The sequence below is a fragment of the Streptomyces zaehneri genome, from assembly GCF_032248645.1.
Classification (GTDB): Bacteria; Actinomycetota; Actinomycetes; order Streptomycetales; family Streptomycetaceae; genus Streptomyces; species Streptomyces coriariae.
Window position 1 is genome coordinate 1 of the sequence record NZ_JASTTJ010000016.1, and the last position, 56,005, is coordinate 56,005.

Annotated in this window: 51 protein-coding genes and 2 tRNA genes; 19 read left to right on the forward strand and 34 right to left on the reverse strand. The window is 71.2% G+C overall.

The annotated features are described in order from the left end of the window. Positions 1-43: 43 nt before the first annotated feature. The 4 genes from ehuA to ehuB are packed head-to-tail and all read right to left on the reverse strand — an operon-like array spanning position 44 to position 3,165. The gene (gene ehuA / locus QQM72_RS24690; protein WP_314223043.1) at positions 44-868 is read right to left on the reverse strand and encodes an ectoine/hydroxyectoine ABC transporter ATP-binding protein EhuA; all 825 of its coding nucleotides are present in this window, start codon (positions 866-868) and stop codon (positions 44-46) included. After that, entirely contained in the window at positions 858-1,505 is a 648-nt protein-coding gene (gene ehuD, locus QQM72_RS24695; protein WP_314223044.1) for an ectoine/hydroxyectoine ABC transporter permease subunit EhuD, read from the reverse strand. The genes ehuA and ehuD overlap by 11 nt, the downstream gene beginning before the upstream one ends. Continuing rightward, entirely contained in the window at positions 1,502-2,242 is a 741-nt protein-coding gene (gene ehuC, locus QQM72_RS24700; RefSeq protein WP_314223045.1) for an ectoine/hydroxyectoine ABC transporter permease subunit EhuC, read from the reverse strand. Before ehuC ends, ehuD begins: the two co-directional genes overlap by 4 nt. After that, a complete protein-coding gene (gene ehuB, locus QQM72_RS24705) occupies positions 2,242-3,165 on the reverse strand; it encodes an ectoine/hydroxyectoine ABC transporter substrate-binding protein EhuB (protein WP_314223046.1) in 924 nt (307 codons plus the stop codon). Before ehuB ends, ehuC begins: the two co-directional genes overlap by 1 nt. A 97-nt stretch (positions 3,166-3,262) precedes the next feature. Here ehuB and QQM72_RS24710 point away from each other — a divergent pair, with 97 nt between their 5' ends. Next, complete coding sequence (locus QQM72_RS24710; protein WP_314223047.1) at positions 3,263-3,784, forward strand: DUF3830 family protein; 522 nt, start codon at positions 3,263-3,265, stop codon at positions 3,782-3,784. An 88-nt stretch (positions 3,785-3,872) separates the two neighbouring features. Here QQM72_RS24710 and QQM72_RS24715 read toward each other — a convergent pair whose 3' ends face one another. Together QQM72_RS24715 and QQM72_RS24720 are read right to left on the reverse strand one after the other, a co-directional pair. Beyond that, a complete protein-coding gene (locus QQM72_RS24715) occupies positions 3,873-5,246 on the reverse strand; it encodes an amidase (RefSeq protein ID WP_314223048.1) in 1,374 nt (457 codons plus the stop codon). 23 nt (positions 5,247-5,269) lie between these two features. Next, positions 5,270-6,232: a D-2-hydroxyacid dehydrogenase gene (locus tag QQM72_RS24720; protein WP_314223049.1), complete on the reverse strand. Its 963-nt coding sequence runs from the start codon at positions 6,230-6,232 to the stop codon at positions 5,270-5,272. A gap of 137 nt (positions 6,233-6,369) precedes the next feature. Between QQM72_RS24720 and QQM72_RS24725 the strand changes: the two genes are divergently transcribed. From QQM72_RS24725 to QQM72_RS24740, 4 genes are all read left to right on the forward strand, one after another. Further along, positions 6,370-7,218, forward strand: a complete 849-nt coding sequence (locus QQM72_RS24725; RefSeq protein ID WP_314223050.1) for a maleate cis-trans isomerase family protein — start codon at positions 6,370-6,372, stop codon at positions 7,216-7,218. After that, positions 7,215-7,946 carry a maleate cis-trans isomerase family protein gene (locus QQM72_RS24730; RefSeq protein WP_314223051.1) on the forward strand — a complete coding sequence of 244 codons (732 nt, stop codon included), beginning with the start codon at positions 7,215-7,217 and terminating at the stop codon, positions 7,944-7,946. Before QQM72_RS24725 ends, QQM72_RS24730 begins: the two co-directional genes overlap by 4 nt. Positions 7,947-7,962: 16 nt before the next feature. After that, positions 7,963-8,451, forward strand: a complete 489-nt coding sequence (locus tag QQM72_RS24735; RefSeq protein WP_314223052.1) for a hypothetical protein — start codon at positions 7,963-7,965, stop codon at positions 8,449-8,451. Between the two features lie 62 nt (positions 8,452-8,513). Next, positions 8,514-9,647: an LLM class flavin-dependent oxidoreductase gene (locus QQM72_RS24740; protein WP_314223053.1), complete on the forward strand. Its 1,134-nt coding sequence runs from the start codon at positions 8,514-8,516 to the stop codon at positions 9,645-9,647. On the opposite strand, the gene QQM72_RS24745 is transcribed toward QQM72_RS24740, so the two are convergent. After that, complete coding sequence (locus tag QQM72_RS24745) at positions 9,626-11,461, reverse strand: putative bifunctional diguanylate cyclase/phosphodiesterase (RefSeq protein WP_314223054.1); 1,836 nt, start codon at positions 11,459-11,461, stop codon at positions 9,626-9,628. The genes QQM72_RS24740 and QQM72_RS24745 overlap by 22 nt on opposite strands. A gap of 337 nt (positions 11,462-11,798) precedes the next feature. Here QQM72_RS24745 and QQM72_RS24750 point away from each other — a divergent pair, with 337 nt between their 5' ends. Further along, positions 11,799-13,067, forward strand: a complete 1,269-nt coding sequence (locus QQM72_RS24750) for a M6 family metalloprotease domain-containing protein (protein WP_399078492.1) — start codon at positions 11,799-11,801, stop codon at positions 13,065-13,067. Between the two features lie 186 nt (positions 13,068-13,253). Here the strand turns inward: QQM72_RS24750 and QQM72_RS24755 are convergent. The 7 genes from QQM72_RS24755 to QQM72_RS24785 form a co-directional block, all read right to left on the reverse strand. Next, positions 13,254-13,327: transfer RNA gene (locus QQM72_RS24755), tRNA-Lys, on the reverse strand. After that, positions 13,318-13,905, reverse strand: a complete 588-nt coding sequence (locus QQM72_RS24760; RefSeq protein ID WP_028807251.1) for a bifunctional DNA primase/polymerase — start codon at positions 13,903-13,905, stop codon at positions 13,318-13,320. Before QQM72_RS24760 ends, QQM72_RS24755 begins: the two co-directional genes overlap by 10 nt. A gap of 208 nt (positions 13,906-14,113) precedes the next feature. Continuing rightward, a complete protein-coding gene (locus QQM72_RS24765) occupies positions 14,114-14,482 on the reverse strand; it encodes a hypothetical protein (RefSeq protein WP_020132289.1) in 369 nt (122 codons plus the stop codon). A gap of 169 nt (positions 14,483-14,651) precedes the next feature. After that, positions 14,652-15,992: an AAA family ATPase gene (locus tag QQM72_RS24770; protein ID WP_314223056.1), complete on the reverse strand. Its 1,341-nt coding sequence runs from the start codon at positions 15,990-15,992 to the stop codon at positions 14,652-14,654. Beyond that, positions 15,989-17,584, reverse strand: coding sequence for a hypothetical protein (locus tag QQM72_RS24775; RefSeq protein WP_314223057.1), 1,596 nt, complete (start codon positions 17,582-17,584; stop codon positions 15,989-15,991). Before QQM72_RS24775 ends, QQM72_RS24770 begins: the two co-directional genes overlap by 4 nt. Then, positions 17,575-18,696: a hypothetical protein gene (locus QQM72_RS24780; RefSeq protein WP_314223058.1), complete on the reverse strand. Its 1,122-nt coding sequence runs from the start codon at positions 18,694-18,696 to the stop codon at positions 17,575-17,577. Before QQM72_RS24780 ends, QQM72_RS24775 begins: the two co-directional genes overlap by 10 nt. After that, positions 18,647-19,600 carry a phosphatase PAP2 family protein gene (locus QQM72_RS24785; protein ID WP_314223059.1) on the reverse strand — a complete coding sequence of 318 codons (954 nt, stop codon included), beginning with the start codon at positions 19,598-19,600 and terminating at the stop codon, positions 18,647-18,649. Before QQM72_RS24785 ends, QQM72_RS24780 begins: the two co-directional genes overlap by 50 nt. Positions 19,601-19,823: 223 nt before the next feature. On the opposite strand from QQM72_RS24785, the gene QQM72_RS24790 reads away from it, so the two are divergent. Then, the gene (locus QQM72_RS24790; protein WP_314223060.1) at positions 19,824-20,417 is read left to right on the forward strand and encodes a histidine phosphatase family protein; all 594 of its coding nucleotides are present in this window, start codon (positions 19,824-19,826) and stop codon (positions 20,415-20,417) included. A 64-nt stretch (positions 20,418-20,481) separates the two neighbouring features. Here the strand turns inward: QQM72_RS24790 and QQM72_RS24795 are convergent, their stop codons facing one another. Next, complete coding sequence (locus QQM72_RS24795) at positions 20,482-21,939, reverse strand: hypothetical protein (RefSeq protein WP_314223061.1); 1,458 nt, start codon at positions 21,937-21,939, stop codon at positions 20,482-20,484. A gap of 256 nt (positions 21,940-22,195) precedes the next feature. Between QQM72_RS24795 and QQM72_RS24800 the strand changes: the two genes are divergently transcribed. Next, the gene (locus tag QQM72_RS24800; protein WP_314223062.1) at positions 22,196-22,585 is read left to right on the forward strand and encodes a hypothetical protein; all 390 of its coding nucleotides are present in this window, start codon (positions 22,196-22,198) and stop codon (positions 22,583-22,585) included. 372 nt (positions 22,586-22,957) lie between these two features. After that, on the forward strand, positions 22,958-23,824 hold the full coding sequence (locus QQM72_RS24805) for a spermidine synthase (RefSeq protein WP_314223063.1): 867 nt from the start codon (positions 22,958-22,960) through the stop codon (positions 23,822-23,824). Positions 23,825-23,946: 122 nt separating this feature from the next. Here the strand turns inward: QQM72_RS24805 and QQM72_RS24810 are convergent, their stop codons facing one another. Beyond that, the gene (locus QQM72_RS24810) at positions 23,947-24,480 is read right to left on the reverse strand and encodes a hypothetical protein (RefSeq protein WP_314223064.1); all 534 of its coding nucleotides are present in this window, start codon (positions 24,478-24,480) and stop codon (positions 23,947-23,949) included. A gap of 154 nt (positions 24,481-24,634) precedes the next feature. Between QQM72_RS24810 and QQM72_RS24815 the strand changes: the two genes are divergently transcribed. The 6 genes from QQM72_RS24815 (at position 24,635) to QQM72_RS24840 (ending at position 31,819) form a co-directional block, all read left to right on the forward strand. Beyond that, positions 24,635-25,354, forward strand: coding sequence for a response regulator transcription factor (locus QQM72_RS24815; RefSeq protein ID WP_314223065.1), 720 nt, complete (start codon positions 24,635-24,637; stop codon positions 25,352-25,354). Continuing rightward, positions 25,351-26,727: a sensor histidine kinase gene (locus QQM72_RS24820; RefSeq protein ID WP_314223066.1), complete on the forward strand. Its 1,377-nt coding sequence runs from the start codon at positions 25,351-25,353 to the stop codon at positions 26,725-26,727. The genes QQM72_RS24815 and QQM72_RS24820 overlap by 4 nt, the downstream gene beginning before the upstream one ends. A 162-nt stretch (positions 26,728-26,889) precedes the next feature. Continuing rightward, positions 26,890-28,356, forward strand: coding sequence for a glycoside hydrolase family 18 protein (locus QQM72_RS24825; RefSeq protein WP_314223067.1), 1,467 nt, complete (start codon positions 26,890-26,892; stop codon positions 28,354-28,356). Between the two features lie 251 nt (positions 28,357-28,607). Continuing rightward, a complete protein-coding gene (locus QQM72_RS24830; RefSeq protein ID WP_314223068.1) occupies positions 28,608-29,924 on the forward strand; it encodes an ABC transporter substrate-binding protein in 1,317 nt (438 codons plus the stop codon). A 33-nt stretch (positions 29,925-29,957) separates the two neighbouring features. Continuing rightward, positions 29,958-30,938 carry a carbohydrate ABC transporter permease gene (locus QQM72_RS24835; RefSeq protein WP_314223069.1) on the forward strand — a complete coding sequence of 327 codons (981 nt, stop codon included), beginning with the start codon at positions 29,958-29,960 and terminating at the stop codon, positions 30,936-30,938. After that, on the forward strand, positions 30,935-31,819 hold the full coding sequence (locus QQM72_RS24840; RefSeq protein ID WP_314223070.1) for a carbohydrate ABC transporter permease: 885 nt from the start codon (positions 30,935-30,937) through the stop codon (positions 31,817-31,819). Before QQM72_RS24835 ends, QQM72_RS24840 begins: the two co-directional genes overlap by 4 nt. A 183-nt stretch (positions 31,820-32,002) precedes the next feature. Here QQM72_RS24840 and QQM72_RS24845 read toward each other — a convergent pair whose 3' ends face one another. From QQM72_RS24845 to QQM72_RS24860, 4 genes are all read right to left on the reverse strand, one after another. Continuing rightward, positions 32,003-33,433: a GH1 family beta-glucosidase gene (locus QQM72_RS24845; protein ID WP_314223071.1), complete on the reverse strand. Its 1,431-nt coding sequence runs from the start codon at positions 33,431-33,433 to the stop codon at positions 32,003-32,005. 164 nt (positions 33,434-33,597) lie between these two features. Beyond that, positions 33,598-34,485, reverse strand: a complete 888-nt coding sequence (locus QQM72_RS24850; protein ID WP_314223196.1) for a carbohydrate ABC transporter permease — start codon at positions 34,483-34,485, stop codon at positions 33,598-33,600. 41 nt (positions 34,486-34,526) lie between these two features. After that, positions 34,527-35,537, reverse strand: coding sequence for a carbohydrate ABC transporter permease (locus tag QQM72_RS24855; protein WP_314223197.1), 1,011 nt, complete (start codon positions 35,535-35,537; stop codon positions 34,527-34,529). Positions 35,538-35,542: 5 nt separating this feature from the next. Continuing rightward, positions 35,543-36,871, reverse strand: a complete 1,329-nt coding sequence (locus QQM72_RS24860) for an ABC transporter substrate-binding protein (RefSeq protein WP_314223072.1) — start codon at positions 36,869-36,871, stop codon at positions 35,543-35,545. A gap of 473 nt (positions 36,872-37,344) precedes the next feature. Here QQM72_RS24860 and QQM72_RS24865 point away from each other — a divergent pair, with 473 nt between their 5' ends. Then, complete coding sequence (locus QQM72_RS24865; RefSeq protein WP_314223073.1) at positions 37,345-38,400, forward strand: LacI family DNA-binding transcriptional regulator; 1,056 nt, start codon at positions 37,345-37,347, stop codon at positions 38,398-38,400. 12 nt (positions 38,401-38,412) lie between these two features. On the opposite strand, the gene QQM72_RS24870 is transcribed toward QQM72_RS24865, so the two are convergent. From QQM72_RS24870 to QQM72_RS24890, 5 genes are all read right to left on the reverse strand, one after another. Then, positions 38,413-38,925 (reverse strand): GNAT family N-acetyltransferase, encoded by a 513-nt coding sequence (locus QQM72_RS24870; RefSeq protein WP_314223074.1) that lies wholly within the window; start codon positions 38,923-38,925, stop codon positions 38,413-38,415. Positions 38,926-38,991: 66 nt separating this feature from the next. Continuing rightward, a tRNA-His gene (locus tag QQM72_RS24875) sits at positions 38,992-39,064 on the reverse strand. 106 nt (positions 39,065-39,170) lie between these two features. After that, entirely contained in the window at positions 39,171-39,773 is a 603-nt protein-coding gene (gene orn / locus QQM72_RS24880; protein ID WP_314223075.1) for an oligoribonuclease, read from the reverse strand. Positions 39,774-39,886: 113 nt separating this feature from the next. Further along, positions 39,887-41,119 (reverse strand): helix-turn-helix domain-containing protein, encoded by a 1,233-nt coding sequence (locus QQM72_RS24885; protein ID WP_314223076.1) that lies wholly within the window; start codon positions 41,117-41,119, stop codon positions 39,887-39,889. 377 nt (positions 41,120-41,496) lie between these two features. Further along, a complete protein-coding gene (locus QQM72_RS24890; protein WP_314223077.1) occupies positions 41,497-41,826 on the reverse strand; it encodes a hypothetical protein in 330 nt (109 codons plus the stop codon). A 396-nt stretch (positions 41,827-42,222) separates the two neighbouring features. Between QQM72_RS24890 and QQM72_RS24895 the strand changes: the two genes are divergently transcribed. Then, a complete protein-coding gene (locus tag QQM72_RS24895) occupies positions 42,223-42,750 on the forward strand; it encodes a universal stress protein (protein ID WP_057600310.1) in 528 nt (175 codons plus the stop codon). A gap of 153 nt (positions 42,751-42,903) precedes the next feature. Continuing rightward, entirely contained in the window at positions 42,904-43,470 is a 567-nt protein-coding gene (locus QQM72_RS24900) for a GPR1/FUN34/YaaH family transporter (protein ID WP_314223078.1), read from the forward strand. A gap of 100 nt (positions 43,471-43,570) precedes the next feature. On the opposite strand, the gene glmS is transcribed toward QQM72_RS24900, so the two are convergent. Together glmS and QQM72_RS24910 are read right to left on the reverse strand one after the other, a co-directional pair. Next, complete coding sequence (gene glmS / locus QQM72_RS24905; RefSeq protein WP_307163479.1) at positions 43,571-45,388, reverse strand: glutamine--fructose-6-phosphate transaminase (isomerizing); 1,818 nt, start codon at positions 45,386-45,388, stop codon at positions 43,571-43,573. Positions 45,389-45,412: 24 nt separating this feature from the next. Then, on the reverse strand, positions 45,413-45,670 hold the full coding sequence (locus QQM72_RS24910; RefSeq protein WP_189918144.1) for a hypothetical protein: 258 nt from the start codon (positions 45,668-45,670) through the stop codon (positions 45,413-45,415). 186 nt (positions 45,671-45,856) lie between these two features. On the opposite strand from QQM72_RS24910, the gene QQM72_RS24915 reads away from it, so the two are divergent. Further along, the gene (locus tag QQM72_RS24915) at positions 45,857-47,428 is read left to right on the forward strand and encodes a purple acid phosphatase family protein (RefSeq protein ID WP_314223079.1); all 1,572 of its coding nucleotides are present in this window, start codon (positions 45,857-45,859) and stop codon (positions 47,426-47,428) included. Between the two features lie 91 nt (positions 47,429-47,519). Here the strand turns inward: QQM72_RS24915 and QQM72_RS24920 are convergent, their stop codons facing one another. The 7 genes from QQM72_RS24920 to QQM72_RS24950 form a co-directional block, all read right to left on the reverse strand. Continuing rightward, positions 47,520-48,389 (reverse strand): DUF4429 domain-containing protein, encoded by an 870-nt coding sequence (locus tag QQM72_RS24920; protein ID WP_314223080.1) that lies wholly within the window; start codon positions 48,387-48,389, stop codon positions 47,520-47,522. Between the two features lie 70 nt (positions 48,390-48,459). Next, positions 48,460-50,229, reverse strand: a complete 1,770-nt coding sequence (locus tag QQM72_RS24925; protein ID WP_314223081.1) for an IucA/IucC family protein — start codon at positions 50,227-50,229, stop codon at positions 48,460-48,462. Next, complete coding sequence (locus QQM72_RS24930) at positions 50,226-50,780, reverse strand: GNAT family N-acetyltransferase (RefSeq protein ID WP_314223082.1); 555 nt, start codon at positions 50,778-50,780, stop codon at positions 50,226-50,228. Before QQM72_RS24930 ends, QQM72_RS24925 begins: the two co-directional genes overlap by 4 nt. Further along, positions 50,777-52,051: a lysine N(6)-hydroxylase/L-ornithine N(5)-oxygenase family protein gene (locus QQM72_RS24935; RefSeq protein ID WP_314223083.1), complete on the reverse strand. Its 1,275-nt coding sequence runs from the start codon at positions 52,049-52,051 to the stop codon at positions 50,777-50,779. Before QQM72_RS24935 ends, QQM72_RS24930 begins: the two co-directional genes overlap by 4 nt. Then, positions 52,035-53,477, reverse strand: coding sequence for a lysine decarboxylase DesA (desA, locus tag QQM72_RS24940; protein ID WP_314223084.1), 1,443 nt, complete (start codon positions 53,475-53,477; stop codon positions 52,035-52,037). The genes QQM72_RS24935 and desA overlap by 17 nt, the downstream gene beginning before the upstream one ends. Before the next feature lie 176 nt (positions 53,478-53,653). Beyond that, entirely contained in the window at positions 53,654-54,475 is an 822-nt protein-coding gene (locus QQM72_RS24945; protein WP_314223085.1) for a siderophore-interacting protein, read from the reverse strand. Positions 54,476-54,616: 141 nt separating this feature from the next. Next, the gene (locus QQM72_RS24950) at positions 54,617-55,666 is read right to left on the reverse strand and encodes an ABC transporter substrate-binding protein (RefSeq protein ID WP_314223086.1); all 1,050 of its coding nucleotides are present in this window, start codon (positions 55,664-55,666) and stop codon (positions 54,617-54,619) included. Positions 55,667-56,005: the final 339 nt, after the last annotated feature.

The following is a 56,005-nucleotide window of genomic DNA, read 5'->3' on the forward strand; positions in this document are numbered from 1 at the left end:
GGGTGGGGGGGGGCGCCACACGGGGTGGCCCCCGCCCCCGGTCTCACAGCACGGCGCTGAGGAACTCCCGCGTCCGCTCCTGCTCCGGCTCGCTGAAGATCTTCTCCGGCGGGCCCGACTCGATGACCCGACCCGAGTCGAACATCAGGACCTGGTCCGAGATGTCCCGGGCGAAGCTCATCTCGTGGGTCACGCAGAGCATCGTGATGTCGGTGGTGCGGGCGATGTCCCGCAGCACGTCCAGGACGCCGGCCACCAGCTCCGGGTCCAGCGCGGAGGTCACCTCGTCCAGCAGGAGGACCTGCGGTCGCATCGCCAGCGCCCGTGCGATCGCCACCCGCTGCTGCTGGCCGCCGGACAGCTGGGTCGGGTACTTGTCGATGTGCTCGGTCAGGCCCACCAGTTCGAGCAGGTCGCGGGCCCGCTCCTCGGCCTCGTCCTTGGACAGGCCGAGGACGGTGACCGGAGCCTCGGTGATGTTGCGCAGCACCTTCATGTTCGGGAAGAGATTGAACTGCTGGAAGACCATCCCGATGTTCTTGCGCACCTCACGGATGTGCTTCTCGCCGGCCCGGACCAGCTTCCCGTTCCGCTCCTCGTGGGTCAGGTAGTCGCCGCCCACCCTGATCGTGCCCTCGTCGGGCTCGGCCAGGGTCATCAGCAGCCGCAGGATCGTCGTCTTGCCGGAGCCCGACGGGCCGATCAGCGTGACGTGCTTGCCGGAGTCGACGGAGAAGTCGAGCCGGTCGAGGACGGTGTTGTCGCCGAAGCGCTTGGTGACCTTGTCGAAGCGGATCAGTTCACTGCCGTCCACCGGCGGATTGGCGAGGGGTTCGGTGTTCTGTGCGGGATCGGTGTCAGCGGACAAGGCGTCGCTCCAGGGCTCGGATCAGGAGGGAGGCGGGGTAGGCGATGACGATGAAGGCCACGCCCACGACGGTGAGCGCCTCGGTGGTGAAGGTCTCGTTGCTGAAGGCCTGGGCCTCGCCGAGCATGTCGAAGGCCCCGATGGTCGCGATCATCGGGGAGTCCTTGAGCATGGCGACGACGTAGTTGCCCAGCGGCGGGACGACGCGGCGGATCGCCTGCGGAAGGATCACCGCCCGCCAGGTGCGCCCCTTGGACAGGCTCAGCGCCGTGGCCGCCTCCCACTGGCCGGCGGGGACGCCGTCGATGCCCGCGCGGTAGACCTCCGCGGTGTAGGTGGAGTAGTGCAGTCCGAGGCCGACGATGCCGGTGGTGAGCGGCGACATCGACGGGCCGAATTCGGGGACCACGTAGAAGAGGAAGAAGAGTTGCACCAGCAGCGGTGTGTTGCGGATGAACTCCGTGACGGCGACGACCGGCCAGCGCACCCAGACCTGCGCGGACCGCTGTGCCAGCGCCCACACCAGACCCAGCGCGAACGCGATCAGGGTGCCGATGGCCAGGGCTTGCAGGGTGACGAGCACACCGTCCCAGAACCGCGGCATGAAGTCGTCCACGACGTTCCAGTCCCAGCTCATCCCGTACCCCCCGCGGACTGCGAACCGGCCTGAAGGCTTGCGCCGCGGGCGCCGGGCTTCCTGGTGGTCCCGCCGTTCTTCGCCGGCGGTTGCCCGATACCGGCCTTCGCCCTGCGCTCCAGCAGCCGCATACCGCGGGTGATCAGGAAGGCGAGAACGAAGTAGAGGACCAGCAGCAGGGTGTAGACCGGGGTGGTCTCGTTGCTGCCCAGCCGGAGCAGATTGCCGGCGAACGTCATGTCGGCCACGGTGATGACCGAGACCAGGGCGGTCCCCTTCAGCAACTCGATCAGCAGGTTGTTGAACGGCGGCACCATCTCGGGCCACGCCTGGGGCATTTCGATCAGGCGCAGCCGCTGCAGGCGGGTGAAGTTGAGCGCGATGCCCGCTTCCTTCTGCGCCGGTGTGACGGCGGCCAGGGAACCGCGCACGATCTCGGAGCCGTAGGCGCCGTAGGTCAGGCCGAGCGCGCTGACGCCGGCCCACATGGGTACCAACTGCCAGCCGAAGAGGGGCAGCGCGAAGAACATCCAGAACATCAGGACCAGCGCCGACATGCCACGGAAGACCTCGAAGTAGGCCCCGGCGAGAAAGCGGACGATCCAGTACCGCGACCCGCGGGCGAGACCGATGCCGAACGAGATGGCGGCGCCGAGGGCCGCGGAGAGCACCGTCACCTGGACCGTGACCCAGATCCCCGGCAGGAACCAGGTGGTGAAGAACTCGGAAGTCATCATCAGCCGCACAGCTCCTTCGCCGTGAGGTCCGTCATGTCGGCCTTGGCGAAGCCGAAGGGGCCGACGATCCGCAGGAGTTCCCGGTAGTCGTCCTCCTTGAGCTTCAGCAGCTCCTTGTTGAACGCGTCGCGGAAGTTCTTCTCGGACTGCCGGAAGGCGAAGCCGCCCGCGCCGTAGGCGGGCTTGCCGTCGACCACGGGCTGAAACGGCTCGGTGGCCGACACGCGTGCGGAACCCGCCACCGCCGACCTGACCGTGATGCGGGTGCCCGCGAAGGCGTCCACCCGGCCCTGGGCCACCGCGTCGAGCCCGGCCACCTGGTCCGGCAGGACCAGCACGTCGCCGATGCCCGCGGCCTTTGCGTAGTCGATCTGGGCGTAGGCCTTGCCGGAGGCGAGCTTGAGGCCCTTCTTCTTGACGTCCTCGTACGTCTTGATGCCGTGCGGATTGCCCTTCCTGACGATGAAGGCGTCCAGCATCAGGTAGTCCGGGTCGGCGAACAGCACCTGTTCGCACCGCAGGGGATTGATGTACATCCCTGCCGACACCACGTCGAACTGCCGGGCCTTCAGTCCGGGTATGAGGGCACCGAAGTCCACAGGCACCGGCTCGACCTCGTCGATACCGAGCTTCTTGAAGATCACCTTCGCGATCGCGGGTGCCTCTCCGGTGGCCTGTCCGTCGTCTCCTACATAGCCGAAGGGGGGTTCACTGGCGATGCCGATCTTCACGGACCCCTGATCCCGCAAGGTGTCCAGGAGGCTGCCTCCCAAGACCTTTCCGTCTCCCGGGACGCGGCTGCAGCCGACCACCCCCAGACCCCCCGCCGCGCTCAGCGCCGCTCCGGTGAGCAGCGAGCGGCGGCTGAGTCTTTTGTGGCGGCCGTGGTCGGTTCCTGATCGATGTGCGTGTGGTCGAGCCATGGGCGCGCGGCTACCCGAGTTCATGCGAGTTACACGGACCGCTTTCGGCCCCGCTCGTCACCGAGGCCGCCTTGACCGCGGGTGGACCATGGAACGCATGGCTGACCGATACATCGAAGTCTCGCTGGTCAAGCGCGGAATCACCGCCACGGCCCAGCTGCTCGACGATCGTGCGCCGATCACCTGCGCGGCCGTCTGGGATTCCCTTCCGCTCGCCGGCGACGTCTACCATGCCAAATACGCCCGCAACGAGATCTACGCCCTTTTCCCGCCTTTCGCGGCATCCGAACCACCGCTGGAAAACCCGACCGTCACTCCCATACCGGGAGATCTCTGCTATTTCTCCTTCGCGGGAGCGGAACTCGGCACCCGGGCCTACGGCTACGACCGCGAGGTCCGCCCCGGCACCACGCTCGTCGACCTGGCCCTCTTCTACGAACGCAACAACCTGCTCCTCAACGGCGACGTCGGCTGGGTTCCCGGCATCGTCTGGGGCCGGATCGTGGAAGGCCTGGAGGAGGTGGCGCAGGCGTGCAACGACCTGTGGCGGACGGGCGCGGCGGGAGAGACGCTGCGGTTCCGGCGTTCCGGCCCGCCGGGGGGCGCCCCCGCCGGGTGAGGGCGAGAGCCGCGGTGAGGGTGAGGGCGGGGGTGAAGGCGAGAGCAGGGGTGAAGGCGGGCGGGTGCGCGAGAGGCGCGGGCGAGGACTACGACCATCCGCGCAACGCGTGACCCGCCCGTAGCACCAGGTCGTCCCGGTGGCGGGCGGCCACGATCTGCAGCCCCACCGGCAGCCCGTCGCCGTCCGTGCCCACCGGGACGGTGGCCGCGGGCTGCTGGGTGAGGTTGAAGGGGTAGGTGAAGGGCGTCCACCCGGTCCAGCGCCGATGCCCCGACCCGGCCGGCACCTCGACTCCCGCCTCGAACGCGGTGATCGGCAGTGTCGGGGTGAGGAGCAGGTCGTAGGTGTCGTGGAAACGGCCCATGCGGCGGCCCAGTTCCATCCGGACGTCCACCGCGGACAGATAGTCGAGGGCGGAGTACCGCGCGCCCTCGGCGCAGATCTCCCGCAGCCCCGGATCGAGCGCCTCCCGCCGGTCCGCCCGCAGCCGCCGCGTCACCTGGGCCGCCCCGGCGAACCACAGGGTGTGGAAGGCGTCCACCGGGTCGGTGAAGTCCGGGTCGGCCTCCTCGACGTACGCGCCGAGCTCCGCCAGTCGCTCCACGGCCCGCCGCACCGCCGCCGCGACCCCCGGCCGTACCGCGACCTGTCCGCCCAGCGACGGCGAGTACGCCACCCGCAGTCCGCGCACGCCCCGGTCGAGCCCCGCCCGGAACGACCCCTCCGCCGGACCCAGCGCCGACCAGTCCCGTGCGTCCGGCACGCCGATCACGTCGAGCAGCAGCGCCGCGTCCGCCGCGTCCCGGGTCATCGGGCCCACGTGCGCCAGCGTGCCGAAGGCGCTCGCCGGGTACAACGGCACGCGGCCGTACGTCGGTTTCAGCGCGAAGATCCCGCAGAACGCGGCCGGGATACGGACGCTGCCCCCGCCGTCGGTCCCCAGCGACAGCGGCCCCGCGCCGAGCGCCACCGCTGCCGCGCTCCCGCCGCTGGAACCGCCCGCCGTGCGTGACGGGTCGTGCGGGTTGCGGGTCACACCGGTCAGCGGGGAGTCCGTCACCCCCTTCCAGCCGTACTCGGGGGTGGTCGTCTTGCCGACGAAGACCGCGCCGGCCTCGCGCAGCCGGGCGACGGCAGGGGCGTCCTCGTCCCAGGAGCCGGACGGGTCGACGGACTTCGAGCCGCGCAGGGTCGGATGTCCCTTCAGCAGCAGGATGTCCTTGACCGTCACCGGCACCCCGTCGACCGGCCCGGCCGGCTCCCCGCGCCGCCACCGCTCCCGCGAGGCCTCCGCCCGGGCCGGCGCCTCGTCGGTGAGGATCCGTACGAACGCGTTCACCTCCGGCTGGATCCGCTCCGCCCGGTCCAGGGCCGCGCGGGTCGCCTCCACGGGGCTGAACTCGCCCTTGCGATAGCCGTCGAGGAGCTCGGTCGCCGTGAGTGTGGTGAGGTCGGTCATGCGCCCTCCCGAGGCCGCTGACGTCAGTGTCCGGGCACGTATCCGCGCTGCTTGTCGACCACGTTCCTCAGCGGTCGGCCCGCCGCCCACCGCTCGAACAACTCCACGAACTGCGTGCCGAGTTCGTCCCGCCAGCCGACCGTGTCGCCGCTCATGTGGGGCGAGATCAGCAGCCCCGGGACATGCCACAACGGGCTGTCGGCCGGGAGGGGTTCGGTGGTGAGGACGTCCAGGGCGGCGCCCGCGATCCACCGCCGCTCCAGGGCCCGCACCAGCGCGTCCTCGACGACCAGCGGTCCGCGGCCGACGTTCACGAAGCGGGCGGAGGGCTGCATCACGCCGAACCGCCGGGTGTCGAACATGCCGTGCGTCTGCTCGGTGAGCGGGGCGGCCGCGATCACCCAGTCGGCGCGGGCGAGGAGCCGGTCCAGGTCCTGGGGTCCGTGGATGCCGGTGCGCGGGACGCGGCCGACGACGGCCGTGGTCATGCCGAGCGCCTTCAGGGTGCGGGCGATCGCCCGTCCGATCGGCCCCGACCCGACGACGACGGCCCGGGTCCCGGAGACCCGCCCGCCCTCCCGGTGCCGCCACTCGCCCCGCTGCTGAAGCTCCCAGCTCCGCGGCAGATCCTTCGCCATCGCCAGGACCAGCGCGGCGACGTACTCGGCGATCGGCTCGTCGAAGATCCCGCGGGCGTTGGTCACCACCGTGTCCGACGCGGCCAGTTCGGGGCAGAGCAGGTGGTCCACGCCGGCGCTCGCCGTGTGCACCCAGCCCGGCCGCGGCCCCTCACCGGGCCAGGCGGCGCGCACCGCGTGCGAGGTGAAGTCCCAGACCAGCAGGACGTCCGCCGCGGGCAGCCGCGCGGCGAGGGAGGCCTCGTCGGTGTGCAGCACCCGGGCCCGCCCGGTGAGGCGCCCGAGCCGGGGCAGGGGGTCGGCGTCCAGCACGAGAACCGTGGGCACAGCTGCGGGGACGACGGTCATCCGATGCCCCCTCCGTCCGTGACCACGTGCCTGACGTGCGCGGATTGACCACGTTCGCACCCGAACCTACCGTCGTCAACACGGCGGTGCGTGCGGCTCGTTGCGCATCCTGTCTCCCGGTGAGGGCGGTGCCCGCAATGGACGTCACCTTTCTCGGCGGCCCCCGCGCGCAGCGCGGCCTCGGGGTCGTCGCCCCCTTCGACTTCGCGCTGGACCGCGAGCTGTGGCGCTGGACGCCGGACGACGTCTCGCTCCACCTGACCCGCACGCCGTACGTCCCCGTCGAGGTCAGCCTGGACCTCGCCCGCCGGGTGAGCGAGCACGAGACCCTCCGGGACGCCGTCCGCACCCTGATCGCGGTCGCCCCCGAGACCGTCGCCTACGCCTGCACCTCGGGCAGCTTCGTCGGCGGGCTCGCCGGGGAGAGGGCCATGTGCGAGGCGATGACCCGGGCCGGGGCGACACCGTCCGTGACCACCTCGGGCGCGCTGATCGAGGCCCTGGCGGAGCTGGGCGCCCGCCGGGTGGCCCTGGTGACGCCGTACACGGAGTCGGTGACGCGCTCGCTCGAGGAGTATGTGGCCGAGGCGGGCGGGACGGTCACCGGACGCGCGTTCATGGGCCTGACCCGGCACATCTGGAAGGTTCCGTACCGGGAGGTGGTGGAGATGGCCCACCGGGCGGTGCCCGCGCCCGCGACCGCCGACGCGCTGTTCATCTCCTGCACCAACCTGCCGACCTACGACGTCATCCCCCAACTCGAGGCCGAACTGCGGATACCGGTGATCTCGGCCAACCAGGTGACCATGTGGGCGGCGTTGCGCCGACTGGGTACCCGAGCGGTGGGACCGTATCAAGCGCTGCTGGACCCTTCGGCACGCGTGTGGCTCCCCGGGCTGCCGGACACCCGGGTACCGCGGGAACTTCCCGTGCCGCAGGAACCCCCGGTCCTGCCGGACGAAGAGCAGCAGGAAGGCTGGACATGACCGCACTAGGTTTCCTCTATCCGGGCCACTCGGCCGAGGACGACTACCCCCGTATCGAGCAGCTCCTGGGCAGTGACATCCGATTGGACCTGGTCCACACGGACATCGGCGAGGACGCGCACCGGGTGGACGCGCTGCGCGAGATGGGCGCGCCCGAGCGACTGGCGAAGGGCGTCGAGCAGCTGCGGCTGGCCGGCGCCGAGGCGGTCGTGTGGGCCTGCACCAGCGGCGGCTTCGTGCACGGCTGGGAGGGCGCCCAGGAGCAGGTTCGCGCCCTGGCCACGACCGCCGGGATGCCGGCCTCCTCCACCTCCTTCGCCTTCGTGCACGCGGCCCGCGAGATCGGCGCCGGGCGGGTCGCCGTCGGGGCGACGTACCCGGACGACGTGGCGGCACTGTTCGCCGGGTTCCTGCGGGCGGGCGGCGTGGAGGTGACCGGCGTCCACAGCGCCGGGATCGTCACGGCGGCCGAGGCCGGCACCTGGGGCGAGGCCGAGGTGATCGCCCTCGCGCGGGCCGCCGACGCGCCCGAGGCGGGGGCGATCCTGCTGCCCGACACCGCACTGCACACGGCCGCGTTCCTCCCCGCCCTGGAGAAGGAGTTCGGCAAACCGGTCCTCACCGCCAACCAGGTCACGGTCTGGGAGGCCCTGCGCCTCACCGACCGCCGGGTGAACGCCCCGGGCCTGGGCATGCTGTTCACCCGGGAGCCGATCGTGCAGGTGTGAACCGGGGCGGGGGCGTATGCAGGCGGAAACGGTCATAGCCGTCGCGGCGACGGTTGTCGCGCTCGGGTCGCTGTGGGTCAGTTACAGCCAGAGCCGGGCCGCCCGTGTGCACAACCGGCAGTCCCTGCGGCCCATCCTCCAGATACGACGCATCCGCAACCGGCAGGAGGGTCTCACCGGGCTCAAGGTGATCAACGCCGGACTGGGTCCGGCCGTGATCACGGCCACCGTGGTGCGCTGGGACGGTGTGGTCGTCGGCCAGTGGGCCCGTGAGGCCTGGAACGTGATGCTCGACTCCGACGAGGGCGTCCAGAAGTACGCGCTCCGGCAGGGGTCCGTCGTCCTGGTCGGTGAATCCACCTTCCTGGTCCGCCTGGACACGGACGACGCCGACCGTCTTCTCCGCTTCCACGACGGCATCCGGGACCGCCTGTCGATCGACATCCACTACGAGTCCGTCTACGGCGGGGAGGGTTTCGTCGTCTCCTCGCTCGGCAGGGAATAAACGGGGACACCCTCCTGTTATCCGCCGGAGGACAGTGCACGGCCGACAACAGGAGGACCCCCGTGGCGGCGGACGAGACGGCGGCGGACGAGACGGTGAGCGATGTGACGGAGGCGGACGGGATCCGAGGGGCGGCCCGGGGCAGCGCGCCGGTGCCCCTCTCCGTGCTGGACCTGGTCACCGTCGGCTCCGGTCGCACCGCCACCGACGCCCTGCGCACCAGCGTCGACCTCGCCCGGTTCACCGAGTCGCGCGGCTTCCACCGCTACTGGGTCGCCGAGCACCACTCGATGCCGGGCGTCGCCTCCTCCTCGCCCGCGGTCATCCTCGCCCACCTCGCCGCCCACACCGACCGCATCCGGCTCGGCTCGGGCGGCGTGATGCTGCCCAACCACGCGCCCCTCGTCATCGCCGAGCAGTTCGGCACCCTGGAGGCGCTGGCCCCCCGCCGCATCGACCTCGGCCTCGGCCGCGCCCCGGGCACCGACGGCGCCACCGCCGCGGCCCTGCGCCGCACCGCCACCCTGCACGAGGGCGCCGACGACTTCCCCGAGCAGCTCGCCGAGCTCACCCGCTTCCTGGACGACGACTTTCCCGACGGCCACCGCTACCGCCGCATCCACGCGATCCCCGGCCCGGTCCAGGGGACGTCCCCCGGCGGGGTGCAGTCGCCGCACCGGCCGCCGATCTGGCTGCTCGGCTCCTCCGGCTTCAGCGCCCGGCTGGCCGGCGTGCTCGGTCTGCCCTTCGCCTTCGCGCACCACTTCTCGGCGCAGAACACCGTCCCGGCCCTCGACCTGTACCGGGAGTCCTTCCGGCCGTCCGAGGTGCTCGCCGAGCCGTACGCGCTGATCGGCGTCTCCGTGCTCGCCGTCGACGACGAGCGCGAGGCCCGCCGCCAGATCCTGGCCACCGGCCTCAACATGCTCCGGCTGCGCGGCGGCCGCCCCGGCCTGTTCCCCTCCCCCGAGGAGGCGGAGGCGCACGAATTCAGTCCGCTGGAAAGGGAGTTCGTCGACTCCTGGGGCGCGAACATCATCGGCGGCACGGCCGACGAGGTCCGCTCCGGCCTCGACGGCCTCCACAAGCGCACGGGCGCCGACGAGTTGATGCTCACCAGCCACGCCCACCGCGGTGAGCTGCGCCTGCGCTCCTACGAACTCGTCGCGGACGCCTACGGGTTGCCGACCGCGTAGGTCTCGGTTCCCCGCAGCTCGGAGATACGGTCCGGCGACACCGGACGGGAGTACAGCCAGCCCTGTCCGGTGTCGCAGCCGATGCTGCGCAGCCGGGTCGCCTGCGCGGAGGTCTCCACGCACTCGGCGGTGACGGTCAGCCCCAGCCGGTGGGCGAGGTCGATCATCGCCTCGACGACGACCTGGTCGGCCGGGTTCGGCGGGGAGCCCGCGCCCTCGTACTGGAAGCCGCGCACGAAGGACCCGTCGAGCTTGAGCACCGAAACCGGCAGCCGGCTCAGGTAGGCGAGGTTGGAGTAGCCGGTGCCGAAGTCGTCGATGGCGATGCCGACGCCCATGTCGCTGAGGGCCTGGAGCGCCTGGAGCGGCCGCCCCGCCGAGCCCATCACGGCCGACTCGGTCAGTTCCAGCTGGAGCAGGTGCGGCGCGAGCCCGGTCTCGGCGAGGATCTCCGCCACATCCGCCACCAGGTCGGAGTCCCACACCTGACGCACCGCCACGTTGACGCTGACGAACAGCGGCGGATCGTCCGGATTGTCCATTTGCCACTGCCGTGCCTGGCGGCAGGCGGTGGCCAGAACCCATCGGCCGAGCGGCACGATCGAACCGTCCTCCTCGGCCAGCGCGACGAACCGATTCGGCGACAGCAGCCCGAACCGGGGGTGATCCCAGCGCACCAGCGCCTCCACACCGCGCAGCCGGCCGTCCGACATGCCGACCAGCGGCTGGTAGTCGAGGCGGAACTCGCCGCGCTCGATGGCCGGACGGAGCGTGGAGGCCAGCGCCTGCCGGGTCATCAGATGGGCGTTGCGCTCGGGGTCGAACAACGTCCAGCGGTCCTTGCCGTCCACCTTCGCCCAGTACAGGGTCGTGTCGGCGGCCTGCATCAGACCGGTCGCCGTGGTGCCGGCCGCGTGCCGCTCCACGACCCCGATCGACGCGGAGACGTTGAGCCGGTGCCCGGCCAGGTCGAAGGGGGCCTGGAGCGCCTTGAGCACGGACTCGGCGAGGTCGGCCAGCTGCTCGGTGCCGGTGGAGTCCTCGACCAGCAGGGCGAACTCGTCGCCGCCCAGCCGGGCCACCAGTGGCACGCTCGGCCGGGTCTGCCCGGCCTGCTCGGCGCTCTCCGTCAGCCGTTCGGCGACGGCGGCCAGCAGCAGGTCGCCGACCCGGTGACCGAGGGTGTCGTTGACGGCCTTGAAGCCGTCCAGGTCCAGGTAGCACAGGCCGATCCGGCCGGTCCCGCTCTGCTCGTACGCCTCCGCCTCCAGCGCGGCGGACACCCGCTCGAAGAACAGGGTCCGGTTGGGCAGCCGGGTGACCGGGTCGTGCATCTGGAGATGCCGCAGTCTCGCCTGGAGGTCACGGTGCGCGCTCACGTCCGCGACCGACAGCAGTATGCCGGGCATGTCCGCGTCGAGGGGGGACACGGTGACCTGCGCCCACAGCGAGCGGCCGTCGGGCTGCTTCAGGCGCCGGGTGCAGCGCAGTCTCGCCTGCCGGCCGCGCAGCACCTCGCGGTAGGCGTGCCAGGTGCGCGCGTCGGAGGTCAGGTCCAGCAGGTCGGAGGCGACCCGCCCGACCAGGCCCTCGCTCCCGCCGCCGAGCAGCGCGCCGAGCGCGTCGTTGGCGTCGACGATGCGACCCTCGCCGTCGACGACGGCCATGGCGAGGGGCGCCGCCGCGAAGACGGAACGGTAGGCCGGTGGTCGGTTGACCAGGAGCCCGCTTTCCGTACTGTCGATGTCACTCTCTGTGACGGCTGACCGGTCGAGGTCTGCCGCGGGCGTCGGCCCTTCGGACGTTCCGCTCACCGCTCGCTCCCGCAGTGCACTCGATCGCTGTCCGTGCAGGAAAGTCTGCCGATCATAGTGGCTGCCCCCGGACCCGCGCAGCCACTGCCCAGTGTCCCCGAACAACCGGCCTTTCTGACAGATCGTTTCTGCCCGCACCTGGCCCGGTTCTGTGGGGGGACGACCGCTTGTGACGTTCCGTGAGAATTCCGGGGGTGTCGAGGTGATGCCCGCTTTCCGCCTCCTCACTCGTCTGGGGCAGGCAAACAGGGCGTAGTACGACAATTTCACACAGGCTGGGTGGCGGTGTCCTGTGAACCGCCTCCCGGAGGTCTCTGTGCCGCGACTGCCGCGACGTGTGCGACTGCTTCCGCGCCCCCGACTGCGCAGTACGGCGGCCGTGTTCACCACCCTCTCGGCGCTGGTCGCGAACTCGCTCGTCGGCGGTCCCTCGGTCGCCGAGCCGTTCTCCCCCGCCCCCTGCGCCCTGACCCGCACCCCGGCCCACCACTCGGAGGGCGTGGACACCTGGAACAGCGCCTACCCCCGGCCGGCCCGTTCCCTCGACGCGGTGATGGTCTTCCTGTCCTTCCCGGACCGGTTCCCGACGACCTCCCCCGACGAACTGGCCGCCGACCACTTCCCCGCCACCAGCCGCTTCTTCCAGCAGGCGTCCTACGGGAAGTTCGCCCTGCGCGCGCACCCGCTGAAGCGCTGGATCAGCATGCCCAAGCCGTCCACCGCGTACGCCATACAGCGCGACTGGGACGCCGACAGCCGGGCCGCGTACCTGCACGACGCGCTGGCCGCCGCCGACCCCCACGTGGACTTCTCCCGCTACGACGTCGTCTACTTCGTGGCCGACCCGGACGCGCCGGGCGTCGACTCGGACGCCACGAAGGTCGTCAACCTGGACACCCCGCTGAACGCCGACGGCACGGACATCCGCCGGGTCGTCACCGTCTTCGAGCAGCACCCCCCGGACCGCCTCGTCCTCGCCCACGAGACCGGCCACGTCTTCGACCTGCCCGACCTCTACCACCGCCCCGTCGACGGCAAGGGCGACTGGGACACCTATGTCGGCGACTGGGACCTGATGGGAAGCCAGTTCGGCCTCGCCCCGGACCTCTTCGCCTGGCACAAGTGGAAACTGGGCTGGCTGGACGAGCGCCAGGTGGTGTGCGTACGGGGGCCGGGTCCGACCCGGCTGACCCTGGAGCCGCTCGGCGCCGGACCCGGCGTGCAGGTCGCCGGCGCCTCCGGCGCGCCGTCCTTCGGGCTCGGCAACGGGCCCAAGCTGGCGGTGGTGCGCACCGGCCCCGACAGCGCGCTCGCCTTCGAGGCGCGCGGCCCGGCGGGCAACGACCGGGCGGCCTGTCGCACCGGCATCCTCGTCTACCGCGTCAGCAGCGGCGCCCGGTCCGGCCGGGGCCCGGTCGAGGTGATCGACGCCCACCCGCGCACCGAGGCCTGCTGGGAGAACTCCGTCTACCCGCCCCTCGCGGACGCCCCGGTCGCCCTCGGCGAGAGCTTCACGGTGCCGGGCAACGGCGTACGGGTGGACGTGGAGGGGCGCACGGTGTCGGGGGAGTGGACGGTGAAGATCACGCCGGGGACGAAGCTGTGACCCCTCCCGCGGCGTCCCGGACGTGACCCGTTCCGGACACGCGAAAGGCCCCTCGCGCTCGCGAGGGGCCTTTGCCGGAGGGGGTGCGGGTGGCGTAGCCCCCACAGTGCGCGGCGCAGCCGCGCAGGAATGACGACGGCGGGGCTGGTTCGCTTTTTCTGCGAACCAGCCCCGCCGTCGATGTCGTGCGCCGCCAGGGACTCGAACCCCGGACCCGCTGATTAAGAGTCAGCTGCTCTAACCAACTGAGCTAGCGGCGCCTGCTGACGTCGTAGACCTTAGCATCCTGATCCTGGGGAGGAGAAATCGAAATCCGCACGGCCGAACGGGCCGCCCGGACGGCCGCCCACAGCAGGATCTCCGGGCCCGGCAGCCAGGGATGACGGGTGTCCGGGGCGACCATCCAGCGGGTCGACGCGCCGTCCCCGGCGGGGGTGAGCGCGGGCACGGTCACCGCGTCGCCCGTGCCGTGACACAGCAGCGGCGGCACCGTCGCGGTACGGCCGTCCCGGCGGCCTTCGGCGCTCCACTCCTCCCACTCCAGCAGCGAGGGCAGTCGCTGGGCCGTGCCCGGCGCCGCGAACAGCAGCGTCCGTCCGCGGAACGCGGCCACCGGCCCGGAGCCCGGCCCCTCACCCCACAGCCGGTCGAGCATCAGCCGCCCGAACACCGCCGGCGCGCTGACGATGTCGAACGCCGAGCCGCAGGGCAGCACCACCGGGGCCTGCGGCCGCTCCTCCCAGAAGGCGAGCGTGCTGCGCGGGTATGTCCCGGCGGAGGCCAGCCAGGCGGCGCCGTCCGGGGTGACGCCGATGGGTTCGTCGCATGCGCTGCTCATGCCCCCAGGTCTACCGGGGGTGAGCGGACGAACTCACAGGGTTGCGGGAAACCGGGACGGGAGGGGGCCAGGAGGGGTATCTTGCCCGCTCGGCATATGCCAGGCGCGCAGGGCTGGGCAGGACGGGTGCGGCGCGGCCGGTGCGGTCGAGGAGGCCGACACAGCCGACGCGGTGCTCAGCCGACGCGGTGCTCAGCCGACGCGGTGCTCAGACGGGGTCGGCGTGCCCCCGACCCTCGGTGTCGCCCCGCAGCAGATCCCGGCCGAACTCGACCATCTTCTTCGCGTAGTCCTCGGTCCACTCGGCCCGTTCGCCGATGTCCGCCGGCGTCAGCCGGTCGAAGCGGCGCGGATCGGCGAGCTGTGCCGCCGCCATGGCCTGGAACTCCACCGCCCGGTCGGCGGCCGCCCGGAACGCGAGCGTCAGCTCCGTCGCCCGCGCGAGCAGCGCGGCCGGATCGTCTATCGACTCCAGGTCGAAGAAGTGCTCCGGATCACCGGCCGCCTCGGCGGGCTCGAAGAGCAGGGGCGCGGGGCGTAGCCGCGGTTCGTTCCGACGCGGCGTGGGCTCCGCCATGTCTTCTCCTCCTCGTACGGTTCGGATGGCTCCACGGGTGGACAGCACCGGTGGAGTGGACCACCCACCATTGTCCCCCGGTCGCGCAAGAGGCCCTCGGCCCCGCAGTCTCAAGGCTCCCGGCCGCCCCGATGTTCCCGCCGGGCAGGCGGGCGGTCGGGTGGCGGGGTCAAGGTCTCCACGCCACGCGGTGTTCCGCGAGGTGGGCCAGTACCGCGTGGTTCGCCTCCCAGCCGTCCGGGAACTTCACGAGGGTTCCCAGCTGGACCGGTTCCGTCGACGGGTAGGCGTCCAGGAGGTCGCCCACGCCCGCCCGGCACACCACCACGCACGCGTGCCGGTGGCGGGAGGCCAGGACGCACAGGCGGCCCGTCTCCAGGTGGAAGGCGGTGGCGTCGGGGCGGCCGGAGAGCGGGTGGAGGATCACCGTGACGTCGAACTCCATGCCCTGGAGCCGGTTCGCCGTGTCCACGGTCACGTCCGCGACGCCCAGCTCCGCCAGCGCCGCCCGCACCGCCGCCGCCTGGTCGCGGTGGGCGGTGCCGACCGCGACCCGGTCGGCGGTCAGCGGGGTCGGGTCGGGGGAGAGCTCCGAGGTGGCCGCGCCGCCCCGGTCCAGCAGCCGCCGGACGACCGTCGCTACGGCCCGCACCGCCTCCGGGTCGGTCCGGGGCGTGTGCCGGGCGGGCAGCTCCAGCAGGCCCCAGCCCGACTCCGCCGCCTCGTCGATCACCCGGTCGGTGCCGGAGCCGTCCGGCGGCACCGCGAAGGACAGCCGCCGGTCGCCGTGCCCGGTGCCGCTGCGGAACGGGGTGTACGGGTAGAACGCGTCGGAGACCAGGGGCGCCGCCGACGCCGGAAGCCGCCAGGACACCGGCAACCGGTGCTGCGGCAGTTCGGGGTTGTGGGCGAGCAGGGTGCTCACCGCCGAGGCCGACGGATCGTAGGACAGGCCCGCCCACTGCTCGCCGCCCACGATCGAGAACGGGTCCAGCTGCCCCGGGTCGCCCACGAACAGCGCCCGCTCGAACAGCCCGGCCACGGCCAGCAGCCCGTCCGACCGCATCTGGTAGGCCTCGTCCACGATGGCGTGCCGCCACGGCTCGTCGACCTTCACATGCGCCCACTTGGCGGCGGTGGAGATCACCACCGGCAGTCCCGCCAGCTCCGCCGCCTTCGCCGACTTCCGTACGTTCGGCAGCTCGTCGAGCACCTTGTCGTACGGGTCGGCGTCGCTGCTGTGCAGCCGGCCCACCGGCAGCTCGGGGTTCTTCACCGCGAGCCGCACGACCAGGTCGTCGACCTGCGCGTTGGTCTGCGCGACCACCATCAACGGCCGCCCCGCGTCAGCCAGTTCCAGCGCCGCACGGACGACGAGCGTGGACTTGCCGGCGCCGGGCGGTGAGTCGACGACCACCCCGCGCGCGGTGCCGTGCAGGGTGTCGCGCAGGATCGCGTCGGTGGCGCGGGTGGCGGCGGTACCGGGGTCGAAGGCGGCCTCGGTGGTCACAGCACATCCTCCTGGGTGACGGAATCGGGGACCTCGGGCGGCTCGCCCGGCGGACCGCCGTGCGTCCACGGCGTGTCCTCCGGATCGGGCAGCTTCGCGCCGCCGCGCTGCTCGTGTTCGAAGAGCGTGAAGCAGAGCCGGTCGCCCTTCTCGGGCACGGACCCCACCTCGGGCTCCTTGCCGCGGCCCATCTTGTCGACGATCCGGAGCACCAGCAGGCCGTCCTCCTCCTCGCCGTCCCGCCCCACGAACTCGGCCGCCTGCGGCTTCGCGCCCAGCGACCGGAACACCTTCGCCCGTTCCCCGAGATGCGGCCGGTCGTCCGTCCGCACGGTGACCAGCGGGCGCGGGCTCGGCCGCTTGCTCTCGCTGTACGCCATGACCACGTCGACGACCTCGCCCGCGAACGCCTCCCCGGCCAGCCGCCGCCCCGCCATCACCAGCGGGTCGTCGAGCGCCTCCTGCGCCTCCAGCCGGGCCTGTTCGCGCTCGCGGGTGGCGAGCTTGTTGGCGGCGGTGACCGCGTCGTCGCGGCGCGGCTGCGGGGGCTCACCGGCGACGACCCGGTCGCGGTGACCGGTGAACGACCAGCGGTCGCGCGTCCACCGCTCCTCGACGTGCGCGCCCTCCGGCAGTGCCCGCAGCAGGTCCAGGCCCTCCCACACCTTGTTCCAGGTGGGCAGCGTCCGGCTCATCACCAGCTCGCGGATCTCCTGCTCGGCCGCGGTGAGGGCGCCCAGCCGGTCGTCGGCCTGAAGACCGTCCTCGGCGGCGGCCAGGGCGGTACGCGCGCGGTCGTAGCGCTCGATGGCCGGGGCGAGCAGCTTGTTGTCGAACGCCGGGTCGGTCGCCGGACCGGCCGGCGGACACCGCAGCTGTCCGGCGGCGTCCCGCGCGAGTTCCGCGCGCAGCGCCGCCCGCGCGCCCGTCTCACCCGGCGGCGGGGCGATCCAGGCGAGCTGTGCCCCCAGGTGCTGGTCCTCCAGGCTGGACTGCCCGGTCGCCCAGTGCCGGCCCAGGACCTCCGTCATCGCCGTCAGCAGCGAGGAGCCGGGCACCCGGGACCGCTCCCCGAAGTGGGTCAGCCACCGGCCGAGCAGCGGCACGCGCGCAGGCGCGGGATACGGCGTCTCCGGGTCCTGTTCCGCCGTCCGGCGAAAGCGCATGGAGCGGCCCAGGAGGCGTACGAAGTCGACGCCCGCGCGGCTCGGGACGATCAGCTGGGGCGCGTCGGCGCACAGCTCGACCTCGACCTTGACGCGTCTGCCGGTCTCCGGGTCGGTCTCGCTGCGCTCGGCGGCCTCGACGACGTCGGCGTAGGAGTCGAGGTACGGCAGGACGACGTCGGCCAGTTCGGCGAGGAACGCGAACCTCAGCTCGCGGTCACGCGGCTGCGGCACGACGAGCAGCCGCGGCGCCTCCCGGTCGGTGCCGACCAGCGCGCCCAGCGGGGCGCCGGCCTCACCGGCGGTGGTCAGCGGCACGAAGACGAGCGGCCGCTCGGACAGGTGCCGGTGCCGGACGGTGGCGGTGGGCTGGGCGCGGCCGGTGGTGACGGCCTCGAGGCGGGCGAGGGTGGTGATCAGTGACACATCGTCCCCAGGGCCTCGGTGCGCAGTCGTGCGGCCCGGCGCAGGGCGGCCACCGCGGGATCCCGCGGATCGCCGCGCTCGCCGCGCGCCGCCGCCAGGACGTCCTCGACGGTGGTCAGCCCGCCCAGTTCGGCCCGCACGGAACGGCCCAGGGAGGTGACCGCGCCGGCCGCGCGGGACCGCTCACGGCAGTGGAACGCCAGCTCGCAGGCGGCCAGGCACTCGGGCGCGTACGCCGCCGGTACCGCCTCGACGGCCGCCGTGAGCCGCTCGGCGGGCAGCTCGGGGGAGAAGCAGGTGCCCTCGGGGAGGGCGTCGGCGATGTCCTCGATGCGGGTGAGGCGGGCCAGCTGGCGGCTGGTGACCGCGCGCTGCTTGCGCACGTCCACGGCGGAGGCGGTGGGCAGGTTGGAGAAGTCCTTGGGGCAGACCAGGAGCACCCGGTGGCGCACGCGCGGGGCCGCCTCGAGGCGGACGGCGACCGCCTCGAGGGCGAGCACGTACACGGCGGCCTGCCGGGCGGCCGCACCGACCTTCGCCGGGTCCGCCGAGCCGTCCAGCATCGGGAAGGACTTGATCTCCACGACCGTCCAGCTGCCGTCCGGGTGCACCACCACCGCGTCCGGCTCCAGGAAGGCGGGGGAGCCCGCGACGTCGAGCGCGATCATCGGATGGTCCAGGAGCGTCCAGGTGCCCCTCGCCCCGGTGGCCTCGCGCAGCGCCAGCGCGGTGCGCGCGGTGCGGCCTTCGGGGCCGATCGCGGACAGGTCGGGCAGGGCCGCGCCGACGGGCGGCGCGGCGCCGGGGTCCAGCCGCTCGTGCACCAGCCGCAGCAGTTCCGCGCCGCCGTCCGCCTTCACCTTCGCCTCGAACGCGTTGCCGCGGGTCAGGGCGAACTGGGACTGCCCGAAGGCCGAGGGCGAACCCAGCGCGTCCGCCAGCGTCGCCTTGTCCACCCCGGCGCCGTCGAGGATCGCGCGCCGCTCGCAGCCGGGGTTGGCGGCCAGCGCCGCGAGGGCACGGGCGTCCAGCGCCTTGGCCGGAACGTCGGGACCGCGCAGCTCAGCGAGCCGCTGCCGGAGCGCCGTCCCCCGCGTCCGAGGGGGTGGCACCCGGCTCGGCTCCGGGGCCGAACCGTGACTCGCGCTGCCGTGGAATTCGCTCACCCGTCGAAGTCTGGCATCCGCCACTGACAATCGAGGCCGATGCGGCCGGAGAGGCCGCCGCGACCAGCGGGACACGGTCCGCGAACCACACCCGGGCACGGTCCGCGCCGCGCGTCACCAACGGCGTCAGCAGCAGCCCGACGCCCATCACGGCCGCGCCCGCGACCGCGTCGAGGAAGTAGTGGTTGGCGGTGCCCATCACCACGAGCGTCGTCACCAGCGGGTAGACGACACCGGCCGTCTTCGCCGTACGCGTGCCGCCGTGCCGCCACAGCATGACGCCGCACCACAGGGCCCAGCCGACATGCAGACTCGGCATGGCCGCGTACTGGTTGGTCATGCCGCCCATGCCGCGCGGAGCGCTCGCCTCGCCGCCCCACCAGCCGTACGAGCTGTACTGGGCCATGGTGTCCACGAAGCCGTAGCCGGCCGACAGCAGCCGGGGCGGGCAGGTGGGCATCAGTGTGAAGCCGATGAGGCCGATGAACGTGGACGTCATCAGCCAGGTGCGGGCCGCCCGGTAGTGCCGGGCCCCCGACCGGAACAGCCAGACCAGGATCACCGGTGTCACCAGGTAGTGCAGCGACGCGTACCAGAAGTCGGCCGGCACGCCGATCCACGCCTGGGTCCTGAACAGCCGGTTCAGCGGGTGCTCGGCGTTGATGTGCAGGAACTTCTCGATGCGCAGGAGCGCCAGGCCGTGGTCGACGGCGGTGGTCACATCGCCCCGCGCGAGCAGCCGGCCCGCGGAGTAGCAGGCGTACACCAGCAGGATCAGGGGCAGCTCCGTCCACCAGCGCAGCCGTGTCCGCGGGGCCGCCTCGGTGCCTGGTGTCTCGGTCTGCGGCATCCGATTGCCTCCCCCTTCGTGTCGCTGTCTCGTCGCTGGTGTGCCAGTGGCTCGGGACGGGCCACTTTACGGCGCGGGTGCGCGCCCTTCGTGGGCCCCCCGGCTCTCAAAGACGCTGAGATCGCCCACCGGGTTGCCCCTGTTCAGGGTGAGCGATGATGGAAGGGCTCCGCCCCTGGTTTCTTCCCTGATCCCGCTCAGGGTCTCCCCGGAAAGGTCCCCCATGGCACCGCGCATCCTGCTGGCCCGGCACGGACAGACGGAGTGGTCGCTGTCCGGCAAGCACACCGGCAGGACCGATGTGCCTCTCCTGGAGGAGGGCCGCCGGGGTGCCAAGCTGCTCGGCGAGCGGCTGCACCGGGCCCCGTACGAAGGCCTGACGGACGTGGAGATACGCACCAGCCCGCTGGCACGCGCGCGGGAGACGTGCGAGCTCGCCGGCTTCGGTGAGCGGGCCACCACCTGGGACACCCTGATGGAGTGGCACTACGGCGCCTATGAGGGCATGACCCCCGCCGAGATCCAGGCCGTCCGGCCAGGCTGGCTCATCTGGCGCGACGGGGTCCCCGAGGGGGAGACGCTCGCCGAGGTGACCGCCCGCGCGGACGAGGCCGTCGCCTGGGCCCGCTCGGCGGACCGGGACGTGCTGGTCTTCGCCCACGGGCACATACTCCGTTCCATCGGGGCGCGCTGGCTGGGTCTGCCGCTGGACTTCGCGGCCCGGATCCGGCTGAACCCGACGTCCCTGTCGGTCCTGGGCTGGGCCTACGGCGAACCGGCGATCGAGAGCTGGAACGACCTCGGGCACCTGGGGTAGCCGCGTGCACGTCGGGTGACCGCGGGCGGTCGCGGCGACCGCGGGCGGCTTCGCAGACCAGGTCTCACACCATCCGCGGTGTCGAGGCGTGCCGCTCCAGGAACGTGGACACGCCCCCCGCCCGCCGGTGCGGCAGCAGCACTCTGGCCGTACCCGCCAGCATCGTCTGGATCCGGGAGGACTGGACCTGGTCCAGCAGGTCCAGGACCCGCATCCCGGCCACCGCCGCCTCGTCGGGGAGGCCCCCGCGCGCGAGGTCGTCCGCCAGTTCGGCCGTGTACAGCGCGATGTTCCTGGAGAAGTGCGGGTCCTGGAGGTCCGCCGCCCGCTTCGCGTGCCGGGCCGCGCGCGGCCAGTCGCCCAGCGTCGACCAGCACTGTGCCTCGAGCCCCTCGAGCTCGGCCTCGCCGTAGAAGCTCATCCATTCGGGGTCGCTGTCGCAGGGACCCCGGTCGTACAGGGCCTGCGCGCGGACGAGGGCCTGTTCGCAGCCGGTGCGGTCGGCGAGCCCCGCCCAGCCGCCCGCCTCGCGCAGCGCCAGCAGCGACATCAGGCGGGGCGAGCCCAGGGGACGGGCGACGCGCTGGGCCGCCTGGGCGGCACGGACGGCCTCGCGGGGTCGGCCCGCGTCCCGCGCCAGGAACGCCGTGTTGCAGAAGGCGTGCGCCTCCAGTCCCTCGTCCCCGGTCATCCGGGCGGTCGCCAGCGCCTCCGCGTAGTGCGAGCGCGCGTCGTCGAACCGGCCCGAGTCGTGTGCCAGCCAGCCCACCGAGATGGCGAGCTCCCCGGCGCCCGAGTGGAGCCGGTCGGCGGTCGTCTGCCGGGTCGTCCCGGCGTCCAGCAGCGCGTAGGCGGCGCGTAGCGGGGCGGCCGCGCGCCGGTAGAGGCCGTCGGCCCCGTGCCGGTCGTCCAGCAGCCGGATCCTGCGGACCGCTTCTTCGAGGGCGCCGGCCTCGCTCGCTCCCGCGCGGCGCACGGGACGAGCCGTCGACGCGTCGTGGGCGAGGCCGAGGGGGCCCAGCGTGGCGGCGGCCATCGTGGCACCTCCGCCGGTCATGAATGCGCGACGCAGCACGTCGCTCTCCTCGTGGTCGTGGTACTTGTCGTACGGGTCCTGCGTGTCATACGGCTGGTACGCCCCACCCGTCTCAGCCGTGTTCCGCTCATCACTGGTGGTGCGCTCCGGTCTTGTGGTGTGCGCGCAGGGCGCGTCCTCAGGGGCGCGCGCCACTCGTCCGCGCACGGTCGCGCGGGGCGCGAACCCCAGATCGGTGAGCGTGCGGCCGGGAAACATGTGCAGGAACACCCGCTCGTAGGCGTAGTTGGGGCAGCGGATCTCGCCCGCCTCGACGCGCCCGATGTAGCGCGCGTCACAGCTGACGCACTCGCCGATCTCACGCGCGGCCCGCCGCACGAGTGCGGCGAACTCGGCGGGCGAGCGATGTCCGCGCAGCTGGCGGAAGGCGAGGTTGGGCCGTGCCGGCCGGTCGGGCCGAGGTGGGGTCACCATTGACGACGCCATGGCCGGGTCCTCTCGTGCGAACCGTCGAACCATGCCGGAATAGGGATGACTTGTCCGTGTGGCACCCTTGTTCCCGGCGGGCAAGAACGTACCTGTTGCGGTCGGGCCGCCATGCGGTGTTTGGCTACAAACCGGATATCTCATCCCCGATCTGCCATGAACTGCCATCCTTTGCGGCGGACTTCCGCCGTAGCCCTTGACGCCGTGAGGCGTTGAACCTTGTGGACTACAGGCGGGCTGCGCGGTGGAGGCCGGGATGGAGACCAGCCAGAGCAACGTTCCTTCTATGACATCGGTGGCGGCGTGCGACCTGGTGACGGTGCCGACCCGTCAGGGGTTGGAGGCGGTCGACATCCTGCGGAGGGGATCGACGGGAGACGGGGTGGGGCCCGTCCTGCACGACGACGGCGACGACACGCTCGGCTTCGTGGTGCCGGCCGGGACGGCGGCTGCATGGGACGTGCCGGGCAGTACCTGTACGAAGACCGACGGCAGGGGGCTGCGACTCGCCCCCGAGTCGCACCCTCGGGGCTCGGACTGGCTGGTGCCCCCCGGCGAGGCCGACCTCGCGACGGATCCGGCGGTGCTGCGGCGGGCGTTGGGTGAGGCGGCCCGGCTGATCGAGGCGGCGGACAGCTGCCGGTGAGGACGCCTGCGATGTGACCGGCGGGGCACCCGGCTGCGCGTGGGCCCCGAACGCACGCGCGCGTGTCCGTGAGCTCCATGACCGCTCGTTCGGCACCTGCCCGCCTGCCCGCCTGCCCGCCTGCCCGACTCCTTGTCCGGCCGGTGCCCGCCTGCTTGTGCGGCCGGTGGGCCACAGGGGAGGAGTCGAGCGGGGCGAGGCGCACGGTCGTGGCTCACCTGTTCGTCCGGCCGGTGCCCACGTGCTCGTGCGGTCCATGCCCGGCCACCGTCCGGCCACCGTCAGGCCTCTGCCCGGCCGCCGTCCGGGCGCTGTTCGGGCGCTGTTCGGGCGGGCGCGCGGGGAGCGTCGGCGGGCTGCGAAAATGCTGTCATGGCAAAGTCCAGGAACACCCGGCGCGAGCGGGACGCCGACATCGTCGTCGAGCCCGTCGACGGCGGTCTCGCCCAGCTCGTACCCGACCGGGACCGGGCGCGGGCCTGGACGCTGCTCATCGACGGAGCCCCCCAGTCGCACGTCGACCTCGACGACCCCGCCCATCTCTCCTTCGAGTACCAGCGGCGCCTCGGTCATGTCATCGACCTCGTGGCACCGCCCGGCAAGCCCCTGCACGTCGTGCATCTCGGCGGCGGCGCGTTCACCCTCGCCCGGTACGTCGCCGCCACCCGCCCCCGCTCCACCCAGCAGGTCGTCGAACGGGACGCGGCCCTCGTCCGGCTGGTCCGCCGGGAGCTGCCGCTGGACCCGGGGGCGCGCATCAGGGTGAGGTCGGTCGACGCACGCGAAGGTCTCGCCAAGGTGCCCGACGGGTGGGCGGATCTCGTCCTGGCCGACGTGTTCAGCGGCGCCCGGACACCCGCCCACCTCACCTCGACCGAGTTCCTCGACGAGGTCCGCAGGGCGCTCAAGCCGGGCGGGGCCTACGCCGCCAACCTCGCCGACGGTCCGCCGCTCGCGCACCTGCGCGGCCAGATCGCCACCGCCGCCGCCCGGTTCGCGGAACTCGCGCTGGTCGCGGACCCGACCGTGCTGCGCGGCAAACGGTTCGGCAACGCCGTGCTGGTCGCCTCCGAGCTGCCGCTGCCCACCGCCGAACTGACCCGCAGGGCCGCCTCCGACCCCCACCCCGGCCGGGTCGAGCACGGCAGGGCGCTCACCGACTTCACCGGCGGCGCGATACCGGTCGTGGACGCGTCGGCGGTGGCCTCACCTGCCCCGCCGCCCTCGGTCTTCCGCTAGGCCGGACCGACGCCGACGCCGACGCCGACGCCGACGCCCGACGCCCGAGGCCCGACGCCCGAGGCCCGACGCCCGACGCCCGACGCCCGACGCCCGAGGCCCGACGCCCGCAGCTCCGGGCGTCAGTACGTGCCCACCTCCACCCGGGGCGGTCCGTCGTGCCAGGTGCAGAACACCGACACCCGGTCCGCGCCGGAGCTGAACTCCACCCGGATCCACGACTCCGTCTTCCACACCTGCATCGACCAGCCCGCGCCCGGCGTCGCCGAGACCAGCGACGCGGAGGCCTTCCCCAGGTCGAAGACGACCAGCCCGCCGTCGGTGTCGTAGCTCCTGACCGTGCCCTGGGACGTGCCCCGGGGCGTTCCGGAGGCGCTGGGGGAGGGGCCGGAGGCCGTCGCCGTCCGGGAGGGGGACGGGGACGCCGGGGTCCGGCTCGGGGGCGGGGACGCGCTCCGCGACGCGGACGGGCTGCTCGTCGGCGGGGCCGGTGGCGTCGACTCCCGCGAGACCGTGTCGCCCGTGGTGAGCGGCAGGGCGCGCGGCGGGTCGTAGGCCGTGCCCGCCATCACCGTGTGGACACCCCACCACGACAGCGTGACCGCCGCGCCCGTGGCGAGCGACCAGGCAAGTACGTGTACGAGTCCTCTGCGCATCGCGGGCCATCTTGCCCCACGCGCCTCACCCGTGTCGCACGGATGTCCTCGGCCGTCGCCTCGGCCGCGCACGGTCGCCTCACCGTTCGTCCACAGGGGCCGAGTTGTCCACAGGCCCGAATGACCCGCGCCCGCATGGCGTAGGTTGCGGCGCATGGCAAGTGTGCTCGTGGTCGAGGACGACCAGTTCGTACGCTCGGCGCTCATCCGGCAGCTGACCGACGCCTCGCACCTCGTGCGCAGCGTCGGTACGGCACTGGAGGCGCTGCGCGAGGTCGCCCATTTCCGCTTCGACGTGGTCATCCTCGACCTCGGCCTGCCCGATCTGGACGGCTCCGAGGCCCTGAAGATGCTGCGCGGCATCACGGACGTGCCGGTCATCATCGCCACCGCGCGCGACGACGAGACGGAGATCGTCCGGCTGTTGAACGCGGGCGCGGACGACTACCTGACCAAGCCGTTCTCGGTGGAGCACCTGTCGGCGCGGATGGCGGCCGTGCTGCGGCGGGCCCGGTCCGGTGCCGCGGGGCCCTCGTCCTCCAGCGTCATCCGGGTCGGCGGTCTGACCGTCGACCCGCTGCGCCGACAGGCCGAACTGGACGGCGTACGGCTCGACCTCACCCGCCGTGAGTTCGACCTGCTGGCCTTTCTCGCGGGCCGGCCGGGGGTCGTGGTCCCGCGCCGGGAACTGCTGGCCGAGGTGTGGCAGCAGTCCTACGGCGACGACCAGACCATCGACGTCCATCTGTCCTGGCTGCGCCGCAAGCTGGGCGAGACGGCGGCGCGGCCGCGCTATCTGCACACCCTGCGGGGTGTCGGCGTGAAGCTGGAGCCGCCCGTCTGCGACTCCGGGGGGACGGGACCGATCCGATGAGATGGGCACTGGTCAAGGTCTGTCTGGCGGTCACCACGATGGTCGTGGTCGCCTTCGCCGTCCCGCTGGGTCTCGTCATCAAGGAGATGGCCCGCGACCGCGCGTTCTCCAACGCCGAGCGGGAGGCGGCGGTCGTGGTTCCGGCGTTGTCCATCACGACCGACCGCGACCAGTTGGAGCGGGTCGTGGCCTCGGCGGGCTCGGACGACGGCATGGCGGTGCACCTGCCGGCGAGCGACGGCCGGGCCGCCGTCGATCTCGGCCGGCAGCGCGCCGCGGACGCGGACATCGCGGCCGTACGGAAGCTGGGCCGCGCCTCCACCACCGAGGTTGCGGGGGGTTCCGCGCTGCTCCAGCCGGTCGCGCTGAGCCTGGGGACCGTGGTGATCGAGGTGTTCGTCCCCGAGTCCGAGGTGAGCAACGGCGTCGGCACGGCCTGGGCGGTGCTGGCGGCGGTCGGGGCCGCGCTGGTCGTCGGCTCGGTCGCCGTCGCCGACCGGCTGGGCGTACGGATGGTGCAGCCGGCGAGGCGGCTGGTCGAGGGGGCGCACGAGCTGGGGGAGGGCAAGCTCGGGGCGAGAGTGCCCGAGGAGGGGCCGAACGAACTGCGGCTCGCGGCGGTGGCGTTCAACTCGATGGCTGATCAGGTGGTCCAACTGCTGGCCAACGAGCGGGAGCTGGCGGCGGACCTGTCCCACCGGCTGCGGACCCCGCTGACCGTGCTGCGGCTCAACGCGGCTTCCCTGGGCGGGTCTTCGGCCGCCGAGCAGACGAGGGCCGCCGTCGCCCAGCTGGAGCGCGAGGTGGACACGATCATCCGGACGGCGCGCGAGGCCAAGCCGCAGACGGCGGCCGCCGGTCCGGGCGCGGGCTGCGACGCGGCGGAGGTGGTCCGGGAGCGGATGGCGTTCTGGTCGGCGCTCGCGGAGGACGAGGGCCGCAAGGTGCGCACGGCCGGGGTGGACCGCCCGGTCCGCATACCCGTGGCCCGCACCGACCTGGCCGCGGCCCTGGACGCCCTGCTCGGCAACGTGTTCCGGCACACCCCGGAGGGCACGGCCTTCGCGGTCGACGTCCACAACGGCGAGGACGCGGTGATCGTCCTCGTCTCGGACGCGGGTCCGGGCATCGCCGACCCCGAGGCGGCGATGGCGCGCGGCCGGGGCTCGGGCGCCGCGGGCTCGACCGGCCTCGGCCTGGACATCGTGCGCCGGCTCGCCGAGTCGACGGGCGGTGACGTCCGCATCGGCTCCTCCGTGCTGGGCGGCACCGAGGTGCGGCTCTGGATCCAGCTGGACGGGCGGGAGCCGGTGCGCAGGGGCCACCGGGGAGCTGTCCGCAGACGGCGGCGGGCGCTCGTCGGCCGTTCCTGAGGGTCGAATCGGTCTCGACCTTTAACCGCCCCCGATGTGTTCCTTAAACGCTCCCTAAGAACCCCGACGGCCGTCCCTGTCAGGCGTTTTGCCCGGTTCGGGCTGGCTAGCGTGCTGCCGCACCCCCCTCGGGATCCCGTGAGCAGTGAAGGCAGGCACGTGATGAGCACGCATCGGCGCAGGATCAGTGGCAGGAACAAGATGATCGGCGGTGCGGTCGCCGCGGCCGTGGTGGGCGGCGGGGCCGTTCTGCTCGGCGGTACGGCGCAGGCGGCCGGGGTCGGGGCCGCCTACACCAGGACCAGCGACTGGTCGACGGGGTACACCGCGCAGTACGTCGTGACGAACAACAGCGGTCGGGCGAAGGCGGACTGGAAGCTCGAGTTCGAGCTGCCGGCCGGGGCGAAGCTCAGCTCCCTGTGGAACGCCGAGTCCGCGGTCAGCGGGCAGCACGTCACCGTCTCGCCGCCGAAGTGGGACACCGACGGGCTCGCCGTCGGGGAGTCCGTCACCGTCGGATTCGTCGTCAACGGCAGCGGGGATCCGGCCGGTTGTCTGGTCGACGGCGCCAGGTGTTCCGCCGACGACGGCGCCACGCCCGAGCCGAGTGGCAGGCCGACCCAGAGCGCGAGTCCCACCACGGCCCCGAGCCCGACCGCCACCTCCTCGCCCACCTCTTCGGCGACCACTTCTCCCGCCCCGAGCACCAGCGCGAGCACGGGTACCGGCACCACCGCCTCCGCCGGGTTCGCCCCTTACGTCGACACCTCCCTGTATCCCGCCTTCGACCTCCTGGCGAGCGTGAGCGCCACCGGGGTGAAGGACTACAACCTGGCGTTCGTCACCGACGGCGGCGGCTGCACGCCCAAGTGGGGTGGTGTGACCGACCTCGCGAGCGACGGCGTGGCCGCCCAGATAGGCGCGCTGCGGGCCGAGGGCGGCGACGTCCGGGTGTCCTTCGGCGGCGCCTCGGGCTCCGAGCTGGCGACGGCCTGCTCCTCCGCGGACGCGCTGGCGGCGGCGTACGGAAGGGCGGTGGACGCCTACCGGCTGACCAAGGTCGACTTCGACGTCGAGGGCGGCGCGCTGCCCGACACGGCGGCCAACACCCGCCGCGCCCAGGCGATCGCGAAGCTCCAGCAGCAGCACCCGGATCTGAACGTGTCGTTCACCCTTCCCGTCATGCCCGAGGGGCTGACGCAGGACGGGGTGAACCTGCTGGCCGGCGCCAAGTCCGCCGGTGTCGGGATCGACACCGTCAACATCATGGCGATGGACTACGGGCCGGCGTACAGCGGCGACATGGGGACCTATGCCGAGCAGGCCGCCACCGCCACCCAGGCACAGGTCAAGAGCGTCCTCGGGCTCAGTGACAGCGCGGCCTGGAAGACGGTCGGGGTCACCCCGATGATCGGTGTGAACGACGTCACGTCCGAGATCTTCAAGGTCGACGACGCCACCCAGCTCGTCGCCTTCGCCAAGGCCAAGGGGCTCGGCCCGCTGTCGATGTGGTCGGCCACCCGGGACAAGCAGTGCGCGGGCGGGGCCAAGAACTACGCGGACGCGACATGCAGTTCGATCGTCCAGGCCGACTCCGCGTTCGCGAAGGCGTTCGCCGCCTACAAGTGATCAATGCCCAGAAGTGATCAGTGCCTGGAATCGATCAATTTAATGATCAAGAGGGGGAGGAGGAATTGATCACGTAAGTGATCAAGGTGTGTCGATTACGTTTCGACAAATGAAGCCAGCGGCTCTTGACGCATGACCGGACATACGGCTGTTATTGCGCCACCCCGTGTTCGGTCAAGTTGATTTCTGGTCGATTGCGACCGGCTTTCAGCCACACACTCTGTGGTCGAACCTCGCGTCAGGAGCCGCTCATGCACCACCTCTCCCTCTCCGGCCGCCTCGCTCTCCCCGCCCCGAGCCGTCGTACCCTCCTGCGCGGTATGGGCGGCGCGGCCGTGCTCGGCGCCGGCATACCCCTGCTCTCCGCCTGCGGCGGCAGCGGCACCGCGGCCGACCCGAAGACCGTCACCCTCGGCTCCAACGCCTCCGACGCCGTCCCGAAGAAGGCCTTCGCGGAGATCTACGCGGCCTTCAAGAAGCAGTCCGGGATCACGGTCGACGTGAACACCAAGGACCACAACACGTTCCAGGAGCAGATCAACTCCTACCTCCAGGGCACCCCGGACGACGTGTTCAACTGGTTCGCCGGTTACCGCATGCAGTTCTTCGCGGCCAAGAAGCTCGCCACCCCGATCGACGACGTGTGGCAGCAGATCGGCGGCGACTTCCCCGACGCCATGAAGGCGCTCAGCAAGGGCGAGGACGGCAAGTACTACTTCGTGCCGCTGTACACGTATCCCTGGGCGCTCTTCTACCGCAAGAGCGTCTTCCAGCAGCACGGCTACACCGTCCCCACCACCTGGGACCAGCTCGTCGCCCTGTGCAAGCAGATGAAGAAGGACGGGCTCGTCCCCATAGCCTTCGGCGACAAGGACGCCTGGCCCGCGCTCGGCACCTTCGACCAGATCAACTTCCGCACCAACGGCTACGACTTCCACGTCGAGCTGATGGCCGGCAAGGCCTCCTGGACCGACGCGAAGGTCCGCAAGACCTTCGACCACTGGGCCGAGCTCCTCCCCTACCACCAGGACGGCGCCGTCGGCCGCACCTGGCAGGACGCCGCCCAGACCCTCGTCTCCAAGAAGGCCGGCATGTATCTGCTGGGTACCTTCGTGGCGCAGCAGTTCACGAACCAGGCCGACGCCGACGACCTCGACTTCTTCGCCTTCCCGGAGATCGACCCGGCCTACGGCCAGGACACCGTCGAGGCGCCCACCGACGGCTTCATGCTCTCCAAGGCCCCGAAGAGCAAGGCGTCCGCCGTCAAGCTCCTGCAGTACCTGGGCACCCCGGAGGCCGAGGCGATCTACCTCAAGGCCGACCCGAGCGTCGTCGCCGCCTCCTCCAAGGCCGACACCTCCTCGTACACCGCCCTGCAGAAGAAGGCGTACGCGATGATCAGCGGCGCCAAGCACCTCACGCAGTTCATGGACCGTGACAGCCGGCCCGACTTCACCTCCACGGTGATGCAGCCCGCGCTCCAGAAGTTCGTCCGCGACCCCAAGGGGATCGACAGCCTGCTGACCTCGATCGAGCGTCAGAAGAAGACGATCTTCGCGTCCGGCTGAGACGCTCGAGCCGAGGCGGATGAGCACCGACACATGAGCTCCGAAACGACCACGAAGATCCCGGAGGCGGCCGCCGAGCCGCCCGCGGGCACCGCGACCCCGAGGAAGCGCGCTCCGCAGGGCCACCGGCGCCTGCTGACCCGCCGCGACCGGCTCACGCTCGGCCTGATGGCCGGAGTGCCGACGATCCTGCACGTGGCCCTCGTCTGGGTCACCGCGCTCGCCTCCGTCGCCCTCGCCTTCACCACCTGGGACGGCATCGGCTTCGACTCGATCAAGTGGGTGGGGCTGGACAACTTCAGGGAGCTGTTCAGCAACAACCCGCAGTTCTGGCCCGCCGTCCAGCACAACGTCGTCTGGTTCGTCGTGCTCATCCTGATCCCGACCCCGTTCGGGCTCTTCCTGGCGGTCCAGCTGGACAAGCGGATCCGGTTCAGCCGGGTCTACCAGACGGCCTTCTTCCTGCCGGTCGTGGTCTCCATGGCCGTCATCGGCTTCGTCTGGCAGCTCGTCTACAACCCGGACACGGGCCTGATCAACAGCCTGATCGGCGCCAACGAACCGGGCCACTACATCGACTGGATCGGCGACCCGGACCTCAACCTCTGGGCCATCCTCATCGCCGCCTCCTGGCGGCACGCCGGCTACATGATGATCCTCTACCTGGCCGGCCTGAAGAGCGTCGACCCGGCCCTGCGCGAGGCGTCCGCACTGGACGGCGCGAACGAGTGGCAGACGTTCAGGAACGTCGTCTTCCCGACCCTGCGGCCCACGAACACCGTCGTCCTCGTCGTCACGATCATCGAGGCCCTGCGCGCCTTCGACCTGGTCTTCGTCTTCAACAAGGGCGCCCAGGGGACCGAACTGCTGTCGATCCTGGTCACCAACAACATCATCGGCGAGTCCAGCCGCATCGGATACGGATCGGCGATCGCCGTCGTCCTGCTGGTGATCTCCCTCGCCGTGATCATCCCGTACCTGATCGCGACCTTCCGGAAGGAGCGACGAGCATGAGCGCGACCCTCGCGTCCAGGCAGCGCACCCCCGTCCGCCCCGCCCGGATCCTGCTGCACACGTTCCTCGTCCTGACGTCCCTGGCCTGGCTGGCACCCCTGCTGTGGGCCCTGTTCGCGGCCCTGCGCCCCTACGCGGAGACCAGCGAGAAGGGCTATGTCTCCTGGCCGGACAAGCTGAGCCCGGACAACTTCACCAACGCCTTCCAGCAGTCGGACATGCTGCACTACTTCGGGAACACGCTGCTGATCGCGGTCCCGGCCGTGCTCCTGACCCTCTTCCTGTCGTCGTGCGTGGCGTTCTACGTCAGCCGCTTCGACTTCCGGGTCAACCTGTTCCTGCTCCTGGTGTTCACGGCCGGCAACCTGCTCCCGCAGCAGGTGATCATCACCCCGCTGTACCGCCTCTACCTCCTGGTCGACCTGCCGGGCATCACGGCCAGCGGCAAGCTCTACGACTCCGCGCTCGGCCTGGTCCTGATCCACGTGGCGTTCCAGTCCGGCTTCTGCGCCTTCGTGCTGAGCAACTACATGCGCTCGCTGCCGCACGAGCTGACCGAGGCCGCGCTGGTCGACGGCGCGTCCGTGTGGCGGCTGTACCGGCAGATCGTGCTGCCGCTGTGCAAGCCCGCGATGGCGGCCCTGGCGACCCTGCTCTCCATCTGGATCTACAACGACTTCTTCTGGGCGATCGTGCTGATCTCCACCGGGGAGAACATGCCGATCACCTCGGCCCTGAACAACCTCTCCGGCCAGTACTTCACCGACCCCAACCTGGTCGCCGCCGGCGCCCTGCTGACCGCGATCCCCACGCTGATCGTGTACTTCGTGCTCCAGCGCCAGTTCGTCAGCGGCCTGACCCTGGGCGCCAACAAGGGCTGACGCCCGCCCCTCCCTCTCCGCCCGCCCCTGCCGGCGCGCCGACACCTCCGGCGACAGGAGGGAGTGGGCGCAACGAGCGTGCCACTGATCCCGCCGACCCGGACGGAAAGCGGACGGGAGTGATCGCCGGCGAAGGGCGCGGCAGGCCCCCCAGCCCGCCGCGCCCTCTCCCCGCTCCCCGGGTCAGTTGGTCTCGGTCGGCGCCAGGGTGCCCGTACGGGCCGCCTGGCTGTACCACAGCGCGCTCGACTTCGGCGTGCGGGTCAGCGTCGCGTAGTCCACGTACACCGCGCCGAACCGCTTCTCGTAGCCGTACGCCCACTCGAAGTTGTCCAGGAGGGACCAGAGGTAGTAGCCCCGCACGTCCGCGCCGTCCGCGATCGCCCGCCGGACCGCCGCGAGGTGGCCGTGCAGGTAGGCGATGCGCTCCGGGTCGTGGACACGGCCGTCCGAGTCGGGCTTGTCGTCGTAGGCCGCGCCGTTCTCCGTGATGTAGAGGGGCAGGCCCGGGGCCTCCGCCGTGTAGCGCATGATCAGCTCGTGCAGGCCGGTCGGGTCGATGGACCAGCCCATCTCCGTGCGGTCGCCGGGCGTCAGGTGGAAGGCCACGTCGTCCGCGCCCGGCCACGGCGAGTGGTCGCTCGCGCCGTGACCGTCCGAGCGCGGACCCCGCACCGAAGCGTCCGCCGCCGAGACCAGCGTGGGCGTGTAGTAGTTCAGGCCCAGCGCGTCCAGCGGCTGGTGGATGGCGCGCAGATCGCCCTCGAGGACGTACGACCAGTCCGTCAGCGAGGAGGTCGCCGCCAGCAGCGTCTCCGGGTAGGCGCCCCGCAGGATCGGGCCGTGGAAGACGCCGTTGGCCAGGTCGTCGATCTTCTGCACCGCGGCCAGGTCCGCCGGGTCACCCGGGGAGAGCGGGCGCACCACCGAGGAGTTGAGGCTGATCGCCACCGAGTTGCGGGCCGGCATGGCCGAGCGCAGCGCCGACGTGCCCAGACCGTGCGCCAGGTTCAGGTGGTGCGCCGCCTTCAGCGACGCCACCGGCTCGGTGCGGCCCGGCGCGTGCACCCCGGACGCGTAGCCCAGGAACGCGCTGCACCACGGCTCGTTCAGCGTGATCCAGTTCTCCACGCGGTCGCCGAGCGCCTCGCCGACGATCTGCGCGTACTCCGCGAACCGGAACGCCGTGTCCCGCTCCGGCCAGCCGCCCGCGTCCTCCAGCTCCTGGGGGAGGTCCCAGTGGTAGAGGGTGACGGCCGGCTTGATGCCCTTCGCCAGCAGCTCGTCCACCAGGCGGCGGTAGAAGTCCAGGCCCACCTGCACCGCGGGGCCCCGGCCGGTCGGCTGGACCCGGGACCAGGAGATGGAGAAGCGGTACGTGGACAGGCCCAGCTCCGCCATCAGCGCCACGTCGTCGCGGTAGCGGTGGTAGTGGTCGACAGCGATGTCACCGGTTTCGCCACCGGCCGTCTTGCCCGGCGTATGGCTGAAGGTGTCCCAGATCGAGGGGGTACGGCCGCCCTCGCGCACCGCCCCCTCGATCTGGTACGCGGAGGTCGCGGCACCCCAGAGGAAGGCGGGCGGAAAGGTCACCGGAGTGATGGGCTCAGGCATGGAAGCGCTCCCATGGGTGGTCGTCGAGACCGACGAGGTCGGGGGGGAAGTGGTGTGGAGGGGGCCGGGGCGGCGGTGACCCGGCCCCCGTGAAGTCACGGACGGACGGACGGGAGGGCGTCGTCAGGCGTCGTCAAGGCGTCGTACGCGGTCGCGACGCGTCCTCAGCCCTTCACGGCGCCCTGCATGATGCCGCCCACGATCTGCTTGCCGAAGATCGCGAAGACCAGCAGCAGCGGCAGCGTGCCCAGCAGCGCGCCCGCCATGATCAGGGACTGGTCCGGGGTGTACCCGCGGCCGAGGCCCGCGACCGCGACCTGCACGGTCGGGTTGCCGGTCTGGCTCAGCACCAGGAACGGCCACAGGAAGTCGTTCCACGTCTGCACGAACATCAGCATGCCGAGCACCGCCATCGCGGGGCGCGCCGCGGGGAACACCACGTGCCACACCACGCGCCAGCTGCTCGCGCCGTCCACCCGGGCCGCCTCGATGATCTCGTCGGGCAGCGCCTGGATGAGGTACTGCCGCATGAAGAACACACCGAACGCGCTCACCAGCGACGGCAGGATCACCGCCTGGAGCTGGTCGGTCCACTCCAGCTTGGCGACCATCATGTACAGCGGGATGATGCTCAGCTGCGGCGGCACCATCATCGTGCCGATCACGATCAGCATCAGCGCGCCCCGGCCCCGGAACCGGAGCTTGGCGAAGGCGAACCCGGCGATCGTCGACAGGAAGACGATCGTCGCCGCCGAAGTCCCCGCCACGATCGTCGTGTTGACGAACGCCTTGCCCAGGTTCGCGTCGTTCCAGGCCACGTCCAGGTTGTGGAAGAGGTTGGAGCCGAACACGAAGGGCGGCGGGTTCTGCGCCAGCCGGTTGTTGTCGCGGGACGCCGCGATCGCCGTCCACACCAGGGGGAACAGCGAAACGATGGTGAACACGCCCAGGATGATGTAGGCGATCGGGCCGCCGTGCATCTGCCCGCCGGCCCGCGCGGACTTCGGCCGGCGCACCTTCCGGGCCGTCGGCACGGCGCCCTCGGGTTCCACGGACTTCGCGGTCGTTGTCGTCGTCGTCACGGCCGGTACTCCTAACTACTGGCGCGCAGCCGGCGCGAGATGACGTAGTTGACGATGCCGATCACGATCAGGATCAGGAACATCGTCCAGGCGATCGCCGAGGCCCGGCCCAGGTGCTGGTTCACCCAGCCCTGCTCGTACAGGTACAGACCCAGCGTCTGGAACTGGTGCTCCGCGCCGCCCGACGCGCCCTTGTTGGCGTCGAACAGCAGCGGTTCGCCGAAGACCTGACTGGCGCCGATCGTCGAGACGACGACCGTGAACAGGATCGTCGGCCGCAGCGACGGCAGCGTGACGTGCAGGAACTGCTTCCAGCGGCTGGCGCCGTCCAGCGCCGCCGACTCGTACAGGTCCTGCGGGATCGCCTGCATCGCGGCCAGGTAGATCAGCGCGTTGTAGCCGGTCCACCGCCAGATCACGATCGACGAGACGGCGATCTGCGACGGCCACTTGTCGTTCTGCCAGTCGATCGCGTCGATCCCGACGAAGTGCAGCGCCCAGTTGATCATGCCGTAGTCGCGCCCGAAGAGCAGCACGAAGACCAGCGAGGCGGCCGCGATCGAGGTCGCGTACGGCGCGAGCATCGCGACCCGGTAGAAGGTCGAGGCGCGCAGCTTGTAGTTGAGGATGTGGGCGAGGCCCATCGCCATCAGCAGCTGCGGAACGGTCGAGATGATCCCGATCGTCAGGGTGTTCTTCGCCGCGTTCCAGAAGAAGTCGTCGTCGAAGATGCGCGTGTAGTTGCGCATCCCCACCCACTCCATGTCGGTGGGCGCGGTCAGCTCCACCTGGTGCAGCGACGCCCAGCCGGTGTAGACCAGCGGGAACAGGCCGAACGCGAGGAACAGCAGGAAGAACGGCGAGACGAAGGCGTACGGGCTCCAGCGCTTGTCCCGCTGCCAGCGGCGGGAGAGCCGGGCCCGATGCCGCTTCTCCGCCTCCGTGGGAACGGCGGCCGGGCGGCCCGGGGCCGCGCCCCCCTCCTTGGTGGGGGGCGCGGCGGTGTCGTGGCGGGTGGCCATTCGGGTCACTTGTCCAGGTTGTTGTCGATGGTCTTGGTGGCCGTCTTCCAGGCCTCCGCCGCCGACTTGCCCTTCGTCACGAGGATGACGCCGTTGTCGGTCAGGCCCTGCTGGATGATCTGGTCCTTCGGGCCGATCACCTGCACGGGAGCGGTCTTGGCGGCCTCGGAGAAGACCGTACCGATCGGCGAGTCACCGGTCATGTCGTTCTTCGCGCCGGTCACCTCGGGCATCGTGTACGCGCTCGGGGTGCTGGGGAAGGAGCCCTGCACCTTGAACAGCTTCGCCTGCTGCTCGGGCGCGGTCAGCCAGGTGATGAACGCCTCGGCCTCCTTCACGTGCTTGCCGCTCTTCGGCACACCCAGGAAGGAGCCGCCCCAGTTGCCGGACTTGGGTGCGACGGCCACGTCCCACTTGCCGGCGTCCTCGGCCTTCGCCTTGCCCTTGATGGTGCCGAGCATCCACGGCGGGCAGGCGATGGTGGCGAACTTGCTGTTGGCGATCGTGGTGTCCCAGGCCGGCTGGAACTGCGTCTGGGCCTGGACCAGGCCCTCCTCGGCGGCCTTCGCGGTCAGGTCGAAGGCGTCCTTCACGGCCGGGTTCGACTTGTAGATGATCTCGCCGGAGGAGTCGTAGAACTTCTCCTTCTCACTGCTGAGGATGGCGTTGATCAGGCCGCCGGGGGAGTCCATGAAGAAGGTGCCGGCCTTGGCCTTCGCCTTGTACTGCTCGCCGGTGGCGATGAACTTGTTCCAGTCACCCGCCCACAGCTTGCCGACCGCCTCGCGGTCGGTGGGCAGACCGGCCGCCTGGAAGAGGTCCTTGCGGTAGCAGAGGGCCATCGGGCCGACGTCGGTGCCGAGCGCGATCGTCTGGCCGTCCTTGGTGGTGCCCTGCGACCACTTCCAGTCCAGCCACTTGCTCTTGTCGACGCCCGAGACCTTGGACATGTCCTCGAACTTGGCCGCCTGGGTGGCGACGACCTCGGCTATGTTGCCGACCTCGATGGCCTGGACGTCCATCAGGCCGCTGTTGGTCGTGAGGTGGTTGAGGAGCGCCGGGTAGTAGTTCTCGTTCCGCTCCGTGACGTTCTCGGCGATCTTGATGTCGGGGTGGAGCTTCTCGTACTCGGTGTAGAGACCGGCCTCCTTGAAGCCCATCGTGCCGAACAGACCGAGCGTGATCGTCGTCTTGCCCTTGCCGCTGCCCGACGACGAGCCGTCGGAAGCGTCGTCGTTGCCGTCGTCGGCACAGCCGGCCAGCAGCCCGGCGCCCAGCGACGCCACGGCCGCCAGGACCACCACCCGGCGGGTGGTTCGGGTACGTGCTCGCATTGCGTCCTCCTGTTGCCCTGACGTGCCGACCCCCCGGCCAACTGCATTGTTGGGCCCGTTAGTTACTCGCTGCGGCTCGGGCGGGGAACGTGCGGGATGTGTATGTGTCAGGTACCGTGGGAGCGCTCCCACAGGTGATGTGTTGAAGAGTCGTCGGTTCGGGCGGGGGTGTCAAGGGTGGGAGCGCGCAGAGATGCGTTCAGTTATCGGCCTGTTAGCTAACTCGCGGGGACAGCGCTTTCCGGCCGTGAGCGGCGACGGACGAGCCGTCCCGTGGCGGGGAGTTGCGCCGCCCGGCGTCCTGAGTCGAGGCCCGTCCGGCGTCCTGAGTGAGGCCCGTCCGGCGTACGGGTGCGGGCCCCCGTGGGGCCGAAGCGGGTCCCCGGGGGCGGTGGCCGTCGGCGAAGATGGGCTGAACGGACGGGGCTGTTAGATTCCAGGCCAGCGTGTACGACGGCGGGAAGGCGGGGCCCATGGCAAGCCACGGAGCGCGGAGCCGGAGCGGAGGGCGGCCGACTCTCGAAGAGGTGGCCGCACGCGCCGGTGTCGGCCGCGGCACGGTCTCCCGGGTGATCAACGGCTCGCCGAGAGTCAGTGACGCGACCCGCGCGGCCGTCGAGGCGGCCGTCGCCGAGCTCGGCTACGTCCCCAACACCGCGGCCCGTGCCCTGGCCGCCAACCGCACGGACGCGATCGCGCTGGTGGTCCCCGAGCCGGAGACCCGCTTCTTCGCCGAGCCGTACTTCTCGGACATGCTGCGCGGCGTGGGCGCGGAGCTCTCCGACACCGAGATGCAGCTGCTGCTGATCTTCGCGGGTAGCGATCGCGAACGACGCCGGCTCGCCCAGTACCTGGCGGCGCACCGCGTCGACGGGGTTCTCCTGGTCTCGGTCCACGCCGACGACCCGCTGCCCGATCTGCTGGCCCAGCTGGAGATCCCGGCCGTGATCAGCGGCCCGCGCTCCGCCGCGGAGACCCTCCCGTCCGTGGACTCCGACAACTACGGCGGCGCCCGCTCGGCGGTGGAGCACCTGCTGTCCCGGGGCCGCACCCACATCGCCCACATCACGGGCCGCCTGGACGTCTACGGCGCCCAGCGGCGCGTCGACGGCTACCGGGACGCCCTGCGCGACGCGGGATACCCGCCGGACGAGGGCCTGATCGCCCCGGGTGACTTCACCGAGGAGGGCGGACACCGCGCGATGGGGGAGCTCCTCGCCCGCAACCCCTCCCTCGACGCCGTCTTCGCGGGCTCCGACGTCATGGCGGCCGGCGCCCGCCGGGCACTGCGCGAGGCGGGCCGCCGGCTCCCGGAGGACATCGCGATGGTCGGCTACGACGACTCGGCGATCGCCCGGCACATGGACCCGCCGCTGACGAGCGTCCGCCAGCCCATCGAGGAGATGGGCCGCAGGATGCTGGACCTGCTCCTCACGGAGATCGCGGACCGCCGTCCCGCGGTGTCGCGGGGCCTGGAGCGGCGCCAGGTCGTACTGGCGACGGAGCTGGTGGGGCGCTCCTCCTCCTGAGCGGGGCACGGTTCACGGCGCGACGACCAGCCGCCACCGCACCTCGCCGTCCCGCCGCTCCGCGGTGGCCGTGAGTCCGGCGGCGCGGGCCACGGCCGCGGACGCGTGGTGGTCGGGGTGGATGTGGGCGACGATCGTGCGCACGCCCTGGACCCGCAGCAGGCCGACGAGTCCCGCGGCCGCCTCGCGGGCGAGGCCGCGGCCCTGCCGGCGGGTACCGACGACCCAGGCGATCTCGGCGTGGTCCCGCCCGGTCACGGTCGCCTGCAGGGTCCCGGCCGGCCGGTCGGCTTCCGGCACCCGCAGCACCCAGTTGCACCAGGAGACGGACGGGTCCGGCGAACCGGCGACGAGCCGTTCGTAGCGGGCGCGCAGGGCCTCGGGTGTGCCGGGGGCGCCGCCGATGAAGGAGTGCAGCGCGGGATCGCCCAGGACGATCGCCATCTCCGCCGCGTGGTCGACGCGCAGCGGGACGACATCGAGCCGGGCGGTCGCGAACGGCTCGGCAGGGACGCTCGGGCGCATGACCCCTCCCGGGAAACACATCAGCCGGTGACTCCCCTTGCGGGAAGTCACCGGCTGATGACTCAGGGTGAGTGACGGGACTTGAACCCGCGGCATCCTGGACCACAACCAGGTGCTCTACCAGCTGAGCTACACCCACCACGCCCGGCAGTTGGATTCTGCGGTCTCCCGCGTTCTCCCTACCGGCCGAGAAAAAGTGTACAGGGTCCGAGGGGGTGCTCGTGCACGCCTTTTACGGGGCCCCGTCAGCTGCTGGGCAGCACGTGCTTCGCGGCGATGGTCCTGGCGGTGTCGGAGTCCGGCCCGGGCTGCGGCACGAAGACCGCCTCGCGGTAGTAGCGCAGTTCCGCGATGGATTCGCGGATGTCGGCGAGGGCGCGGTGGTTGCCGTTCTTCGGGGGGCTGTTGAAGTACGCCCGCGGGTACCAGCGCCGGGCGAGCTCCTTGATCGACGACACGTCGACGATCCGGTAGTGGAGGTAGCCCTCGAGGGCGGTCATGTCCCGCGCCAGGAAGCCGCGGTCCGTGCCGACGGAGTTGCCGCACAGCGGCGCCTTGCCCGGCTCCTTCACGTGCTCCCGTACGTACGCCAGCACCTGGGCCTCTGCCTCGGCGAGGGTCGTCCCGCCCGCCAGCTCGTCGAGCAGTCCGGAGGTGGTGTGCATCTCGCGCACCACCTCCGGCATCGTCTCCAGCGCCCGGGCCGGCGGGCGGATGACGATGTCGACACCGTCGCCGAGCACGTTCAGCTCGGAGTCGGTGACGAGGGCGGCAACCTCGATGAGAGCGTCGTCCGACAGCGAGAGGCCGGTCATCTCGCAGTCGATCCAGACCATGCGATCGTTCATGCGACCACCCTAAAGCTGACGTCGGCTTTTGCGGTGCCCCGCGTGGGCGCTCTCGTGCCCGAGCGCCGGCCGGGTCTGGGCCCGGCCGGCGCTCGAGAGGTCCAGCCGCCCGCTCAGCTACCGCTGCGCTGTCCCGGCAGACTCGCCCGCGAGGTCGCGTACGCGTCCCGCGCGTGCTCGGACGGCAGGGACGCCGAGGAGCCCATCGCACCGGCCGCCGCCGAGGCCGTGCGCCGCAGCTGTGGCGGCACCGGTCCCGGAGCGTCCGGGTGCAGCGCCTGCGGCGGTGGTGGCGGCGACGGTTCGTTGTCCGTCTGCCGTTCGCCCTGCGGCCTGCGGGCCCGGTAGGCCGCCCGGTACGCCGCCGGGGACGAGCCGAGCTGCCGGCGGAAGTGGCCGCGCAGGGCCACCGGCGAGCGGAAGCCGCAGCGACCCGCGACCTCGTCCACCGAGTAGTCCGACGTCTCCAGCAGGCGCTGCGCCTGGAGCACCCGCTGGGTGATCAGCCACTGGAGCGGCGCGCTGCCGGTCAGGGACCGGAAGCGGCGGTCGAACGTGCGGCGGCTCATGTAGGCGCGTGCCGCCAGCGTCTCCACGTCGAACTGCTCGTGGAGATGCTCCAGCGCCCAGGCGACGACCTCGGCGAGCGGGTCGGCGCCGATCTCCTCCGGTAAAGACCGGTCGAGGTAGCGCTCCTGACCACCGGACCGGCGTGGCGGGACGACCAGCCGCCGGGCCAGCGCGCCCGCGGCCTCGTTACCGTGATCCGTCCGCACGATGTGCAGACAGAGGTCGATTCCGGCCGCCGTCCCCGCCGACGTCAGCACATCGCCGTCGTCGACGAACAGTTCGCGCGGATCCACGTGTACCGACGGATAGCGCTTGGCCAGCGTCGGCGCGTACATCCAGTGGGTGGTGGCCGGGCGGCCGTCCAGCAGACCCGCGGCTGCCAGCACGAACGCGCCGGTGCACAGGCCCACGATGCGGGCACCCTCCTCGTGCGCCCGGCGCAGCGCGTCGAGCGCGTCCTCCGGCGGCGGCGAGGTGATCGAACGCCAGGCCGGCACGACGACCGTGCCCGCCCGTGCGATCGCCTCCAGGCCGTGTGGCGCGGTGAGTTCCAGGCCCCCTGTGGTCCGCAGCGGGCCTTCTTCGCCACCGCACACCAGCAAGCGGTAGCGCGGTACGCCGGCGTCCTGGCGGTCAATCCCGAACACCGACAGCGGAATGGAACTCTCGAAAATGGGGCCGCCGCTGAACAGCAGCACCGCGACGATCTCCTTGCGGCGTCGCCCGGAGAGTTTCCGGGCCGCGGCTTCCGGCGCGGCAGTGGAGTCGTGGCTCATCCTGCTAAGCCCCCCTCGGTGGTCGCGGCTCCTCGGTTGTGTCGCTCCTGCACGTTTCCCCTCGGTCCTGCACGAGTCCCCCGCCGTAGACAGTCAAGATCGAATCTAACGTGTCGCACAATGCCGGCGTGGCCACTTCGCCACCCGGCAGATTGTCGACATGGCAACTTGGCGTGAAGCATTCGATCACGAAGCGTTGCACTCGTGGGCCGTGCAGGGAAGTGCGCCTCGGTGCGGTGGCCAATCCCCGTAGGGTGCGCAGGGCCCCTGAGGCCCTTTCCGTGCAGGTGGAACGGGGGGTGGGGGGTGGTGGGGGCAAGGGATGCGCCATCACCGGAAGTTGGCTGAAAAGAAGCGGGTCCGTGCGTGAAAACCGGTCAACCGGCCGGTGAGTTTCCCCCGGAGTGACGACCGCCACGGTGTGACCCCGTCCCGGTGCGCTGATGGCGCCCCCGGGGGTGCGCCCGGGGCGCGGGCTCCTCGTCGAGCAATCGGGCCGCGCACCGCTCGGACCGGCGCAGCAGCACCCGGCAGACGGCCGTGACGGCGGCGAGCCCCAGGGCGGTCCCGGTGGCTCCGGCCAGCGAGGTGCCGTACCAGAGGAGGACCACCGGGACCAGGAAGCAGCTGAAGGCCGCCCAGCGGATCAGGTCGGTCGACCGCTCGTCGCCGGGGCGGGGCTCGGGGGCGGCGCGGGGCGTGGGCACGGGGCGGTCTCCTTCCTGGGGCGGTGGTGCGAGGACGGCGGTGCGCGAGACGGGGTGCGGCGGCGGTCGGACGACTGTGATGGAGCGGCGGTGGAGCGGCGGTGGGGCGGTGGTGCACGGGGTTCAACGGCTGTTCGAGCGGTCGGTCACTGTCGGCGGCGGTCCCGCGTCAGGGAATCCTGTGCAAACCGCCTGTACGGGGCAGCAACCATTGCGTTACGGGCGTCCGCTCGTGCATGCTCCCTGGAACCCCCACCGGGGGCGTGCGGGAACTGGGCCTTGGAGGCGTGCCGCCGTACCCTTGGGGGTATGGGGTTGGGAAGATGATTCCCGGACAGCTCCGTTGCTCCCACCGCCGCGTCCCACCCGTATAAGGATCAATACGCCGAGACAGCCATGGCCGGTCACGAATTCTTCGAACCCGCGGACCGCAAGCGGCCCGTCGCCGACCCTACGGCGGCCGAGCCCCAGGCGGCGGAAGACGCACGCCATTCCTGCGATCCGGCCTTCAAGCACGGCGTGGTCGTCGGCTTCGACGGTTCCACGTCCAGTGAACGCGCGCTCGCGTACGCCATCGGCATGGCCCACCGCTCCGGCTCCGGCCTGATCATCGTCCATGTCGCCAACCGGCTGCCCACCACGGTGTGGGCCGGCTGCGAGCCGCCCGTCTTCGTCGACGTGCCGGACCACCGCACCGAGGTGCTCGGTCTGGAGCTCGCCTGCGCGGAGTACCTCGCCGAGGTGCCCTGGATCCTGGTCGAGCGCGGCGGCGACATCTGCCACGAACTCGAAGAGGTCGGGCGGGAGTACGAGGCCGACGCGATCGTCGTCGGCTCGACGCACGGGATCGTCGGCCGGATCTTCGGCTCGGTCGCGGGGCGGCTCGCCAAGCGGGCCAAGCGGCCGGTCGTTGTCATTCCGTAACTCGCGGTCCTCCCAGGTGAGATGAGATCCGGGTAGGTCCGTCCCCCCCCCCCTTGTCGCGCAGCGTAAATCTACTGGCGCGTAGGGGTGTTTGTGCTTTTGTGAAGGGCATATACCGCTCACACAACTGCACATGCATGAAGGGAGCCCGCCGTGGACAACGACGTCTCTGCGGGAAGCAGCACCACCACGATCGCCGGCCGACTCGCCCTGGGTGTCACCCTGTTGGCCTTCGGGCTCGGGTACACCGACCTCATCGACGGCGTGACGGCTGCGGACGCCGTATCCATCGCCCATTACGTCGGCGGCGTCGCACTGTTCCTCGCCGGCCTGTTCGCCCTCCGGGACCGCGACGCGGCCGCCGGCACCGCCTACACCGTCCTCGGCGCCTTCTGGTTCACCTGGGCGGTCTCCGCCGGCGCCCAGGTCTCCGACAACGCCGCGGGGCTCTTCCTGCTCCTGTTCGCCCTCGTGGCGCTCTCCCTGACCCTCGCCGGTGGCGACCAACTAGGCCAGGGCACCTACGGGTTGTTCTGTGTCGGGCTGGTGCTGATGGCCGTCGCCCGGTTCGCCGACAGCGACGGGCTCACCAAGGTCGGCGGCTGGTTCGCCGTCGCGGCGGGCGCGGTGGCCTGGTACGCGGCGACCGCGGCGCTGGCCCACTGGCCCACGGCGGTTCCGCGACGTGCTGCCCGCCCGGGCGTGACGGCCACGGGCTGATCGGCAGCCGGCGCCGGGGAGTTGGGCGTCCCCGGCAGGAGAACGGCCCCCCACGCGCAGGTGGCGCGCGTGGGGGGCCGTTCCGTGCGAGCGGGGAGGACTACTCCACCGTCACCGACTTCGCCAGGTTGCGCGGCTTGTCGATGTCGCGGCCGAGCGCCTTCGCCGTGTAGTAGGCGAGGAGCTGGAGCGGGATGCCCATCAGGATCGGGTCGAGTTCGTCCTCGTTCTTGGGGACGACGACCGTCTGGTCGGCCTTCTCCTGCTCCCGGTGGGCGACCGCGATGATCTTTCCGCTGCGGGCCTTGATCTCCTCCAGAGCGGCGCGGTTCTTCTCCAGCAGGTCGTCGTCGGGGACGATCGCGACCGTCGGGAGCGCGGGCTCGATGAGGGCCAGCGGGCCGTGCTTGAGCTCGGAGGCCGGGTAGGCCTCGGCGTGGATGTACGAGACCTCCTTGAGCTTCAGCGAGGCCTCACGGGCGACCGGGTAGCCCCGGACGCGGCCGATGAAGAGCATCGAGCGGGCCTCGGCGAGCGTCTCGGCCAGCTTCTCGATCTCCGCCTCCTGCTCCATGATCTCGGCGATCTGCGCGGGCAGCTTGCGCAGGCCCTCGATGATCCGCTTGCCGTCGCGCACGGAGAGGTCGCGGGTGCGGCCCAGGTGCAGGGCGAGCAGCGCGAAGGCGACCGTGGTGTTGGTGAAGCACTTCGTCGAGACGACGCAGACCTCGGGGCCCGCGTGCACGTACACGCCGCCGTCGGCCTCGCGGGCGATCGCCGAGCCGACCACGTTGACCACGCCCAGCACCCGGGCGCCCTTGCGCTTCAGCTCCTGGACGGCCGCCAGCACGTCGTACGTCTCACCGGACTGCGAGACGGCGATGTACAGGGTGTCGGGGTCCACGACCGCGTTGCGGTAGCGGAACTCGGAGGCGGGCTCGGCGTCCGCGGGGATGCGGGCGAGCTCCTCGATCATCTGCGCGCCGATCATGCCCGCGTGGTACGAGGTGCCGCAGCCGAGGATCTTCACCCGGCGGATCTGGCGCGCCTCGCGGGCGTCCAGGTTGAGGCCGCCGAGGTGCACGGTGGAGAACCGGTCGTCGATGCGGCCGCGCAGCACGCGGTCCACGGCGTCGGCCTGCTCGTGGATCTCCTTGTGCATGTAGGTGTCGTGGCCGCCCATGTCGTAGGAGGCGGCCTCCCACTCGACGGTGGTCGGCTCGGCCGTGGTGCGGGTGCCCTCGGTCGTGTAGGTGCGGAAGTCGTCGGCCTTCAGGGTGGCCATCTCGCCGTCGTCGAGGGTGACGATCTGGCGGGTGTGGGCGACCAGCGCGGCGATGTCCGAGGCGACGAACATCTCCTTCTCGCCGATGCCGAGGACGACCGGGGAGCCGTTGCGGGCGACGACGATCCGGTCGTTGAAGTCGGCGTGCATCACGGCGATGCCGTAGGTGCCCTCGACCACCCGCAGCGCCTCGCGGACCTTGTCCTCGAGCTTGTCGGCCTGGGCGCGGGCGACGAGGTGGACGAGGACCTCGGTGTCCGTCTCGGAGAGGAACTCGACGCCGTCGGCCTCGAGCTTCTTGCGCAGGTCGGAGGCGTTGTCGATGATCCCGTTGTGGACGACCGCGACCTTGAGGTCGGCCGACATGTGCGGGTGGGCGTTCACGTCGGAGGGGGCGCCGTGGGTGGCCCAGCGGGTGTGGGCGATGCCGGTGGTGCCCTTGAAGCGCGCCGGGACCTTGGCCTCCAGGTCGCGGACCCGGCCCTTGGCCTTGACCATCTTCAGGCCGGCCGTCTTCGGCGAGGTGACGACGATGCCCGCCGAGTCGTAGCCGCGGTACTCGAGCCGCTGAAGGCCCTCGAGCAGCAGCGGGGCCACGTCACGCCTGCCGATGTATCCGACGATTCCGCACATATGTAGGTATCCCCAAGCTTTCGATCACCCGTAGACGATGCGCCGCAGTTGCCTGAGCGTGAGCTCGGGCGGCGCCACCGCACGGTATTTCAGGTCCGCCTCGACCCGTTCGAAGATCTCCGCGTTGACCAGGCCCTGGGCCTGGAGCTCGCGGTGGCGGCGACGGACGTAGTCCTCGGTCGTCTCGTCGAAGTAGGCGAGCACGTCCTGGATCACCCGTAGCGCCTCGCCCCGCTGGAGGGGCGTGGAGCGCGTCAGGTGATCAACGAGTTCGTCGTGCACCCGGTAGATCCTGGGGTACGCGAGCCGGTTTCGCAAGAATCGTGCCCGATTTCGGGCAGGCACCTGTTAAGGAGCCTTGGGGGAACATTGAATGTGTTATGAGCCGCTGTTCGCGCACCGTCCATATGGCGTCTTGCGGCCCGTCGCCCGAGGCGACCATTTTCAGACGTCATGGACACTCCTCGCATGGGCGTACCCGAGCAGCTCGCCGACCGCATGAGCATGGCCGAGCAGCACGAGTACCTGCGCGCCAGGTTCTCCCGGCGCACGATGATCAGAGGCGGCGCCGTCACCCTGGGCGCCGTCACGGGTGGCGCGTTCGTGACCGGCGCCACGGCACAGGCGGCCGTGCCGGCGCGGACCCCGAAGACCACGCCGGCCGCCGAGCACGTCGACGGCGCCCTCGTCGCCCCCTTCGGGCGCCACCTCGCCTACGGCAGGGACCCGCGCACCGAGATCACGGTCTCCTGGCAGGTCCCGCTCGCGGTGAAGAAGCCCTTCATCCGGATCGGCGCCCACCCCTCGGACCTCTCCCGCAGGATCGAGGCCGAGGTGCGCACCCTCCACACCCCGGCCGGTGTCGGCGCCGGCGGCGACCACACCCAGTACTACCTGCACGCCGAACTCACCCACCTCAAGCCCGGCAGGACGTACTACTACGGCGTCGGCCACGCGGGCTTCGACCCGGCCGCCGCCCACCTCCTCGGCACCCTCGGCACCTTCACCACCGCCCCCGACCACAAGGCGCCGTTCACCTTCACCGCCTTCGGCGACGAGGGCGTCGGCTACCACGGCCTCGCCAACAACAGCCTCCTCCTCGGCCAGAACCCGGCCTTCCACCTGCACGCCGGCGACATCGCCTACGCCGACCCGGCCGGCCAGGGCAAGACCAGCGACACCGGCTTCGACTCCCGCGTCTGGGACCAGTTCCTCGCCCAGACCGAGTCCGTCGCCAAGTCCGTCCCGTGGATGCCGGCCTACGGCAACCACGACATGGAGGCCTGGTACTCGCCCAACGGCTACGGCGGCGAGGACGCCCGCTGGAACCTCCCGGACAACGGCCCCGACGCGAAGAACCTCCCGGGCGTCTACACCTTCGTCTACGGCAACACGGCGGTGATCTCGCTCGACGCCAACGACATCTCCTTCGAGATCCCGGCCAACCTCGGCATCTCGGGCGGCACCCAGACCAGGTGGCTGGAGACGCAGCTCAAGAAGTACCGGGCGTCCAAGGACGTCGACTTCGTCGTGGTCTTCTTCCACCACTGCGCCTACTGCACCTCCACCGCGCACGCCTCGGAGGGGGGCGTGCGCCAGGAGTGGGTGCCGCTGTTCGAGAAGTACACGGTGGACCTGGTCATCAACGGCCACAACCACCAGTACGAGCGCACCGACGTCCTCAAGAAGGGCGCCGTCACCAAGAAGCTCCCGATCGGCGGCACGGCGTACCCCGAGACCGACGGCGTGGTCTACGTCACGGCGGGCGCGGCCGGCCGCAGCCTGTACGCCTTCAGCGCCCCGCTCTCCTACGAGGGCCACGAGAACGAGGTCGACTCCGTCGCGTCCTTCGTCAACACCGAGGACGGCAAGGTCGACGAGACCGTCACCTGGTCGCGCGTGCGCTACCTCGACTACTCGTTCCTGCGGGTGGACGTGACCCCGGCCGCGAAGGGCCGCACCGCCACGCTGACCGTGCGCGGCATCGCCGAGACCGGTGACCAGGTCGACCACTTCACGGTGGCCCGCAAGGCGAAGTAGGCCCGGTGGCTGTGCGCCCGGAGGGCGGGGCGCACAGCCACCGGCACACCCCCACCCGCACTCCCGCGTCGGCAGGCGGTCCTCGTCCGCGCTAAAGGCGCCTGAGGACCGCCTGTTTGGCCATCGCGAACTCCTCGTCCGTCAGGACGCCGTCACGGCGCAGCTCGCCGAGTTCGCGCAGCCGGCGCAGCAGCGCGTCGTGGTCGTCCCCGCCGGCGGACTCCGCCTCGCGCTGCGCGGGTACGGCCTCACGGGATCCGGCCGCCGGGTGGGGCAGCCTGGCCTGCACGGCCGCCGCGACGAGCGCCATCAGCGGGTCCTTCCTGAACCCCCACAGCTCCACGGCGTTGGGGTCGTACTTGGCCGGCGCCTTCGTCGGGGCGTGACGCAGCCGGAAGCGCAGACAGCCGTTCTCGAGGCCGACCGCGGGCTGCCACTCCACCGCCTCGATCTCCGCGACGCCGATGGTGCGGGCGCCCGCGGAGGCCTTGGACTCCTCGGTCTTCCAGTTCCACTCCAGGCGTACCCGCTCACCGTCGAAGCCCGCCGTGCCGTCCCCGGCGGAGGCGGACAGGGGCACCGACGGGCCGGGCAGCAGATACGCGTCCACCGGGTCGGTCGGCACCTCGTCGAGGAGCAGGGCCTGGCGCACCTCGTCCACGAGGTACTCGGCGACCCCGTACCGGTCGGATTCGACGAGCAGCTGGTACGGATCGTGCGGCTCGGTCAGCCGTCCGCCGGTCGCCTGGAGCAGCGGGTCGGCGCCGTCCCGCAGCCGTAGCCGCAGCCGCCCGGTCTTCCTTCCCTGCTCGAAGGACAGCCCGGCCAACGCGCCCAGGGGGACGATCAGTTCACCCAGTTCCCTGCGCAGCGGGCTGACGTTCTTGTCCCGGCCCGGGGTCAGCCGCAGGGCATCGCCGTCGAAGACCCAGGTGCCGTCCTTCTGGATGATTTCCGCCATGGGAGGATTCTTCCAAACATGGCGACGGGCGCCCCCGAGGACCGTACTCGGGGGCGCCCGTCTGTCCGGATCAGAACCCCGTGACGGGATTCCTGAGGGTTCCGATCAGCTGGAGGGCGCCCGACGGGTCCGCCAGGTCCACCATCTGCCTGTTGTCGCGCAGCTGGAGACGGTTGAGGCAGGACAGGGCGAACTCGGGGGCGAACATGTCGTACTGGCGGAACCTGTCGGCCAGTTCGGGGTTCGCCTCCTGGTAGGCGCGGGTGACCTCGGCGACCGTGCGCCAGAAGTCGTCCTCACCGAGGATCCCCTCGGTTGCCAGGCCGGCCGCGAGGAAGCGGAAGAAGCAGTCGAAGACGTCCGTGAAGATGGACAGCAGCTTCTTGTCCTCGGGCACCTCGACGCGGATGCGCCGGACCTCGGGCGGCAGCACCGCGTCCGGGTCCATGACCGCGATCTCCTCGGCGATGTCCTTGTAGATCGCCCGCTGCACCGCCCCGTCCTTCAGGACCAGGATGGTGTTCTCGCCGTGCGGCATGAACACCAGGTCGTAGGCGTAGAAGCTGTGCAGGAGCGGGGTGTAGTACGCCTGGAGGTAGCCGCGCAGCCACTCGGTCGGCGTCAGGCCCGACTGCTCGATCAGCGCGCCGGCCACCGAGCTGCCCTCGTGGTCCACATGGACCAGGGAGGCCATGGTCGCGAGCGACTCGCCGTCCCGGAGCGTCGGCACCGGGCTCTCGCGCCACAGCGCGGCCAGCATCTTGCGGTACGGCGAGTAGCGGTCGGTCGCGGCCTCGTACTCCAGGTGCCGGTAGCCGACGGCCGCCCGCTCCCGGATGATCGACAGGCCCGTCGAGCGCAGCACCGGGTCGTTGTCGATGAGCTGGGCCAGCCAGTCGTTGATGGCCGGGGTCGCCTCCATGTAGGCGGCCGAGAGGCCGCGCATGAAGCCCATGTTGAGGACGGACAGGGCCGTCTTCACATAGTGCTTCTCGGGGTGCGAGGAGTTGAAGAACGTCCGGATGGACTGCTGCGCCAGGTACTCGTCGTCGCCCTCGCCCAGGCACACCAGGTTCCCGCGGGCGATCTCGGCGGCGAAGGTGACGGTGAGCTTGTTCCACCACTGCCAGGGGTGGACGGGGATGAGGAGGTAGTCGTCCGGGTCGCGGTCCTGCTCGCGCAGGACGGCGTCGAACCGCTCGACCGTCTTCTCGCCCAGCTCCTCCCGCACGAACGACTCGTACGCGATGCCGACGCCCGCCGTGAACGCGGCCCGCGAGCGGTGCGCGGCCAGCCACACCAGCCGGACCGGGTTCGCCGCCTCCGGGGCGTACGACAGGTACTCGTGGATGCCGAAGCCGAGCCGCCCGTTGTTGGCGACGAAGCAGGGGTGGCCCTCGGTCATCCCGGCCTCGATGGCCTGGAAGCCGCTCCTGACCAGCTCCGCCGACGTGATCCGCGGTTTGGTCAGTTTGTAGCAGGTGCCGGAGAGGGTGGAGGAGATCTCCTCCAGGTAGACCGGCAGGATCTCCTCGCTCAGGCCCAGCGTCTTCTTCAGCTCGATGAAGAAGTCCAGCGCGGTGAGCGGGAGTTCGGCCTCGTCGCGGGTACGGGTGATGGAGTCGGCGTCCACCTGCCAGTGGTCGAGGGCGTGGCGGACCGCCGTGAAGCGGTAGCAGGTCAGCCCGTCGTCGCTGCGGACGACGAAGCGGCCGTCCTTCTCCTCGGGGGTGAACAGGCGCTCGTGCGCGAACTCCGCGAGGGCCTTGCGGACGAGCAGGCGGTTGGCCTTCTCCCAGCGCTCGGGGGAGAGGTGGGCGACGGAGTCGGCGAGGCTCATGCCCGCACCCCCGTCGCCGCGACGAACTGCTCGCGGGTGCAGAAGCTCAGCAACGCCCGCTTCTCCGGCTTCTGGATCTCCCGCTCGGGCACGAACCCGACGGCCTTGTTGAGGGCGTGCACCGCCGTGTTGGAGACGTCCGGCTCGACGACGACCCGGGAGGTGGCCGGGTCGTCGAAGAGGCGGGCCATCACGGTGGTGATCACGGCCCGCGTGAACCCGTGCACGGGCCGGTCGGTGGGGGCGACCAGGAAGTGCATGCCGACGTCGCCGGGCCGCGGCTCGTACAGGCCGACCAGCTCACGGTGGGCCGGGTCGTAGTACTCCATCAGGAACGCGGGCTCGCCGTCGTGCAGGCCGATGAGGGCGTGGCTGTGCTCGTCGGCCGCGATGTCCAGGTAGGCGCGCTCGACGTCCACCGGTTTCGCGCTCTGCATCATCCAGTACGCGGCCTTGGGGTGGGTGACCCAGCCGTGCAGCAGCTCGGCGTCCCCGACGGGGTCGAGCGGGCGCAGGGTGAGACGGCCGACGGCGGCCGTGGTCGTGCTCATACGGCGAACTCCTGGAACGCGATGGTCTTCTCGACCGGGTAGTACTCGCTGCCGAGCAGGTCACGGATGATCGAGCTGTTGCGGTACGCCCCCATGCCGAGGTCGGGGGAGGTGATGCTGTGGGTGTGCGCGCCCGCGTTCTGCAGGAACACGCCCCGGCCGGTGGTGTCGATGGAGTAGTTGCGGGCGACGTCGAAGTTGCCGTGGGAGTCGTAGCGCAGTCTGTCCCGGACGGGCGCGAGGAACTCCGGCTCGGTGTACCTGTAGCCGGTGGCCAGGACCAGCCCCTGGGAGCTCAGCTCGAAGTCCTTGCCCTGCTCGTCCTGGCGGAAGCCGAGGGTGTAGGTGCCGTCGGCGTAACGCGCGCTCGTCAGCGAGGAGTTGGTGAGCAGCCGGGTGGGCACCGGGCCGCCGAGGCTCTTCTGGTAGAGCAGGTCGAAGATCTCGTTGATGAGATCGCCGTCGATGCCCTTGAAGAGGTTCTTCTGCTCGGCCGTGAGGCGGTAGCGGGTCTGCTCCGGCAGCTCACGGAAGTAGTCGATGTACTCCGGGGAGGTCATCTCCAGCGTGAGCTTGGTGTACTCCAGCGGGAAGAAGCGCGGGGAGCGGGTGACCCAGTTCAGCCGGTAGCCGTGGACGTCGATCTCGCCGAGCAGGTCGTAGTAGATCTCGGCGGCCGACTGCCCCGAGCCGACCAGCGTGATCGACTCCTTCTTCTGGAGTTCCGCCTTGTGCCGCAGATAGCGGGAGTTGTGCAGGAAGTCGCCGCCCAGGTCCGCGCAGGCCTCGGGGACGTACGGGGGCGTGCCGGTGCCGAGGACGAGGTGACGGCCGCGGTACCGCTCGCCGGCGGTGGTCCGCACGACGTACACGTCGTCCTCGTACGTCACTTCCGCGACCGTCGTCGAGAAGCGCACGCCGCTCAGCTTGTTCGCGGCCCAGCGGCAGTAGTCGTCGTACTCGACCCGCAGCGGGTAGAAGTTCTCGCGGATGTAGAACGAGTACAGCCGGCCTTTCTCCTTCAGGTAGTTGAGGAAGGAGTACGGCGAGGTCGGGTCGGCCAGGGTGACCAGGTCCGACATGAACGGCGTCTGGAGGTGGGCGCCGTCGAGGAACATGCCGGCGTGCCACTCGAAGTCCGGCTTGGACTCCAGGAAGACGCCGTCGAGCGTGTCGATGGGCTCGGTGAGGCAGGCGAGGCCGAGGTTGAAGGGGCCGAGCCCGATCCCCACGAAGTCATGGGTGTGGCTGGCTTCAGGAAGCGCGGTCAAGGGACTCTCCCAGGTACTGCTCGGCGTGGCCGGCGATCAGGTCGAGGACGGCGGCGATGTCTTCGGTCGTCGTCTCGGGGTTCAGCAGGGTGAACTTCAGGTAGTGGCGGGCGCCGACCTTCGTGCCCGCGACCACCGCGTCACCGGACGCGAACAGGGCCTTGCGGGCGTAGAGGTTGGCGCGGTCGATCTCGGCCGGGTCGGTGACGGCGGCGGGGATGTAGCGGAAGACGAGGGTGGAGAGCGACGGCCGGACGACGACGTCGAAGCGCGGGTCGGCGGCCAGCAGGCGCCAGCCCTCGGCGGCCAGGCCGCAGACCTCGTCGAAGAGCTGCCCGATGCCGTCGGCGCCCATGGTCCGCAGGGTCATCCACAGTTTGAGCGCGTCGAAGCGGCGCGTGGTCTGCAGGGACTTGTCCACCTGGTTGGGGATGCGTTCCTGCACCGCGCGGCGCGGGTTGAGGTACTCGGCGTGATAGGTGGCGTGGCGGAGCGTGGCCGCGTCGCGGACCAGCACTGCCGACGAACTCACCGGCTGGAAGAAGGACTTGTGGTAGTCGACGGTGACGGAGTCGGCGCGCTCGATGCCGTCGATCCGGTCCCGGTACTTCACGGAGGCCAGCAGGCCGCAGCCGTAGGCCGCGTCGACGTGCATCCAGGTCCCGTACCGGTCGCACAGCTCGGCTATCCCGGGCAGCGGGTCGATGGAGCCGAAGTCGGTGGTGCCGGCGGTGGCGACCACGGCCATGGGCGTCAGGCCGGCGTCCTTGCACCGCTCCAGCTCGCGGGCGAGCGCGAGGGTCTGCATCCGCTTGTCGTTGTCGACCGGGACGGACACCACCGCGTCGGGTCCGAGGCCCAGCAGTTTCGCGGACTTCTTCACGCTGAAGTGGCTGACCTCGGAGGCGAAGACGCGCAGGTCGGCGAGGGACTCCGCTTTGGCCTCCTCGCGGGCGAGCAGCAGCGCCTGGAGGTTGGACTGGGTGCCGCCGGAGGTGAACACCCCGTCGGCGGCCGGGCCGAGGCCGATCCGGGCCGTCGTCCAGTCGATCAGTTTGCGCTCGATGAGGGTGCCGCCGGCCGACTGGTCCCAGGTGTCGAGGGAGGAGTTGACGGCCGACAGGACCGCTTCGCCCAGCACGGCGGGGATGACGACCGGGCAGTTGAGGTGGGCGAGGTAGCGGGGGTGGTGGAAGTAGACCGCGTCGCGGAGGTAGACCTCCTCCAGCTCGTCCAGGACGGCCGTGGTGTCGTGCAGCGGCTTGTCCAGGTCGATCCCGTCGATGCGGGGCGCGAGGGCGTCGACCGAGACGCCGGTGAACGGACGGTCGGTGGCGGCGATTTTGGCGGCCACCCGCTCTACTCCTTCGGTCACGGAGCGGCGGTACTGCTCCGCGGTCGTGTCATTGAGCAGGTGCGAGCGCATGGTGGGGGTCCTCCGGGGGGTGGGGACGAGGTCTGCTGCGGGACGGGCCAGGGGGCGGAGCCTTGGCTCGACTTAGGTTAGCCTAACCTAAGTAACGCGGGGGGAACCTTGCCCCTGCCGTGACCGTGATCACGTCGATGCCCCCGCACAACTGCCCGCGGGGGCGCGGCTGGTGGCTACTCCGACGCGCGGAGCTGTTCCTCGTTCATGCCCTGGCGCCAGTATCCGACGAAGGTGATGCGGCGGCGGTCGATCCCGCGTTCCCGGACGAAGTGGCGGCGCAACGCCTTCACGCACCCCGACTCGCCCGCGATCCAGACGTACGGGTGCTCGGCGGCCGGGAGCCGGGCCTCCCGGAGGGCGTCCACGGAGCCCTCCCCGACCACCCAGGTGACCTCGGCGTCCGCCGCGGTCGCCAACTCCCTCACGTTCCGGGCGTCGTGCGCCTCCAGCCAGACCCGGACGCGCTGACCGGCCGGCAGGGACTCCAGGATCGACTCGACGGCCGGCAGGGCGCTTTCGTCACCCCACAGCACGATCAGGTCGCTGTCCACGGGCGGCCGGAACCGGATCGCCCGGTTGTCGGCCAGGGCCGGGCCCAGCAGGACGACCCGGTCTCCGGCGCCGGCGCCCGAGGCCCATGCGGAGGCGGGCCCGGCCGGGACGTGCAGCACGAAGTCGACGTCGATCTCGGTGGTGCGCCCGGACGCGTCCCGGCGAAGGGCCCGGAGCGTGTACGAACGCATCACCGCCCGCACGTCGTCGGGCAGTTCACGCCACGCCTGCCACCAGCCGTCCCCGAGCTCGAAGGGAACGGCCGGCACGGACTGCCCCGGGTGCGGCAGGAACAGCGACAGCGACTGGTCGCGCCCGTCGGAGAAGAAGTGCTCGAGATCCTGCCCGGCGAAGGTGACCCGGATCAGAGAGGCTCCGAGTCGCCGAGTCCGTGCGACCTGGAGGGAGAAGAACCGGAAGGGCGCGGCAACGGCTGTGGTCACGGGGGTGCTCCTGTGGATGTGGGGAGGGGTGACTCGCCGGCTTTCAGGGGCGCGGGGCGGCATCCCTGTGCGGCTCCGCCGCGCGGGCGCGACCAGCCTCAACGGGCCCGCAGCGCACCCACGACCGAAGCCACCCGTCTGTCAGGAAACCTTCTTCGCCTTCTCGAGAGCCTCGGCGAGGTTCTCGAGAAGCGGCACGCACTTCGCGTAGGACAGGATCGGCTCCGGCGACCGCGCGATGACCTGACCGGCCTTCACCGCGGGCAGCTTCTTCCAGGTCGCCTCGGTGATGTCGGCCGGCTGGATGGTCGAGGAGCGGTCGTCCATCATGATGATGTCGGCCGCGTACTTGTCGACGTTCTCCCAGCTCAGCGACTCGTACCAGCCGCCACCCTCCGCCTTCGCGCTCTCCGGCGGCTCGACGAAGTTCACGCCGAGGGACTTGAAGTACTCCAGGTCGATGGAGAGGTTGGTGCCGGAGACGTAGAAGAGCGCCTCGCTCGCGGAACCGGCCAGCACCTTGATCTCGGGCTTGGCCTTGGCGGCGGCGCGCAGCCGGGCGGCCGCGTCCTCGAACTTCTTCTTGGCGTCGGTGACCGCGGCCGCCGTCATGTCGGCGCCGAGCGACTCGGCCAGCTCCCACATGCGCTGGAGCGGAGCGGTCAGCTGACGGTCGTAGACGGAGATGCCGACGCTCGGGGCGAGCTTGGCTATCTTGTCCTTGGAGGCCTCGGGCACGTACCAGAGGGTGCCGGCGTCGTCGAAGACCGTCGAGATGAGCACCTCGGGCGCGAGGGCCGCGTACTTCTCGACGTTGAACTCGTCCCAGACGTTGCCGAGGACCGTCACCTTGGTGACATCCATGTCGCCGGCCTGGACGTCGGCCTTGCCCGCGGCGGTCTTGGTCGGGCCGAAGACGCCCTTGACCTGGATGCCGTAGTCGTACAGGGCGGCGCCGACGCCGGTGAAGGCGACGATGTCCGCGGGGATCCTGTCGAGCTTCACCGAGGTGCCGCGGTCGTCCTTGAAGGTCCAGGGACCGGACTTGGCCGAGGAGTTCGCCGACGGCTCGGAGCCGCCGCTGCTCGCGTCGTCGTCCCCGCAGGCGGCGAGGGCGGCACCGAGGCCCAGTGCGCCACCGACGGCGAGGATGCCACGGCGGGTGGGACGAGCGGCTCTGGCGTTGGGCATGTCTCTGGCTACTTTCGGACGGGGCGGATCACCCGAGGACGGTTCGAACGTAGGTTAGCCTAACCTCAGCTCGTGTCCAGAGGGTGGTTCCGGGTTGTGGGACGCCCGCCCTCGACGCATGCCCGTTCTCTGTGCCCCTTCGGTGGATCGAAGGGGCACAGGGTGTCAGGAGACCGAAACGGGATGGGAGTTGCCGCTCACTCCGAGGATGTGAGGAGCGGTCGGCCGGCCTCGGAGTATGCCGGGGAGGCCGCCGTGCCGGCCCGGATCGGGCGGTGCGGCGACCTCCTGTGGACATGGGGTCGGCGGTGTCGGGCCGCGGCTTTCGGCCATCGCGCC

Excerpts from the sequence above, each read along its gene's own strand:
- ehuD (WP_314223044.1), bottom strand. The coding sequence starts at position 1,505 with ATGAGCTGGGACTGGAACGTCGTGGACGACTTCATGCCGCGGTTCTGG.
- ehuC (WP_314223045.1), bottom strand. The coding sequence starts at position 2,242 with ATGATGACTTCCGAGTTCTTCACCACCTGGTTCCTGCCGGGGATCTGG.
- ehuB (WP_314223046.1), bottom strand. The coding sequence starts at position 3,165 with ATGGCTCGACCACACGCACATCGATCAGGAACCGACCACGGCCGCCAC.
- QQM72_RS24710 (WP_314223047.1), top strand. The coding sequence starts at position 3,263 with ATGGCTGACCGATACATCGAAGTCTCGCTGGTCAAGCGCGGAATCACC.
- QQM72_RS24715 (WP_314223048.1), bottom strand. The coding sequence starts at position 5,246 with ATGACCGACCTCACCACACTCACGGCGACCGAGCTCCTCGACGGCTAT.
- QQM72_RS24720 (WP_314223049.1), bottom strand. The coding sequence starts at position 6,232 with ATGACCGTCGTCCCCGCAGCTGTGCCCACGGTTCTCGTGCTGGACGCC.
- QQM72_RS24725 (WP_314223050.1), top strand. The coding sequence starts at position 6,370 with ATGGACGTCACCTTTCTCGGCGGCCCCCGCGCGCAGCGCGGCCTCGGG.
- QQM72_RS24730 (WP_314223051.1), top strand. The coding sequence starts at position 7,215 with ATGACCGCACTAGGTTTCCTCTATCCGGGCCACTCGGCCGAGGACGAC.
- QQM72_RS24735 (WP_314223052.1), top strand. The coding sequence starts at position 7,963 with ATGCAGGCGGAAACGGTCATAGCCGTCGCGGCGACGGTTGTCGCGCTC.
- QQM72_RS24760 (WP_028807251.1), bottom strand. The coding sequence starts at position 13,905 with ATGAGCAGCGCATGCGACGAACCCATCGGCGTCACCCCGGACGGCGCC.
- QQM72_RS24765 (WP_020132289.1), bottom strand. The coding sequence starts at position 14,482 with ATGGCGGAGCCCACGCCGCGTCGGAACGAACCGCGGCTACGCCCCGCG.
- QQM72_RS24785 (WP_314223059.1), bottom strand. The coding sequence starts at position 19,600 with ATGCCGCAGACCGAGACACCAGGCACCGAGGCGGCCCCGCGGACACGG.
- QQM72_RS24790 (WP_314223060.1), top strand. The coding sequence starts at position 19,824 with ATGGCACCGCGCATCCTGCTGGCCCGGCACGGACAGACGGAGTGGTCG.
- QQM72_RS24795 (WP_314223061.1), bottom strand. The coding sequence starts at position 21,939 with ATGGCGTCGTCAATGGTGACCCCACCTCGGCCCGACCGGCCGGCACGG.
- QQM72_RS24800 (WP_314223062.1), top strand. The coding sequence starts at position 22,196 with ATGGAGACCAGCCAGAGCAACGTTCCTTCTATGACATCGGTGGCGGCG.
- QQM72_RS24805 (WP_314223063.1), top strand. The coding sequence starts at position 22,958 with ATGGCAAAGTCCAGGAACACCCGGCGCGAGCGGGACGCCGACATCGTC.
- QQM72_RS24810 (WP_314223064.1), bottom strand. The coding sequence starts at position 24,480 with ATGCGCAGAGGACTCGTACACGTACTTGCCTGGTCGCTCGCCACGGGC.
- QQM72_RS24815 (WP_314223065.1), top strand. The coding sequence starts at position 24,635 with ATGGCAAGTGTGCTCGTGGTCGAGGACGACCAGTTCGTACGCTCGGCG.
- QQM72_RS24820 (WP_314223066.1), top strand. The coding sequence starts at position 25,351 with ATGAGATGGGCACTGGTCAAGGTCTGTCTGGCGGTCACCACGATGGTC.
- QQM72_RS24825 (WP_314223067.1), top strand. The coding sequence starts at position 26,890 with ATGAGCACGCATCGGCGCAGGATCAGTGGCAGGAACAAGATGATCGGC.
- QQM72_RS24830 (WP_314223068.1), top strand. The coding sequence starts at position 28,608 with ATGCACCACCTCTCCCTCTCCGGCCGCCTCGCTCTCCCCGCCCCGAGC.
- QQM72_RS24835 (WP_314223069.1), top strand. The coding sequence starts at position 29,958 with ATGAGCTCCGAAACGACCACGAAGATCCCGGAGGCGGCCGCCGAGCCG.
- QQM72_RS24840 (WP_314223070.1), top strand. The coding sequence starts at position 30,935 with ATGAGCGCGACCCTCGCGTCCAGGCAGCGCACCCCCGTCCGCCCCGCC.
- QQM72_RS24845 (WP_314223071.1), bottom strand. The coding sequence starts at position 33,433 with ATGCCTGAGCCCATCACTCCGGTGACCTTTCCGCCCGCCTTCCTCTGG.
- QQM72_RS24855 (WP_314223197.1), bottom strand. The coding sequence starts at position 35,537 with ATGGCCACCCGCCACGACACCGCCGCGCCCCCCACCAAGGAGGGGGGC.
- QQM72_RS24860 (WP_314223072.1), bottom strand. The coding sequence starts at position 36,871 with ATGCGAGCACGTACCCGAACCACCCGCCGGGTGGTGGTCCTGGCGGCC.
- QQM72_RS24865 (WP_314223073.1), top strand. The coding sequence starts at position 37,345 with ATGGCAAGCCACGGAGCGCGGAGCCGGAGCGGAGGGCGGCCGACTCTC.
- QQM72_RS24870 (WP_314223074.1), bottom strand. The coding sequence starts at position 38,925 with ATGCGCCCGAGCGTCCCTGCCGAGCCGTTCGCGACCGCCCGGCTCGAT.
- orn (WP_314223075.1), bottom strand. The coding sequence starts at position 39,773 with ATGAACGATCGCATGGTCTGGATCGACTGCGAGATGACCGGCCTCTCG.
- QQM72_RS24885 (WP_314223076.1), bottom strand. The coding sequence starts at position 41,119 with ATGAGCCACGACTCCACTGCCGCGCCGGAAGCCGCGGCCCGGAAACTC.
- QQM72_RS24895 (WP_057600310.1), top strand. The coding sequence starts at position 42,223 with ATGGCCGGTCACGAATTCTTCGAACCCGCGGACCGCAAGCGGCCCGTC.
- glmS (WP_307163479.1), bottom strand. The coding sequence starts at position 45,388 with ATGTGCGGAATCGTCGGATACATCGGCAGGCGTGACGTGGCCCCGCTG.
- QQM72_RS24915 (WP_314223079.1), top strand. The coding sequence starts at position 45,857 with ATGGGCGTACCCGAGCAGCTCGCCGACCGCATGAGCATGGCCGAGCAG.
- QQM72_RS24920 (WP_314223080.1), bottom strand. The coding sequence starts at position 48,389 with ATGGCGGAAATCATCCAGAAGGACGGCACCTGGGTCTTCGACGGCGAT.
- QQM72_RS24925 (WP_314223081.1), bottom strand. The coding sequence starts at position 50,229 with ATGAGCCTCGCCGACTCCGTCGCCCACCTCTCCCCCGAGCGCTGGGAG.
- QQM72_RS24930 (WP_314223082.1), bottom strand. The coding sequence starts at position 50,780 with ATGAGCACGACCACGGCCGCCGTCGGCCGTCTCACCCTGCGCCCGCTC.
- desA (WP_314223084.1), bottom strand. The coding sequence starts at position 53,477 with ATGCGCTCGCACCTGCTCAATGACACGACCGCGGAGCAGTACCGCCGC.
- QQM72_RS24950 (WP_314223086.1), bottom strand. The coding sequence starts at position 55,666 with ATGCCCAACGCCAGAGCCGCTCGTCCCACCCGCCGTGGCATCCTCGCC.